49 protein-coding genes and 2 pseudogenes (1 of these 51 only partly in view) are annotated in these 57,280 nt (G+C 67.9%); 27 read left to right on the forward strand and 24 right to left on the reverse strand.

Annotation, left to right across the window (positions count from 1 at the left end; all coding sequences use genetic code 11):
- The first annotated feature begins 520 nt into the window (after positions 1-520).
- Positions 521-814: a hypothetical protein gene (locus tag KA383_14330; GenBank protein ID MBP7747295.1), complete on the forward strand. Its 294-nt coding sequence runs from the start codon at positions 521-523 to the stop codon at positions 812-814.
- 99 nt (positions 815-913) lie between these two features.
- On the opposite strand, the gene dgt is transcribed toward KA383_14330, so the two are convergent.
- From dgt to KA383_14355, 5 genes are all read right to left on the reverse strand, one after another.
- Positions 914-1,936, reverse strand: coding sequence for a dNTP triphosphohydrolase (dgt, locus tag KA383_14335; GenBank protein MBP7747296.1), 1,023 nt, complete (start codon positions 1,934-1,936; stop codon positions 914-916).
- Between the two features lie 25 nt (positions 1,937-1,961).
- Positions 1,962-2,192, reverse strand: coding sequence for a hypothetical protein (locus KA383_14340; protein MBP7747297.1), 231 nt, complete (start codon positions 2,190-2,192; stop codon positions 1,962-1,964).
- A 143-nt stretch (positions 2,193-2,335) separates the two neighbouring features.
- On the reverse strand, positions 2,336-4,219 hold the full coding sequence (locus tag KA383_14345) for a GNAT family N-acetyltransferase (GenBank protein MBP7747298.1): 1,884 nt from the start codon (positions 4,217-4,219) through the stop codon (positions 2,336-2,338).
- A gap of 73 nt (positions 4,220-4,292) precedes the next feature.
- Positions 4,293-6,458, reverse strand: coding sequence for an acetate--CoA ligase family protein (locus KA383_14350; protein MBP7747299.1), 2,166 nt, complete (start codon positions 6,456-6,458; stop codon positions 4,293-4,295).
- A gap of 110 nt (positions 6,459-6,568) precedes the next feature.
- Positions 6,569-7,945 (reverse strand): COX15/CtaA family protein, encoded by a 1,377-nt coding sequence (locus tag KA383_14355; GenBank protein MBP7747300.1) that lies wholly within the window; start codon positions 7,943-7,945, stop codon positions 6,569-6,571.
- Positions 7,946-8,142: 197 nt separating this feature from the next.
- On the opposite strand from KA383_14355, the gene cyoE reads away from it, so the two are divergent.
- The 6 genes from cyoE to amrB all read left to right on the forward strand — a co-directional run bounded on the left by cyoE (position 8,143) and on the right by amrB (position 16,622).
- Positions 8,143-9,162: a heme o synthase gene (gene cyoE, locus KA383_14360; GenBank protein MBP7747301.1), complete on the forward strand. Its 1,020-nt coding sequence runs from the start codon at positions 8,143-8,145 to the stop codon at positions 9,160-9,162.
- Positions 9,149-10,234, forward strand: coding sequence for a DUF3179 domain-containing protein (locus KA383_14365; protein MBP7747302.1), 1,086 nt, complete (start codon positions 9,149-9,151; stop codon positions 10,232-10,234). Before cyoE ends, KA383_14365 begins: the two co-directional genes overlap by 14 nt.
- A 49-nt stretch (positions 10,235-10,283) precedes the next feature.
- A complete protein-coding gene (locus tag KA383_14370; GenBank protein ID MBP7747303.1) occupies positions 10,284-12,320 on the forward strand; it encodes a hypothetical protein in 2,037 nt (678 codons plus the stop codon).
- A 55-nt stretch (positions 12,321-12,375) separates the two neighbouring features.
- On the forward strand, positions 12,376-13,614 hold the full coding sequence (locus KA383_14375; GenBank protein ID MBP7747304.1) for a flippase-like domain-containing protein: 1,239 nt from the start codon (positions 12,376-12,378) through the stop codon (positions 13,612-13,614).
- Between the two features lie 119 nt (positions 13,615-13,733).
- Positions 13,734-15,410 (forward strand): hypothetical protein, encoded by a 1,677-nt coding sequence (locus KA383_14380; protein ID MBP7747305.1) that lies wholly within the window; start codon positions 13,734-13,736, stop codon positions 15,408-15,410.
- 6 nt (positions 15,411-15,416) lie between these two features.
- Positions 15,417-16,622: an AmmeMemoRadiSam system protein B gene (gene amrB / locus KA383_14385; protein MBP7747306.1), complete on the forward strand. Its 1,206-nt coding sequence runs from the start codon at positions 15,417-15,419 to the stop codon at positions 16,620-16,622.
- Positions 16,623-16,813: 191 nt separating this feature from the next.
- Here the strand turns inward: amrB and KA383_14390 are convergent, their stop codons facing one another.
- From KA383_14390 to KA383_14400, 3 genes are read right to left on the reverse strand one after another with little or no spacing between them, the layout of a single operon-like run.
- A complete protein-coding gene (locus tag KA383_14390; protein ID MBP7747307.1) occupies positions 16,814-17,611 on the reverse strand; it encodes a PilZ domain-containing protein in 798 nt (265 codons plus the stop codon).
- Entirely contained in the window at positions 17,608-18,321 is a 714-nt protein-coding gene (locus KA383_14395) for a PilZ domain-containing protein (protein MBP7747308.1), read from the reverse strand. The genes KA383_14390 and KA383_14395 overlap by 4 nt, the downstream gene beginning before the upstream one ends.
- 3 nt (positions 18,322-18,324) lie before the next feature.
- Positions 18,325-19,083, reverse strand: coding sequence for a PilZ domain-containing protein (locus KA383_14400; GenBank protein ID MBP7747309.1), 759 nt, complete (start codon positions 19,081-19,083; stop codon positions 18,325-18,327).
- A gap of 470 nt (positions 19,084-19,553) precedes the next feature.
- On the opposite strand from KA383_14400, the gene KA383_14405 reads away from it, so the two are divergent.
- Entirely contained in the window at positions 19,554-19,976 is a 423-nt protein-coding gene (locus tag KA383_14405) for a PEGA domain-containing protein (GenBank protein ID MBP7747310.1), read from the forward strand.
- A 26-nt stretch (positions 19,977-20,002) separates the two neighbouring features.
- Here the strand turns inward: KA383_14405 and KA383_14410 are convergent, their stop codons facing one another.
- A complete protein-coding gene (locus tag KA383_14410) occupies positions 20,003-20,977 on the reverse strand; it encodes a uracil-DNA glycosylase (GenBank protein MBP7747311.1) in 975 nt (324 codons plus the stop codon).
- Between the two features lie 102 nt (positions 20,978-21,079).
- Here KA383_14410 and KA383_14415 point away from each other — a divergent pair, with 102 nt between their 5' ends.
- Positions 21,080-21,790 (forward strand): glycosyltransferase family 2 protein, encoded by a 711-nt coding sequence (locus KA383_14415; protein ID MBP7747312.1) that lies wholly within the window; start codon positions 21,080-21,082, stop codon positions 21,788-21,790.
- A 25-nt stretch (positions 21,791-21,815) separates the two neighbouring features.
- On the opposite strand, the gene KA383_14420 is transcribed toward KA383_14415, so the two are convergent.
- The 3 genes from KA383_14420 to KA383_14430 form a co-directional block, all read right to left on the reverse strand.
- Positions 21,816-22,250: a VOC family protein gene (locus KA383_14420; GenBank protein MBP7747313.1), complete on the reverse strand. Its 435-nt coding sequence runs from the start codon at positions 22,248-22,250 to the stop codon at positions 21,816-21,818.
- A gap of 96 nt (positions 22,251-22,346) precedes the next feature.
- The gene (gene purD / locus KA383_14425; GenBank protein ID MBP7747314.1) at positions 22,347-23,597 is read right to left on the reverse strand and encodes a phosphoribosylamine--glycine ligase; all 1,251 of its coding nucleotides are present in this window, start codon (positions 23,595-23,597) and stop codon (positions 22,347-22,349) included.
- A gap of 20 nt (positions 23,598-23,617) precedes the next feature.
- Entirely contained in the window at positions 23,618-27,907 is a 4,290-nt protein-coding gene (locus KA383_14430; GenBank protein MBP7747315.1) for a protein kinase, read from the reverse strand.
- A 151-nt stretch (positions 27,908-28,058) separates the two neighbouring features.
- Between KA383_14430 and KA383_14435 the strand changes: the two genes are divergently transcribed.
- The 3 genes from KA383_14435 to KA383_14445 all read left to right on the forward strand — a co-directional run bounded on the left by KA383_14435 (position 28,059) and on the right by KA383_14445 (position 30,349).
- A complete protein-coding gene (locus tag KA383_14435) occupies positions 28,059-28,397 on the forward strand; it encodes a hypothetical protein (GenBank protein ID MBP7747316.1) in 339 nt (112 codons plus the stop codon).
- 423 nt (positions 28,398-28,820) lie between these two features.
- On the forward strand, positions 28,821-29,717 hold the full coding sequence (locus tag KA383_14440) for a hypothetical protein (protein ID MBP7747317.1): 897 nt from the start codon (positions 28,821-28,823) through the stop codon (positions 29,715-29,717).
- Positions 29,714-30,349, forward strand: a complete 636-nt coding sequence (locus tag KA383_14445; protein ID MBP7747318.1) for a cyclase family protein — start codon at positions 29,714-29,716, stop codon at positions 30,347-30,349. The genes KA383_14440 and KA383_14445 overlap by 4 nt, the downstream gene beginning before the upstream one ends.
- Positions 30,350-30,355: 6 nt before the next feature.
- Here KA383_14445 and KA383_14450 read toward each other — a convergent pair whose 3' ends face one another.
- Positions 30,356-30,847 carry a YkgJ family cysteine cluster protein gene (locus KA383_14450; GenBank protein MBP7747319.1) on the reverse strand — a complete coding sequence of 164 codons (492 nt, stop codon included), beginning with the start codon at positions 30,845-30,847 and terminating at the stop codon, positions 30,356-30,358.
- Positions 30,799-30,903, reverse strand: a pseudogene (locus KA383_14455) (SEC-C domain-containing protein). The gene KA383_14450 and the pseudogene KA383_14455 overlap by 49 nt, the downstream one beginning before the upstream one ends.
- A gap of 289 nt (positions 30,904-31,192) precedes the next feature.
- Between KA383_14455 and KA383_14460 the strand changes: the two are divergent.
- From KA383_14460 to KA383_14500, 9 genes are all read left to right on the forward strand, one after another.
- Positions 31,193-31,546 (forward strand): hypothetical protein, encoded by a 354-nt coding sequence (locus KA383_14460; protein ID MBP7747320.1) that lies wholly within the window; start codon positions 31,193-31,195, stop codon positions 31,544-31,546.
- A gap of 155 nt (positions 31,547-31,701) precedes the next feature.
- On the forward strand, positions 31,702-31,884 hold the full coding sequence (locus KA383_14465) for a hypothetical protein (GenBank protein MBP7747321.1): 183 nt from the start codon (positions 31,702-31,704) through the stop codon (positions 31,882-31,884).
- Positions 31,881-32,078, forward strand: a complete 198-nt coding sequence (locus tag KA383_14470) for a hypothetical protein (protein MBP7747322.1) — start codon at positions 31,881-31,883, stop codon at positions 32,076-32,078. Before KA383_14465 ends, KA383_14470 begins: the two co-directional genes overlap by 4 nt.
- 157 nt (positions 32,079-32,235) lie before the next feature.
- Complete coding sequence (rpmF, locus tag KA383_14475) at positions 32,236-32,421, forward strand: 50S ribosomal protein L32 (GenBank protein ID MBP7747323.1); 186 nt, start codon at positions 32,236-32,238, stop codon at positions 32,419-32,421.
- Between the two features lie 11 nt (positions 32,422-32,432).
- Positions 32,433-33,440, forward strand: coding sequence for a phosphate acyltransferase PlsX (gene plsX / locus KA383_14480; protein MBP7747324.1), 1,008 nt, complete (start codon positions 32,433-32,435; stop codon positions 33,438-33,440).
- On the forward strand, positions 33,437-34,429 hold the full coding sequence (locus KA383_14485) for a ketoacyl-ACP synthase III (protein MBP7747325.1): 993 nt from the start codon (positions 33,437-33,439) through the stop codon (positions 34,427-34,429). Before plsX ends, KA383_14485 begins: the two co-directional genes overlap by 4 nt.
- A gap of 1 nt (position 34,430) precedes the next feature.
- The gene (gene fabD / locus KA383_14490) at positions 34,431-35,357 is read left to right on the forward strand and encodes an ACP S-malonyltransferase (protein ID MBP7747326.1); all 927 of its coding nucleotides are present in this window, start codon (positions 34,431-34,433) and stop codon (positions 35,355-35,357) included.
- 83 nt (positions 35,358-35,440) lie between these two features.
- A complete protein-coding gene (gene fabG / locus KA383_14495) occupies positions 35,441-36,181 on the forward strand; it encodes a 3-oxoacyl-[acyl-carrier-protein] reductase (protein ID MBP7747327.1) in 741 nt (246 codons plus the stop codon).
- Positions 36,182-36,413: 232 nt separating this feature from the next.
- Positions 36,414-37,793, forward strand: a complete 1,380-nt coding sequence (locus tag KA383_14500) for a hypothetical protein (GenBank protein ID MBP7747328.1) — start codon at positions 36,414-36,416, stop codon at positions 37,791-37,793.
- 445 nt (positions 37,794-38,238) lie between these two features.
- On the opposite strand, the gene KA383_14505 is transcribed toward KA383_14500, so the two are convergent.
- The 3 genes and pseudogenes from KA383_14505 to KA383_14515 form a co-directional block, all read right to left on the reverse strand.
- Positions 38,239-38,379, reverse strand: a complete 141-nt coding sequence (locus KA383_14505) for a hypothetical protein (GenBank protein ID MBP7747329.1) — start codon at positions 38,377-38,379, stop codon at positions 38,239-38,241.
- A gap of 123 nt (positions 38,380-38,502) precedes the next feature.
- On the reverse strand, positions 38,503-39,189 hold the full coding sequence (locus KA383_14510) for a hypothetical protein (protein ID MBP7747330.1): 687 nt from the start codon (positions 39,187-39,189) through the stop codon (positions 38,503-38,505).
- Positions 39,190-39,844: 655 nt separating this feature from the next.
- A pseudogene (locus KA383_14515) lies at positions 39,845-41,194 on the reverse strand (IS1380 family transposase).
- Between the two features lie 117 nt (positions 41,195-41,311).
- Between KA383_14515 and KA383_14520 the strand changes: the two are divergent.
- The 4 genes from KA383_14520 to nusA all read left to right on the forward strand — a co-directional run bounded on the left by KA383_14520 (position 41,312) and on the right by nusA (position 47,173).
- Positions 41,312-42,364 carry a hypothetical protein gene (locus tag KA383_14520; protein ID MBP7747331.1) on the forward strand — a complete coding sequence of 351 codons (1,053 nt, stop codon included), beginning with the start codon at positions 41,312-41,314 and terminating at the stop codon, positions 42,362-42,364.
- A 275-nt stretch (positions 42,365-42,639) separates the two neighbouring features.
- Positions 42,640-43,770 (forward strand): dipeptidase, encoded by a 1,131-nt coding sequence (locus tag KA383_14525; GenBank protein MBP7747332.1) that lies wholly within the window; start codon positions 42,640-42,642, stop codon positions 43,768-43,770.
- Between the two features lie 135 nt (positions 43,771-43,905).
- Positions 43,906-45,381 carry a DUF4070 domain-containing protein gene (locus tag KA383_14530; GenBank protein ID MBP7747333.1) on the forward strand — a complete coding sequence of 492 codons (1,476 nt, stop codon included), beginning with the start codon at positions 43,906-43,908 and terminating at the stop codon, positions 45,379-45,381.
- 364 nt (positions 45,382-45,745) lie between these two features.
- Positions 45,746-47,173 carry a transcription termination/antitermination protein NusA gene (gene nusA, locus KA383_14535; protein ID MBP7747334.1) on the forward strand — a complete coding sequence of 476 codons (1,428 nt, stop codon included), beginning with the start codon at positions 45,746-45,748 and terminating at the stop codon, positions 47,171-47,173.
- A gap of 140 nt (positions 47,174-47,313) precedes the next feature.
- Here nusA and KA383_14540 read toward each other — a convergent pair whose 3' ends face one another.
- On the reverse strand, positions 47,314-48,507 hold the full coding sequence (locus KA383_14540) for a rhomboid family intramembrane serine protease (protein MBP7747335.1): 1,194 nt from the start codon (positions 48,505-48,507) through the stop codon (positions 47,314-47,316).
- 39 nt (positions 48,508-48,546) lie between these two features.
- Entirely contained in the window at positions 48,547-50,478 is a 1,932-nt protein-coding gene (locus tag KA383_14545; GenBank protein MBP7747336.1) for a zinc ribbon domain-containing protein, read from the reverse strand.
- Positions 50,479-50,739: 261 nt separating this feature from the next.
- Between KA383_14545 and KA383_14550 the strand changes: the two genes are divergently transcribed.
- Positions 50,740-51,903, forward strand: coding sequence for an acyl-CoA dehydrogenase family protein (locus tag KA383_14550; GenBank protein ID MBP7747337.1), 1,164 nt, complete (start codon positions 50,740-50,742; stop codon positions 51,901-51,903).
- A gap of 323 nt (positions 51,904-52,226) precedes the next feature.
- Here KA383_14550 and KA383_14555 read toward each other — a convergent pair whose 3' ends face one another.
- The 3 genes from KA383_14555 to rpmE form a co-directional block, all read right to left on the reverse strand.
- Positions 52,227-52,511 (reverse strand): hypothetical protein, encoded by a 285-nt coding sequence (locus KA383_14555; GenBank protein MBP7747338.1) that lies wholly within the window; start codon positions 52,509-52,511, stop codon positions 52,227-52,229.
- Positions 52,512-52,529: 18 nt separating this feature from the next.
- Positions 52,530-53,597: a peptide chain release factor 1 gene (gene prfA, locus KA383_14560; GenBank protein MBP7747339.1), complete on the reverse strand. Its 1,068-nt coding sequence runs from the start codon at positions 53,595-53,597 to the stop codon at positions 52,530-52,532.
- Between the two features lie 129 nt (positions 53,598-53,726).
- Complete coding sequence (gene rpmE / locus KA383_14565; GenBank protein MBP7747340.1) at positions 53,727-53,969, reverse strand: 50S ribosomal protein L31; 243 nt, start codon at positions 53,967-53,969, stop codon at positions 53,727-53,729.
- A 143-nt stretch (positions 53,970-54,112) separates the two neighbouring features.
- Here rpmE and KA383_14570 point away from each other — a divergent pair, with 143 nt between their 5' ends.
- Positions 54,113-54,817, forward strand: coding sequence for an ABC transporter ATP-binding protein (locus tag KA383_14570; GenBank protein ID MBP7747341.1), 705 nt, complete (start codon positions 54,113-54,115; stop codon positions 54,815-54,817).
- A 116-nt stretch (positions 54,818-54,933) separates the two neighbouring features.
- On the opposite strand, the gene KA383_14575 is transcribed toward KA383_14570, so the two are convergent.
- Both KA383_14575 and KA383_14580 read right to left on the reverse strand, forming a co-directional pair.
- On the reverse strand, positions 54,934-56,529 hold the full coding sequence (locus KA383_14575; protein MBP7747342.1) for a hypothetical protein: 1,596 nt from the start codon (positions 56,527-56,529) through the stop codon (positions 54,934-54,936).
- A 25-nt stretch (positions 56,530-56,554) separates the two neighbouring features.
- Positions 56,555-57,280 carry the 3' portion of a 4-(cytidine 5'-diphospho)-2-C-methyl-D-erythritol kinase gene (locus KA383_14580; GenBank protein MBP7747343.1) on the reverse strand. Its footprint extends 132 nt past the window's final position, so only the last 726 of its 858 coding nucleotides appear in the window; its start codon lies beyond the right edge, outside the window; the stop codon is at positions 56,555-56,557.

Below are 57,280 nucleotides of genomic sequence, written 5' to 3' on the forward strand. Positions count from 1 at the left end.
GGCAGCGCGCGCGTGCAAAGCGCCGCGCGCAACGCCGCGCGGCGGACGGTTGCGGATCTTCGCCGCGCGTACCGCTGCCCAGCGCGGGCTTGAACGCGAGGCCTCGTGGCGAAGGCCGGCCACAATCCACGCGCTCCACACCCTGTGGGTTGTCACGGTTATGGGGCGTTGCCGCTGCCAGCCGCGCAAAACATGCATGAATAATTTATTCCCGGACTTTGGCATCGAGCGCGATTACGTATTGCCCATCTTAACATCAATACGCGACTGACTGTTAATTCTGTCAAACTCCATGAAATAAAGGCTTTGCGCGCGCGACAGAAACCGGACCGAATTAATCCTGTCGCCAAAGTGCTTCGTCCCGCCGGTCGATAAAAAAATCAGTGGGCACGGGTGTGCCCCGGGGTTGGTTGACACACCGGGCCGGGCGAGGCCCGCGGTCGGGAAGTGAAGCCGCGACGGTGTGTCGTGTTCTTGGCGGCGTTCTCAGGAAACGCTGGGCCAGAAAGCGAGCGAAGTCATGAGTCAGGTAACAGGCATCAACTTTGGTGGCGTGCCCCCGGTTCGGCGAGTGTCGGTCGCCACCGAACCGCCGGAGCAGGTCACGCCCGCGGACACGCCAGATGTGTTCGAGATCACGGGCATGACCGTAACCGACGCGCTGGCGACGCTGGACGACCCGCGGATCGCTGAGATTCGGCGACAGATCGAGTCGGGCACATACCTCACGGAACACAAGCTCGAGGTGGTTTACGAGCGGTTGACGGATCTGCTGATCCGCAGCCAGGCTCAACTGCGGCGCGCGAGCGCGTAGCACGCACCGTTGTTTCCAGAGTCCTCCTACGACGCCGGGCCCGGGGGAGTCCGGCGTCGGCCTATTGAAGGAATGCCTTGCGGGGGGCCGGGTTGCCGGTCAGCCGGCGGGCAGGTCGGCGAGGCGCGTCAGTTCCTGCACGCAGAAACGATCCGTCATGCCGGCCACGTAGTCGGCGACGACGCGGTGGAGGCCATGCGCGGCGATTCGCCGGCGGAAGCGTTCGGGGAGTACGGCGGGGTGAGCCACGCAGGCAGCAAAAACGCCGGTGAGAATGCTGCGGGCCTGGGCGTCGGCGTGCTGCAGGCGCGCGCTGCGGTAGACGTGCGTCTGGAGGAACTGGTCGAGCTGACGAAGCTGGGCGTCCACTTCCGGTGACAAGGCGAGGAGAAAATCCGGCCGCGCCGGGGCGGATGCGAGGTCGTCCAGAACGCAGGTCTGGATGCGGTCGATGGCGGGGCGCAGGTGACCGGGCCAGGCGTCGGGGCCGCGATAGGCCCAGCGCCAGAGCTCTACCGCGCGCAGGCCGGCGGGGTCGAGCAGCCCCGCGTAGAGACCGTCCTGCAAATCATGCAGTGCGTAGGCGAGCCGGTCCGCAAGGTCGACGACTGCGCATTCGGCGGGCGGCGGCTGTTCGTCCTGCAGCGGATGCGCGCCGGGCTGGTCATAGGGTGTGCTGTGCCAGGCGAGGCAGGTGCGGACGACGCGGGTCAGGTTGAGCCCGTGGAATTCGGGGTAGGGGTGCTCGAGTTCCTCGACGATGCGCAGCGTATGGCGATTGTGCTCGAAGCCACCGTGGTCGCGGAGGCAGGCGTCGAGGGCCTGTTCGCCGGCATGGCCGAACGGCGGGTGGCCCAGGTCGTGGGCGAGCGCGACGACCTCGGCCAGGTCGGCGTTGAGGTCGATGCGGAGTGCGATGCAACGCGCCAGGTGCGCGACTTCGAGCGTATGCGTGAGCCGCGAGCGAAAATGGTCGCTGTCGGGCGCGACGAAGACCTGTGTCTTGTGCTGGAGGCGTCGAAACGCGGCGGCGTGGACGATGCGCTGCCGGTCGAGCAGCAGTGGCGGCAGGGAATCGGCGAGCGGATCGGGGTGCTCGCGAGCGAAATCGAGTTGCCCCACGGTGCGGTTCCTGCGTGCGATGGTGCTAGGCGGCGTTAAGTGGATGGAGGGAGGCGATGGCGACGGGGCTGATCAGGACCCAGTCATCCACCAGGCCTTCAGCACCGTTGTGGTACAGGCCGACGAAGACCGAACGCTTGCCCACAACGATCACTTCCGGATGGCGAACCTCGATGGAGCGCCCGTCGCGGAGGCGGATGGCAAACGGCTCGAACGGCCGCTTGCGCACCAGCGTCAGAATCTCGTTGGGGTCCATGAGTGATCCTCGACTTGGAGCCGCCGCGCGCGAGCTGCGCTGTGCGACCGGTCCGTGCAGAGCTTACCCGTCGCCCGGACTTTCGTCAAGCAAGAGTCGGTTTCTGTTAGGGTCGCGCTCGGATGGCCGCGCTCTGCCCGCCGTTACTTCGCCGCAGCCTCTTTCGGGATATTCATGGTCACGCGGACGACGTCGCCCTCGGTCTGTGTTTCCACGACCAGGCCGGAACGATGGAAAATCTTGAGCATCCCGCTGTTCTCGACCAGCACGTAGGCGTGGAATGTGCGGATGCCGCGCTCGCGGGCGATGTGCAGCAGGCGCTCGAAGAAGTACGTCCCGAGGCCCTTGCGCTGCCAGTTGTCCTGGACGGTGAAGGCGACTTCGGCGACGAGGCGCTCGGGGTCGGTCATGTAGCGCGCGACGCCGACGACTTCCTCGGCGCCCGGCTGGCCGTAAAGCCCCACGATGGCCATTTCCGTGTCGTAGTCGATCGTGCAGAACACCTGCATCTTGTTGTGCGGCATCGATTTCAGGGCCGCGTGGTAACGCAGGTACTTCGTCTGCTCGCTGAAATTGTAGAACATTTCGCGCATCATCGGCTCGTCATCCGGCCGGATCGGGCGGACGAAGATCTTCTCGCCGGTGCGCGTCGTGTACGTCTCTTCGTACTGCGCGGGGTACGGTGCCTGGACCGGCGGCATGATCTGGTTGGGGTAGACGATGCGGCGGCGCTTGGCCGCGTGCAGCAGCTCGGAGCGGAAGTCCGGATGCGCGATGCTGATCAGCGACATCGCCCGCTCGCGGAGCGTCTTGCCGTGCAGGAAGGCGACGCCGTATTCCGTCACGATGTAGTGCGTGTCGCCGCGCGTGGTGATGACGCCGGCGCCCTCCTGCAGCGTGGCCACGATCCGCGACTTCAGCCCCTGCGGCGTGTCGGCTGTGCTGGGCATGGCGATGATCGGCTTGCCGTTCTTGGCGAGAGCCGCGCCGCGGATGAAGTCGGCGTGCCCGCCGATGCCGCTATAGAGGAGCTGGCCGAGCGAATCGGCGACCACCTGGCCGGTCAGATCGACTTCGAGGGCGGCGTTGATCGCCACCATGTTCTCGTGGCTGCTGATCACCACGGGATGGTTGGTGTAGTCGGACGGGTGCATCTCGATCTGCGGGTTGTCGTGCATGAACTCGAACAGCTCGCGGCTGCCGGCCGCGAAGCTGCCCACGATCTTGCCGGGGTTGATCGTCTTGTAGCGGCCGGTGATGACGCCGGCCCGGGCCAGCTTGAGCACGCCATCCGAGAACATCTCGGTGTGGATGCCGAGGTCGTTCTTGTCGGTGAGCTGCGCGGCAACGGCGTCAGGGATGCGGCCGATCCCAAGCTGCAGCGTGGCGCCATCCGTGATCAGGCGGGTGAGGTGGGTGGCGATGCGGCGCGTGACGTCGTCGGTCGCGTCGGCGACCACCGGCCATTCCAGCAGCGGCTCGTCGTGTTCGACGAGATGGTGGATCTGCCGCACGTTCAGGAAGCAGTTGCCGTGGGCGCGCGGCATGTACTTGTTCACCTGCGCGATGACGATCTTGGCCGTCTCGACGGCGGCCTTCGTGATGTCCACGGACACGCCGAGGCTGCAGTTGCCGTAGTCGTCCGGCGGGCTGACGCACACCAGCGCCACGTCGATCGGCAAACGCCGCGAGCGGATCAGTCCGGGCACCTGGGACAGGAAGATCGGGGTGTAGTCGGCGCGGGCCTCGTTGACGGCATCACGAACGCTGCTGCCGATGAAAAACGCGTTCGGGCGGAAATTGCCGGCGTACTTGGCCTGGGCATACGGGGCCACGCCGAGCGTGAGGACGTGCACGACTTCGGTGTCGGCCAGGTGGTCGCCGTACTGGGCCATGGCCCGCACCAGTTCCTGCGGTTCGCCGCAGGCGGAGCCGATGAACACGCGGTCGCCGGCGCGGATTTTGTGGACGGCTTCGGCGGCGGGAACGATCTTGTTTGCGTGTACTTCACGCCATTTGCTGGACATCGCACGATTCTCCGAAAGCTCGCCGGCGCTGGCCGGCCGGCAGCAGGCATGGCCGGTCCTCAACGGGCCGGCGTTACTTGTTCTCTGCGAGGATCAGCCGCGCGTCGGCGACCATGGCGCCCTGGCCACTGGCATAGACGATCAGCGGGTTGATGTCGAGTTCCTTGATCCGGTCTTGGTCGGTGACGAGTTGCGAAAGGCGCAGCAGACACTCGGCGATGGCCGGCATGTCGGCCGGCGGCTCGCCGCGGAAGCCGCGCAGCAGCTTGTGGGCGCGGATGTCCATGATCATCTCGAGCGCCACGTTCTCGCGCAGCGGCGCCAGGCGGAACGAGACGTCCTTCAGCGCCTCGGTGTAGATGCCGCCCAGGCCGAACATGAGCAGCGGGCCCATGCGCGGGTCGCGCGACATGCCGAGGATGATTTCCTTGCCCTTCGGCAGCATCTTCTGGACGAGCACACCCCAGACCTCGACGTCCGCGCCCATCTTCGCGCGGACCGATGTGATCATCTCGTCAAACGCTGTCCGCACGCCGGCCTCGTCCGTCAGATTCAGCCGCACGCCCCCCACGTCCGTCTTGTGCAGGATCCTGGGGCCGGAGATCTTCAGCACCACCGGGAAGCCGATCTTGGCCGCGGCCTCGGCGGCCTCGTCGGCGGTGGTCGCGAGCTTGTACGGCACGATCGGAAAGCCGTAGTGCCGGAAGACCTCCAGGGCCTTCAACTCGACCAGCGTACTGCGGCCGGCCGCCAGCTCTTCATCCAGCAGCCCGGCGACCGCCTGGCGATCGACCTCGAAGGTCTTGTACGCCAGCGACGGCTGCCGCGTCCACTCGGCGAAACGGCACTTGGCGGCCATCGCCTTCATCGCGTCCTCCGGGAACGCGTACGCCGGCACGCCGTGCTTGCGGAGCAGTTGCACGCCGGCGGAAACATCGACGAGGCCCATGAGGCAGCCGACGATCGGCTTGCCGCAGAAGGACTTGGTCTCGCGGATCACGTCGGCGATGGCCGTGACGTCGGTCATGGTCTGCGGCGTGACGATGACCATGAGCTGGTCCACGCCTTCGTCGGCCGACACGGCGTCGAGGGCCGCGCGGTAACGGTCGTGCTTGGCATCGCCGATCACGTCCACCGGGTTCTTGAGACTGCTGGTCGGCGGGAGCTGGTAGCGCAGCGATTTCAGCGTGTATTCCTGGAACTTCGTGAGTGTCATACCGTTCCGGATGCACGCGTCGGTTGCCATGATGCCGGGGCCGCCGGCGTTGGTGACGACCGCGGTCCGGCGGCCATGCGGCAACACCGGGTCGACGAAGACCTCGGCGCAGTCGAACAGCTCCTTGACCGAGTCCACGCGCCGCACGCCGGCCTGGGCCAGCACCGCGTCGTAGACCTCGTCGCGCCCGGCGAGCGAGCCGGTGTGCGAGGCGGCGGCGGCGGCGCCTTCTTGCGTGCGGCCGGTCTTGATGGCGATGATCGGCTTCGGGTTGGAGCCGTGCGTGATCTTGTGGCAGGTCTCGATGAAGTTCTGCCCGTGCGAGAGCTCCTCGACGTACATGAGGATGGCCTTGGTGAGCGGGTCGGCCGCGAGTGCGAGCAGCAGGTCGTTCTCACTGACCGCGACCTTGTTGCCGAAGCTGACAAAGCGCGAGAAGCCGATGCCCACGCCCTTGGCATAGTCGAGCAGGGCGGTGCAGAGTGCGCCGCTCTGCGAGATAAGCCCGAACGGGCCGGCCTCGGGCATGCCGCGGGCGAACGTGGCGTTCATGGCGACCGTGGGCGCGGTGTTGATGATGCCCAGGCAGTTGGGGCCGACGATGGTCAGGCCGCGCTCGGTCGCCAGGGCCTTCAGGTCCTGCTCGCGTTTGATGCCCTCGCCGCCGACCTCCTTGAACCCGGCCGAGATCACGACGAAGTGCCGGGTGCCCTTGTCGGCGCAGGCCTCGACCACGCCCTGCACGTGTTGCGCCGGGATCACCAGGACCGCGAGATCGACCGGCTCGTCGATGGCCGGGATGCTCGGCACGCAACGGTTGCCGAGGATCGACTTGGCCTTCGGGTTCACGGGGTAGACCACGCCGGTGTAACCCCCGAACACGAGGTTCGAGATAATGGCGTTCCCGACCGAGCCGGGCGTACGCGACGCGCCCACGACGGCGATCGAGTGCGGGGCGAACAGGGGTTCGAGGTCACACGCCCCGGCTGGCGGAGCGGCGGCGGTAACGGCAGTCTGGCTCATGAGGTACAACTCCTGCGGGTGCCTGTCTGGCCGCCTCAGGGGCGGCGGACCCGGCATCATACCATGCCGCCGGGCGGTGTGCAGCCCGGATTCAAGGTGCCGAGGCTTGGTCAGGCCGCGGCCCGGGTGGTGAGCCGCCGATAATTCCACAGCAGGAGCATGACGGCCAGCGCGAGCAGGGCGGCACCCACCACCTGGTGCGCGGTGGTGATGGCCACGTCGAGGGCCCGCGGACGTCGCTGGGGCGCATCGTCGCCGGTGACGATCAGCGCGGCGATGCCCAGCACGATCTGCACGCCGATGAGCAGCAGGAGCCCGTGTCCCAGGCGATTCAGTACCGGGATCGTCCGGTACAAACCCCACGCGCGCACGCCGACGGCGACCGCGAGCAGCGCGACGACGACGGCCAACGTGATGTGCGCGTGGAGCGCCCACTGCCCGATGTCCGCCAGGCGCGCGGGGTCCACGGCGAGACCATAGCGCAGGATGTCCAGTGCCCAGGTGAAGTGCCGCACGAGTGCGCCGAGCACGAGCTGGCCGATCAGCGTGATCAGCAGCAATGCGGTGAACGTCCGATCGGTGCTGGCGGCCGGGGCGTACGCGGGCGTGACCGGCACGGACCAGGCGCGCGCGCGACACACCGCCAGGGCGACGAGCGCCACGAACACGATCTGCCCGAAGACGCCATGCACGATCGCGAGGATGACGCTCGGGCTGGTGTCGGCGGGCTGCGTGCTCAGAGTGAGCCGGCCGGTGACGCGCAGACCGCCGAGCATACCTTGGATGACCACCAGCAGCAGGGCGGTCCAGGCCAGCAGTTTGATGCGCCGGTCCCGTGCGGTCACTTGCGTGTGGATGGCCAAAACGAGCGTCGTCAGGCCAACCAGCGAGCCCAGCAGCCGATGGGCGTGCTCCAGATAAACCCCGCCGGTCATGCGCGCCAGCGGATAGAGGAACATGTTGTAGCCTTCGGTGTTGGGCCAGTCGACGACCGCGAGCCCTTCGTCGAAGCCGGTCACCAGCCCGCCCGCCGCGAGCAACACGAACGTCGCCGCCACGGCGACCGCGGCGAATACGCCCGGCCAGTCCGACGGGGTGCGCTCGGCCCGATAGAACGAGCGGCCGGCGAGGGCGCCGGCGCCGCCGAGAATCGCGGCGATCAGCACCGTGCCGGGTACCCACATCAGGGCGCCGTGCTTGACGGCGTTGGGCGTCTCTCCGCTGATCAGGCTGCCGACGATGAGCAGGTTCAGCGCGCCGGTCAGCAGCCCGGCCAGCACGCCCGTGCGCAGGCCGTTGCGCGCCAGGCGTCCGGCGAAGAACCCGCCCGCGAGCTGGCACAGCAGAAACAGACCGAAGAGCGCGGGGGCGGGCAGCGCGTCGCCGAAAAGGCGGCAGAAATAGCCCAGCGCCCACATGGCGACCGTCGTTCCGAACCCCAGCGCCAGCACGCTGCCGCTGTCTTCTCGCGCCGTCTGTGCCGTCACGCTTGCAGCTCCGTGGTCGTCGATCAGTGCGTTCTGTGCCCGGCCCGGCCCGAAACAAGGGCACCCGCACAAGATAGCGGCCCGCCACCGCCGCGGCCAGACACGGTCGTTCTCAATGGTAGCTCGGGTTGCGCGCTGCGTTTACGTCGTGCCGTGCCGGACTACAATCAGGGCGTGTTGCCTGGAGGAGACTCCGCGTGCCGCGGCCCCTGACGAACGGACTTGCCCCTGCATCGGTCCTGCAGCCACGGATAGGGCTACGCACGCTGCCCCTCTTTCTCGAGCTGGGCAAGGCGCGCCTCAGTGCCCTCGTCCTGTTCACGACCATCGTCGGGTTCGTGCTTGCCAGTCCGGACGCGGTCGCCTGGCGGCAGCTCGCCTGGACGGCGCTCGGCACGAGCCTCGCGGCGCTGGGCGCGAACGCGCTCAACCAATGGCTCGAGGTCGCGCGCGACGCCCGCATGCAACGCACGCGCGGGCGCCCGTTGCCGTCCCGGCGACTCACGGACACGGCCGCGCTGGCTTTTGCGCTCACGGCTGGCGCCGTCGGCCCGCTGCTGCTCGCGCTCGCCGTCAGCGCGCTGGCGGCGCTGCTCGCGCTCGCCACGCTCCTGATCTACGTGCTGATCTACACGCCTCTGAAGGTCCGGACACCGTTGAACACGCTGGTGGGGGCCGTGGTCGGAGCACTGCCGCCGCTGGTGGGGTGGGCCGCGGCGGCCGGGCAGCTCGAACCGGGGGCCTGGGTGCTCGCCGGCATTTTGTTCATCTGGCAGATCCCGCACTTCCTGGCACTGGCGTGGATACATCGCGAGGATTATCGCCGCGGCGGCTTCCGCATGCTCCCCGTGCTGGACCCGGACGGGCACCTCACCGGCTGCATTGTGGTGGTGTACATTCTGCTGATTCTGCCGCTGGCGCTGGCGCTCGCCTTTCTGGGTGTGGCCGGCTGGGTGTACGGCGTGGGCTCGCTGCTGCTCGGCGGTGGGTTTCTCGCGGCCGGCGTGGCGCTGGAAGGGTGTCGGTCGCGCGGCGCCGCGCGGCGCGTCTTCCTGGCCAGCGTGATCTACCTGCCGATGTTGCTGGGGCTGATGCTCATCGACCGCCGGTCCGGGGTCGCGGACCGCGCGGGGCTGGCCGCCACTGCGCCGCAGCACACGGCGCGCGCCGCGCCATCCCCGCCGCCGCCGAAGGAGATGCGCAGTGTCGCAGGCTGAGCCGACGGTCACGGCGCCATCCGCGCGGCTGTTCGATTTGCGCAGCGGTGGCTGGCTCGTGCTGGTCGCGGCGACGTTGTGCCTGGCCACCGTGGTGATCTGGGCGATCCGCATCGCGCGGCAGCCGCTGCGCGTCGGAGACGGACACGACGTCGCCAGCTACCGCTTCGACCTCACTACCTGCCTTGTGCCGCGCGCGCAGATTGTCGGCTCGGGCCTCTCACGCGACGGTCTGCCGGCGCTGACCAGTCCGCGCGTGTTCACCGTGGCGGAGGCGGACGCGTACTCGCAGGAGCTGCGCAGCCGGCACCAGGGCAAGTTCCTGGTCGGCACCGAGCGCGTGATCGGCGTCGTCGTGGAGGGCGTTGCGCGGGCGTATCCGTTGCGCATCCTGAACTGGCACGAGGTTGTCAATGACACGCTCGGGGGGTGGTCACTCGCGGTCACATACAACCCCCTTTGCGACAGCGCCGTGGTCTTCGATCGCCGCGTCGGCGACGAGACACTTGAATTCGGCGTCAGTGGACTGCTGTACAACTCGAACCTGCTGCTCTACGACCGCCGCCCGGGCTCGCGGGGCGAGAGTCTCTGGAGTCAGCTGCAGGCCCGCGCGATCACAGGCCCGGCCGCCGAGCGGGGGCGCACCCTGCGGATTGTCGCGGCGGCAGTCGTGCCGTGGAGTGCCTGGCGGGATCGCCATCCTGAAACGACGGTGCTCGCCCCCGATCCGGCGCGGCTGAAGGCGTACAAGAACAGCTACAAGCCGTACTTCGGCTCTGACCAGTTGTACTTTCCAGTGACGCCACTGCCGCCGGCTGACGGTCCGCACGCCAAAACTCCGGTTCTGGCGGTGCGCACGACCGGCCGCTGGCACGCGTTCGCCGTGCCGGAGATCGTGGCGCAGGCCGGCGTGGGGGACGTGTGGCGGCGGACGATCGATGGACTCGAGGTACAGTTCGCCGTGTGCGCCGATCCGCTGACCGTCTGGCCGCACGACGCCGACGTCGAGACGATCTACGCTTTCTGGTTCGCTTGGCACGCGTTGCACCCGGACCTGGCCCTGGAGCGCTGAACAGCGCCCCGCTTGACGCCGTGCACGCGGTGGTGGAACGTGTGCACCCATGTCCGCCCCGGCACTGCGCATGTCCAGGAGAATCGACCGCGCTATCGCGCTGCCATTGCTCACGCTGCTGGTGGTCACAGCGCTGCTGGTGACGGCTCTCGGCGCGACGGCCTGGATCGTGCTGCTGCACGACGGGCTGTACGTCGCCGCGGTGCTTCTGGCCGGGTGTGGTTGGGGCATCTGGCCGGCGGCGTGGCTGGGGCTCGCTCGACGCAGCGCGCTGCAGCAGGTGTGCGCGGCGCTCGCGTTGGGGCTCGGCATGCTGAGCAGCGCAACGCTGGCGCTGGGCACCGCCGGCGTCCTGAACCGACCGACGGCGTGGGGATTGATCGCGGCCGGCGCGGTGTTCGGCATCGCGCGGGTGGCCATGGCCGGGCGGCGCTGCGACATGCCGGGCGTGGTCGGGGGGATTCCAGTACGCGCCAGCGACGAGGTCAGGAGCGGGTCAGCCCCCTGGCTGGCCGTCGGGCGCACGTTGCTGCTTCTGCCGCTCGCGGTGCCACTGGCGATCGCGCTGTTCGGCGCCTGTCTGCCGCCGGGCATGCTCTGGCACAGCGAGGCGCGCGGGTACGACGTGCTGGAGTACCACCTCCAGGTCCCGCGCGAGTACTTCGACGCCGGCCGCATCCACTTCCTCCCACACAACGTGTACGCATCGTTTCCGCAGCAGATGGAATCACTCTACCTGCTCCTCATGCACGTGGTGGGTGGCGTTCTGCCCGCCGCCATTCCGAGCCAGTTGCTGCACGTCGCCTGCGGCGTGCTAACGGTCGTGGCGCTGGCGGCGTGGTCCCCGACCGGCTGGCTGCGCTGGATCGTCGTGCTGGCCGGCGGTTCGGTCCCCTGGCTGGTGTACCTGGGCAGTCTCGCCTACGTCGAGCTGGGCATGCTGTTTTTCGCGGCGGTGGCGGCCGGGCTGGTCCTCGACCAGCTTCGTCCGGACACACCGACGGATTGGCGTACAGCGCTCGCCGCGGGGCTGTGCGCGGGGTTGGCCGGCGGGTGCAAGTACACGGCGCTCGCGCTGGTCGCCGCGGCGCTCGCACTTGCCTGGCTGGCGGCCTGGCGCGCGCCGCTGCGGGTGCGGCTTGGGCGGCTGTCGCTGTATGTCGCGGGCGCGGTGGTCGCGTTCAGTCCCTGGCTCATCCGCAACACGGCGTTCACCGGAAACCCGGTGTATCCGTTTGCCTATCGCTGGTTTGGCGGAGCGGCGTGGAGTGCCGAGCAGGACCAGCGCTGGTCGCACGGCCACGCGGTTCGCGCCGACCGCAGCGCGCTCGGCGCGCGCTTACGCAGCGCATGGGACGAACTGCCGGCGGGGCGCTTCTATGGATCCGGTCTGTTTCTGCTTGCCGCGTTCGGGCTGGCGCTCGGCTGGTCGCGTCGTGCGGCGCTGCTGCTGACCTGGAGCGGACTGATCGTCGTGCTCTGGATGATGCTCACGCACATGCCGGGGCGCTTCGCCCTGCCCCTGGTAATACCGCTGGCGCTCCTGGTCGGCGGCGTGCAGGCGTCGATACACGTGGCCGTCCCCGTGCTGGCGTGCATCGCGTTGGTGGGCGCGGTTCTCAACGCCGACGACTGTGTGAAGGAGTTCCGTCGCAACGTGGCCACCTGGCAACGATACGGCGTGGCGCTGCCGGAGCTCGTGGGCGGGACGGAGGGCTTCGCCCAGAGCCAGCCGCTGGAGGGTTGGCTGCCGGCGGATGGATCGGCGTGGATCGTGGGCGAGGCGCGCGCGTTCTACCTGCCCCGCAACGTGCACTACACAGTCGTCTTCAGCCGCGACCCCTGGCTCGAATACTGCCGGACGGCGACGCCAGCGGAAGCGGTGGCGTGGCTGCGTACCCAAAATGTCTCATCTGTGGTATTTTCGTGGGCCGAGATCGAGCGGTTGCGGGGCACCTACGGCTTCGCGGACTGGGTGACGCCCGACTGGGTGGCGTCGCTGGCCGCGGCCGGTCTGCGGCGCCTGGAGCCGCCGGCCGGAGTCCGGCTGGGCGACGTTGAGGTATACGCGGTGCCACGCGAATGAGTATGGGCATGAAGCAACCCGCACGAATGGGCAGGGCGGCGCCCCGGTGCGTCGCATGAAGAAGGCAGCGCTCCGGTGGCTGTTGCCGTTCCTGCGTTACGGCCTGTGCGCCGTAGCGATTGTGTACCTGGTGCGGTGCGTGGACTGGCACGACCACGTGCGGCTCAGCGCGCCGGACGCGCACGGCAAACCAGTCTTTGTGCGGCTGGTCGCGCAGGAGGGTGACGAGCAATTCCTGGTGATTCGCAACGGCCGCGAGGAGACGCTGCCGGCCGAGCAGATCTTCTTCGCCGAGATCGGCGCGCGCCGACTGCCGGAAATCCGCCTTGGTATCGCGAGCGTGGTCCGCGATGCGAACAAGCTCGGCGCGCTGTGGGCGATCCTGCTGTTCCTGCCCGTTAGCCTGGTCCAGTGCAGTCGACTGGTCGTGATGCTGGCGATCCAGGGCGTGCGCATCTCGTTCTGGACGTCCACCAAGCTCACGTTCGTGGGAAACTTCTTCAACTTCGCGCTGCCGGGCACGACCGGCGGCGACCTGATCAAGGCCTACTACCTCACGCGCTACACGCACCTGAAGACCGAAACCGTGACGACGGTCTTTCTCGACCGCGCCATCGGACTGCTCGGGCTGGTGCTGATCGCCGGCGTCTCCATCCTGTTGACGCACGACCGGCAGAAATTCGGCCAGGTCATGGCGTCGCTCGCCGTCCTCTGCGCCGTGCTGGCGGCCGGCTCGATCGTCGTCTTCAGCCGCCGGATGCGCGAGTTGTTCCACCTCCGCCAGATCGCCGAGCACCTGCCGATGGGCGAGCAGCTGCTGCGCGTCGGGCGGGCCACGGTCGCGATGCGCCAGCACAAGCCGCTCGTCCTGCTGTCGCTCTTCATGACGCTCGTGCTCCAGGCGAACGTCATGATCTGCGCGGTCGTCATGGCGCGGGCGCTGGGTATGCACGGCGACGCGTCCTACTACTTCATCTACGTCTCCATCGGCTTCCTGATTGCGGCCATTCCCATCGCGCCGCCGCAGGCCTTCGGCGTCATGGAGGCGTTCTATGTGCAGTTCTTCACGCAAGGGGGCCTCGCGAATGATCCGGCCCAGGCCGTCGCCCTGGCGCTAGCCATGCGCCTGATCCAGCTCGTCTGGGCTCTCCCGGGTGTCCTGGTCCCGATCCTCGGCGCGCACCTGCCGGGGAAGGCCGAACTGGCGCACCTCGGCGCGGAAGCGCAGGCCTCGCTGGGAGCCGCCGACTCCACGGCCCAACCCGCCGCCAGCACCGCGGCCACACCCGAATGATTCCGCCCGAGCCTGCGCCGCCACACCGCGCTGCCGCGTGGCAGCTGCTCACGGCGTACGCGCTCCTCGCCGCGCTTATCGTTGGATTGCATGGCACGGCCCTGCGCGGCGGCCTGTTTATGGACGACTACGCGCATTACAAGCAGTTGCGGGAGAGCGACTGGACGCTGGCCGGGCTCGCGCAGGCTTGCCGTCTGGAGCTGGTCGGCGGCGTCATCCAGCTCTGGTGGCTGCCCGAAACAACCCTGCGCTTCTTCCGCCCGGTCGCGTTCGGCCTGATGAAGCTCACGTACACGCTCACCGGTTGGAGCCCGGTGGCGCTGCACGCGGCGTCACTTGGATGGCATTTCGCCGTGTGCGTCCTGCTGATGATGCTGCTGCGGCGGTGTGGGGCGACGCTCTGGCTGGCGTGGGCGGTGGCGGGGCTCTTCGCGCTGCACCCCGGGCAGGTAGCCACGGTGCAGTGGATCGCGTGCCAGACCGAGCTCATGGTCACGGCGCTGCTGCTGGGTGCGACACTCTGCTACGGCCGGTTCCGCGCGTGGCCGGGGTTCGGGACCGGCGCAGCCGGCGCGGCGATCGGCGGCGGCGTCCTGTTCGCGCTCGCGCTGGGCTGTCGCGAGAACGCCATCGTCTTCCCGCTTGTGATGGCCACTGTGGACGCCACGTTGTGGTGGCAGCGCAGACGGCTCAGGACTGGCGGCGATGCGCCACATCCCACTGCTGCGCGCGGGCGCAGTACATACCTGGTTCTCAGCTTCTATACCGTCATTCTCGCGATCTTCGTCGTATACCTCGCCGTACGCGGCCGCATCCTCGGCGGGAACAGTGTCCCCCCGCGTCCGTACGTCATTCCGCCCACGGCACCCGATTTCGTCCGCTTCATCCTGGACAAGACCTGGTACTACCTGCTGGGCGAATTCCTGCTCGCCCCCTGCGTGCCCATCGGCGGGCTGCCGTACCTCCAGGCGCGCCCCCTGATGTTCTACGGGCTGACGGCACTGGTGCTCGCACTCTTACTGGTGGTGGTGCTCCGCTGCCGCCGGGAGCCGGCGGGCGTGCTCGCGCCGGCATGGTTGCTCGGGTTCATGTTACCGGTGTTGCCGGTCTTCGTTTCGCCGCACCACCTGTACCTGCCGGCGGTTGGCTGGGCCCTCGTCGTCATGCTGATCCTGCGCGGGCTCGGCGCCGTGCGCAGCGAGCCGGACGCATCTGCGGCGCGCCGGCGTCGCTGCGTCATGTGGATTACTGTCGCTCTGGTCGGCACCGCGTTCGGCACAGCCACGTTCTATTTCGGGCTGGCGATCGAAACCGGCGTGGGCGTGGAGGATTGCCTGACCGAGGAACTCGCGGCCGCCCCCAGCGGTCTGCACGATGGCGACACGCTCTACATTGCCAACCTGCCGGTGCTGGGGCACTACGTCCGCCTGGCTCTGGAGCAGCACACCGGCCGGCGGGGACTGCGCGTCATCCCGCTGACGTGGTCGCCGCGCCTGCTCGGGCCGGCAACGCCGACCGAGTTGATCTGGATCGATGACCGGACGATCGAGATCCGCGTGGCGGACGACCGTTATTTTGCCGGTCCGCTCGGACTGCTCGTGCGAGAAGCAACGGGCCGCGATGTGCCGGATGAGGTCGATCGGCTGGCCGACCTGGGCTTCCGCGTGCGCGTGTTGGAGCGCGACGTCGGCGGAATCGCGGCCCTGCGTTTCGAATTCTCGCGGTCATTGGGCGCCCCGGGTGTACACTTGTTCTGGGGCTCGCGAACCCGCTGGGCCTGTGAAGTGAGGCCGTGACGTGCAATGACGACTGACAACAAGCTGCCGGCGGTGCGTCCGATCGAGGTGGTCCCGTTTCGCCGCGACGACGGAGAGATCTACTTCGCCCTGCACGATCCGGCGCAGCTTTCGACCGACTCGCTGGCGATTTCCCCGGCCGGCTATTTCGTGCTGGCCCACCTGGACGGCGAGCACACCGCCGCAGACATCCAGGCTGCGTTTCGTGAACATGCCGGCATGGAGCTGCCGGCCGCGGAAATTCACCAACTGGTCGAAGTGCTTGACGCGGCGCTGCTGTTGCAAGGCGACCGTGTGCTACAGGTGCTGGCCGAGCGGCGGGCGGCGTATCAAGCGGCCCCGGCGCGCGACAACCGCGATTACGCACCATCGGCGGATGAACTGCGGACCGAGATCGCGGGCCTGCTCGCGCGCGGCGTCGCGGCCCCGGTCCGCGACGTGCGGGGGATCATCGCTCCGCACCTGGACTACGCCCGCGGCGCGCCGTGCTACGCGGATGCCTACGCCACGCTGGCTCAGGCGCCGCCCGCGGACAGGTATGTGATCCTTGGGACGAACCATTTCGGCGAGTCGACCGCCGTTGTGGCCACACGCAAGGACTTCTGGACGCCGCTGGGTGCGGTGCAGACCGACCGCGAGTTCATTGCGCGGCTGGAGTCGGCGCTGGGGACGTCTATCTGCGCGGGCGAGCACGACCACGCACGCGAACATTCGGTTGAGCTACAAGTCCATATCCTGCAAACGATTATGGGTTCACGACCCTTCGAGATCGTGCCCTTGCTGTGCCCGGGGGCGTGCGGCCCGACCGGCACGGCTCCGATTGACGGCCACGGCCCGGACCTGCACGCGGTGGCGCAGGTGCTCGCGAACCTTGTCGCCGACGGCGATCGCCGGACGGTGCTGATTGCCGGGGCCGACTTGAGCCATGTGGGGCAGCGGTTCGGCGATCCGGAGCCGACGACGCCCGAATTCCTCGCAGCGGTGGCCCGGACGGACCGCGAACTGCTCGACATGCTGGAGCGCCGGGAGGAAGAGGCGTTTGTCGCCAAGCTAGCGGCGGACGACAACCCCACGCGGGTGTGCAGCTCGGGGGGAATTTTCACCATGCTCCAGGCCCTGCCCGGTCGGTCCTGCAAGGTGCTGAGCTACCATCAGGCCGTGGACATGGCCCACGAGACGCACGTAACTTGCACAGCGGCGGTGGTTTGGTAACGCGCGGCGGGCTCGCGGTCAAAAAAAGGGTCCCCGAATGGGCTTTTGGTTTCCCACTCGGTGACCCGTGCGCTGGGATGGGCTTATTAAAACGTTCCACCATTAACAACAACGCCGCAACGTGAAGGTGTCGCGGCGTGTGCGGTTACGGCCAGCATTTTCGGGGGTCGCCAGTACGTGAGGTGGCGCGATCACGCGCGGCGGTCAGTGCCGCGTTCGCCCCGCTCAGCGACGAAGGCGAGTCGGTGCAGCCGCTGGACTGAATTTGCCAGGCGCTGCAGCACCATGCGTCCGTCGACGGTCAGTTCAAGGCCGACGAACTGAAGTGCCAGGTTGAGGGCGCCGGATTCATCGGTGCGGGCGCCGCGGTAGCGCGCGTCCACCAGGATCGGTGAGCGGCCGTCCGGCAGGTGCATCTCAACGCCGATGGTCTGCTCCATGACCCATTCCGGCGGGGCGGGATGATGGAGGCGCACCAGCGCGCCCCCGCACGAAAGGTCACACAAGTCGCCGGAGATGACCTGCAGGGCTTCGGTCTGGGCGCGCGCGCGGGCCAGGACGCCGCCGGCCCAGATGCTGACGTTCAGTGGCATCTCCGCCGGGATCGGCGTGCGGAAATACGCACGCCGCTGCAACTCGGTCATGCCGTCCGGCCAGCGATAGCGGATCGCGGGCACGGTGGTCTGGTCGTCGAGGACGAAGTGCCCCTTGGCCTCGACGATGGTCGCGAAGAGCAGTTTGCGGCTCCGCTGCCGGAAGCTGACGCCCAGGTATTGTCCGGGTGCGACCGCCGGCAGGGGGTGGTCGTCCACGGCCTGGTAGTCGAGCACGAAGAAGCGGCGTTGGGCATCGCGCTCAAGGAAGCGCGACTTGAACGAGTACCACTCGTGGCCGTCCTGGAAGGTCAGCACCGCCAGGGCGCGTTCCTGCACGGCACGATCAAAGATCGCGGACGCGTCGAGCGGGGTGAGCATGCGCCGGGGCTTCATGGCTGGCCCTCCGATTCCGTCAGGCGCGCCGCCTCGTCCTGCAGGGCGTTGCGCAACCGCTCCAGCAAGGCTTCATGGCCGGCAGCGACGAACTCGAAACCAATGATCACGTGACCTTCCTCGCGGCAGCGTGTCTTGCTGCAGGCGATCGCCGGCAGGCTGTACACATCCTCGCCCCAGGGCAGGACGAACTCGACGCGCACCTCGTCGCCGATGAAGAGGACGTCGTCGATGTCCGTGCTGATCACGCGACAGGCCACGCCGTGCGGGCCGATGTTCGACATGATCGCCACGAACGGTGGCTGGGCCGCCGGGACGAAGAACCGCACGGGCACCGGGTCCACCGGTGCGTGCCGCGCAAAGCGCCGGCGGTTGGCGACCTGGATCGTCTCCGGGACGGCGAGCACGACACGCTGCGGGACGGTGCGATCGGAGACTTCCCGCACATGAGTTGAGAACAGGCAGAGCTGTCCGGAGAGGATCATCCGCACATCGCACATGGCGCCGATCAGCGCGGCGAGCGACACGTTGGGCCCGACGTCGTGCAGGTCCACCTGCAGCGTCCCCTTGTCGTTGCCGGCCAGCGTGCCCCAGAGCAGGGCGCTGTGGGCGTCCGGCCGGGGTTCGATCTCGAATTTCGCGCGTGTGCGGACGGCCTGTGCGAGCACGCGGTGCGCCTGGCGCTCCGTCAGATCGAGCGTGACTAGCATGGGTTATTTTCCTCCGCCGTCGTGAACGATGACCCGGCGCAGCTTGGCGCGTTCGCGCGCCGTCACGAACTGCTCGACGCGCTGCACCTGCTGCGTGTGCAGATCGGGGTCCTCGCCCGCACAGAACATGCAGCCGAGGACCACGGACTCGCTTTGCGTTACGACGCGCGCATGGGTGATCCGCATCACGAACTCGATCGGCTGCGGGTCGCCCGGCAGGTTGAAGCGGGCCCAGTACACATCGCCGGCCTTGATCTGACGGCCGTGGTTGAGGGCGGCCGTCGCCCGCATCCCCCCGGCGGAGATATCGTGCAGTCGCACGGGGAAACTGCAGGGCTCGCCACGCACCTTGGTTACGCTGGCGTAGATCGGCTCGAGGTCGGCGAGCGACACGCGGTAGTGCCGCCGCTGCTGGCGTTGCTCGACACACGTGGGCAGGCTCATCCGCCAGGCCGCGACGCGCCCGCGCCGCTCGCAGCGCCACCAGACGCGGCCGCGCGTCTGGGTGTGACACGCAACCGTCTCGCCCTCGTGCGTGAAGTAGATGTCCGCCGGTGCGCCTTCGGTGGGCAGGTCGGCGGGCGGCTGGGTCGGCCACTCCAGGAGGACCGTGTCGCCCTGCAACGCCAGGAAGCGCGTATGAACTTCTTTGCCCGCATGGGCGCGCGAAACGAATGCCACCCGCGCGCGGCGCCGCTCGTCGCACGCCAACTCCAGGACGCGCAGTTGAGTCTTCCGGCGTCTGAACGACAGGACCGCCATGGCTCCTCCTTTGTGGCCGCCATTGGCCGGTCTTGTCTTCGTCGTACGTATTGCGCGACTTGACTCGCGGGCGACCCGGCGAATGCGGACGTTGCACGGCGGACAGCGCCCGCGCACGTCCGATGCGCGGAGCGTCCGAAGCGCGACGCGCGCGGGTGCGAGACTATCGGAGCCCGCCCCAGCGGTCCCGAAAGATCGCGCCGCGCTGCGCCGGAGCGCGGGTGGCGTGCGGCCGCCGGTGGCGAGTCGCGAAACGTGATGGCGTGCCGCTGGGCGGGGGCGGGCGCCGCGGCGCCGCTCAAAATAATCCGCGTGACACGCCGTGCGGGCCGCCGCGAAGCCCGCATAATCAGCGCCGCGCGGTCGGGCGGTGGTGACGCGTCGCGCGCCGGTGGCTAGAATGCGGGCCACGTCGGCGGGCGCGCTGGGCTGAGCCCCGCGTACCGTCGACTCCGGAGCGAGGATCCGCGATGTCAACTCCGCGATGCGGTGTGCCTCACCTGTCCGTGGTCCTGGCGGCTGCGGCGGCGCTGGGTGGCTGCGTGGAACGCACGGTGAAGATCGAGACCCGTCCGCCGGGCGCGCTTGTCGTCGTCAACGATGAAGAGGTCGGCGTCAGCCCGGTGAAGTTCGCATTTCTGTGGTATGGCGACTACGACCTGGTGCTGCGCAAGCCGGGTTACCAGACGCTGAAGACCCACTACCGCCTCGAAGCGCCGTGGTATCAATGGCCGCCGTTCGACATCATCGCCGAGACGATGGTGCCCGCCATGATCACCGACGAGCATGTCCTGCCGCCCTTCGCGTTGCAGCCGGCCGAACAGCCCAACACGGACGAGCTCATCGGGCGGGCGAACGAGCTGCGCGAGCGCGCGCTTTTCGAGGGCCAGTGAGCAACGGGGCGTGGTGATTCAGCCGCTCACGAGCGCTGCGGTGCCGGCAGCCCCAGCAGTCGCATGACCTGCTGGAGGTCGGCCCAGGCGTCGCCCTTCGCGGCGGGATTGCGCAGCAGGTAGGCGGGGTGGAAGGTGGGCATCAGCCTGGCGGGCGGCAGCCCGACGAGGGCCAGAGCCGGCGGCGGGAAATCGTGGAACGCGCCGCGCAGTTTGGATATCGCGACTTTGGTTGCCAGCAGCGTCTGCGTCGCCGGCCGCCCCAGCGAGATGATCACCTGCGGCCGCAGAATAGCGAGCTGACGGAACAGGAACGGCGCGCACGTCTCCATTTCGTCGTCCGCCGGTGTCCGATTGCCCGGCGGACGGCACTTGACGACATTGCAGATGTACACTTGGTCGCGGGTCAACGACATCGCGGCGATCATGCGGGTCAGGAGCTGCCCCGCGCGGCCGACGAACGGAATCCCCTGCGCATCCTCATCCGCCCCGGGCCCCTCACCGACGAACACCAACGCGGGGCGCGGATGGCCGACGCCGAACACCGTTTGTGTGCGACCGGCGTGCAACCGGCACTTCGTGCAGCCGCGCACGTGGGTCGCATCGAGGTGCGCGAGCGCGGCCGCGGCATCTGCCTTTGAGAGCTCTGCCCGGCACGGCGGCGGAAGCCCGGTATCGTCGCCGAACAGCGCCGGGGTGCTCGCTGGCAAGGTCGTCGCACGCACTGCCGCGGCTGTGGGGAGACGCTCAACAACCGGCGACGGAGGCGCGGGGCGTGCGCCCTCACGGTTGCCAACGCCGGTGACCACTGCCGCGGCGGGTGTGGTGGAAACGTCCCAGTGTGGCACGCCCAGCCGGCGCTCGTTGCGCAGCCACTCGCGCAGCGTCGATTCGACTGTATCCGGGGGCGGCTCGGTCACGATGGGTAGTGTAGGGATGCAGCGCGCCGGCGACAAGCACGCGCCGTCGGCTGCGAATTGCCCCCGGTACCGGCGGCTCATAGAATCGCCGCTCCCCGCGCCCTGTTGTGGCCGCGCTGGTCGGGTCACCTGGAGAAGCTTGTCGTGGACCGCCCGCCGCTCAAGCCGTTGTCGCTCACGATCATGTATCCGTGCTACAACGAGGAGGCCAACGTCGAGCGGGTGACGCGCGCGGCGGTGGAAACGGCGCGGGCGATCGCGGACGACTGGGAGGTGGTCATCGTCAATGACGGCAGTCGTGACCGCACGGGCGAAATCGCCGACCGGCTCGCGGCCGAGTTGCCGAACGTACGCGCCGTGCACAACCGCCCGAATCGCGGCTATGGCGGGGCGCTGGCGCGCGGGTTTCGCGAGGCGCGCAAGGACTGGATCTTCTACACCGATGGCGACGGGCAGTTCGATTTCAACGAGATTAGCAAGCTCCTGCCGCTGCTCGCAACGCATGACATCGTGTCGTGCTACCGGCTGGATCGCAAAGACTCGTTCATGCGGAAGTTGAACGCGTTTGCCTGGTCCACGCTGGTCAACCTGCTCTTCCACATCGGGCTGCGGGACATCGATTGCGCGTTCAAGATCTACCCGCGCACGTTCATCGAGCGCATCGAAATGAGGAGCACGGGCGCGCTGATCGACACGGAAATGCTCGCCAAGGCCCGCAATCTCGGGTACTCGATCGCGCAGCTCGGCGTGCACCACTATCCGCGCACCGCCGGCGCGCAGACCGGCGCCAACCTCAAGGTCATCGCCCGGGCGTTCAAGGAGCTGTTCAAGCTGTACCGCCAGATCAAGCGCGAAGGCCGCGCGGCACCGGCGGTCGATGCGGCCCGCACGTAAGGCACGTGTCAGGCTGGTTCACGGTTCACGGGGCGGGGCGCGGTGTGTGCGCGTCGGCGTCCTCGGCTTCTTCCTCGATCTCGAGCAGCTCGAACAGGTTGCCGTCCGGATCGGCGATCGTCACGATCCGCAGGTCGTTGTAGCTTTCGATCTCGTCCACCTGTTGCCCGCCGTGCTCGATCAGTCGCACGAGGACGTCGTCGAAATTCGTGGTCGTGATGTCGAAGCGGACGGTGGGGTACTGGCCCGGCGGCGGTTGCACCTCGGGGTCCCAGGGTGCGACCGGTCCGAGCAGGCGGATCGACGAGCCTCCGTCGGGGAAGTTCAGGCGGGCATAAGCGCTGCTCGCGCTAACCTCCTTCTCCGCCACTTCGAGCCCCAGGCCGTCGGCCCAGAAACGCAGGGCCAGGGTGAAATCGCTGACGTAGATGTGCACGTCGCCGATGAACAGCATGAGCATGACCCTGGGCGCCGGCACTCCGCCGCCGGCACGGGTGTTCGTCGTTCGCCGCGGGCTGGAGTGCGGAGACGCCGGCCCGCGGGGCGCACACAACCCCTAGGCGCCGAGATCGGTGCGATACTGGGCGCCGTCGAAGTGGATGCGCTCGACAGCAGTGTAGGCGCGTTTGCGGGCGTCCGCGAGCGTGGCCCCCAGTGCCGTCACGCCAAGCACACGCCCGCCGGCTGTCAACACCTGGTCGCCGGCCTGCCGCGTGCCGGCGTGGTACACCACGAGGTCGTCGGTGTCGTCGGGCAGCCCGGTGATCGGCAGGCCGGTGGGGTATTTGTCCGGGTAGCCATCGGAGGCCATCACGACGCACAGCGCGGCGCGCGGGTCCCAGCGCACGTCCGCCGCTTCGAGCTCGCCGTCAACGGCCGCGTTCAGCAACTCCAGCAGGTCTGATTGGAGGCGCAGCAGGATGGCCTGCGCCTCGGGATCGCCGAAGCGGCAATTGAACTCAAGCACTTTCGGGCCGGCCGTCGTGAGCATCAGGCCGATGTAGAGCACGCCGCGATACGGCATGTGCTGACGGATCAGCGCATCGAGCGTCGGCACGAGAATCTGCGCCTGCACCTGCTGAATGACGCGGTCATCGACGGCCGCTGATGGGCAGAATGCGCCCATACCGCCGGTGTTCGGCCCTTCATCGTGATCACGGAGCCGCTTGTGATCCTGTGCCGGCTCCAGCAGGTACGACGTGTGCCCGTCCACGATCGCCAGCAGCGACGCCTCGCGGCCCAGCAGCCGTTCCTCCACGACGATCTGCGCGCCGGCGTCGCCGAAGATTCGGTCGACCAGCATCTTCTCGGCCGCCAGGATCCCGTCCGCTGGATCGTCGCAGACCATGACGCCCTTGCCCTTGGCCAGCCCGGCGGCCTTCACGACCACGGGCTCGTCGCGCGTGGCGATATACTGCCGCGCGTGCTCGAAGTCCGTGAAGAGCCGCGCATCGGCGGTCGGCACGGCGTATTGGCGCATGAGCTGCTTGGCGAACGCCTTGTCGCTTTCCAGGCGCGCGGCACCGGCACGGGGCCCGAAGATGCGCAGCTTCGCATCTTCAAACGCGTCGACAATGCCGGCGGCGAGCGGGTCCTCGGGACCGACGATCGTCAGGTCGATCCCTTCGCGCCGGGCCACCTCCAACGCGAGGCTGATGTTCGCCGGGTCGCCGGGGATGTTCGTGCCCAGCTTCGCCGTGCCGGCATTGCCCGGCAGGATGAACAGGCGCTTCAGGTGGGGGGAGCGGGCGAGCGCGTGGCACAGCGCGTGTTCGCGACCGCCGGAGCCGATGACCAGTACGTTCATGCTCTCTCCTCACGCCGGCCTTACCGCGGGGGGACCGGGGCCGGTGCGGCGGCGCTGTCGTCTGGCGCGGCCGCCCGGTTCTGTGTCAACTGCGACAGGCGATAGCGCGCCCAGTTCGCGGGCCACTCGTCGCGCGCCAGGTCGAGGCAGCGCTGATAGTGCTCGACCGCCTCCGCGGGTGCGCCGCGCTGCGTCGCCATCTCGCCGGCGAAAAAGTGCTCGTCATCCTGGAAAAGCAGAGGCCGCTCGCCGAAGCTGGCCAACAGGCTGTCGAGCACGGCCGCCGCGGCGCTCTCGCGCTCGACGCCGGTCAGCAGCCGGGCGATCACGCTGGCATAGGTCGTCGCGACGACTTCGCTGCGGCGGCCGAACGGATCCGGGTCACCGATATGCAGGGCCGCGCGCCGCGCCTCGCCGGTGCGACCGGCACGGAGCAGCGCAACGACGCGCTGCAGCGCGGCCGCCGGCGCGCCGGCCGGATCCAAATCGGGCTGGCGCAGCACGCCGGCCAGGCCCTGCGCGGCCTCGTCGTACGCGCCGACCAGGTAGTCACACTGCGCCAGCCGCAGGCGCGTCAGGGCATCGACCGCGGGCAGCGGTGTGGTGCTCGGGGCGCGGGCCGCGGCAGACTCGTCCTCGGCCGTCAGGTCAAAACCGCGCCGCAGCCAGCTCCGCGCCAACTCGTAGCGCTCACCGTCGTACGCCGCGTGCCCGAGACGCAGGCACGTTCGCGCGGCGGCCGCCGGCGCCTCGGTCATCGTCGGGCAGGCGGCTTCGATCCACGCCGCCGGGACTTCGACGTTCGGCCGGCGGAGCGCGGCGTCGAGCACCGCCAGTTGCACCGCGCTGCCGCGCTGCGCGTCCAGTTCGCGCAGCTCCGTCGCGGCCTGCCAGGCGTCCGCATAGTTGGCGTTGGCCAGGCTTTCCGCGACCCGCCGCTCGCGGGCGTAGGCCCGGTTCCGCTCGATGATCGCGTCGGCGGCGGCGTAGCGATACTCGAAGACCCGGTGGTCCTGGCCCAGCAGCATGGCGTCGGCGTCGTCACCCACCCACGCCGCGAGGGGTTGTTCCGACTCGGCGGCGAGCGGCCAGTTCGCGAGGCCCTCGCCGGTCGCGGGGTCGTAGAGGCGCACGGTGCCGTCCACCGTGCGGACCAGCAACACGTCGTCGCGCGGGTTGAAGGCGAGCGCGCTGACGCTTTGCCCGATGGCGATGCGGTGCCGGATCTCGCGCCGCCCCACGGAGATCAGGCGCAGGATGTCGTCCTCGCACGCGACCGCGAGGTACTCGCCGGTGCGATTGAACGCGAGGCTGGTCGCGGGAGCGTCGAGCCGCAGCCATGGATCCGTGGAGGGCAGGCGGCTGTAGCGGGAGCGTACCAGGGCTGGTGCGGTTGCGGTCTGCGGGGCATCGCGCCAGGGGTCGAGTAGCAGCAGATGCCCGTTGGAGCGCACGATCAGCAGCTTCTGTGTCCGCGGCAGGAAGGCGATCTCGCGGACCAGCGCGCCGCCAAACTCAAACGGCGCTGGCACGCGGGCAGCGCGCCCGGCAGGCTCATCCCCCGCGCCGCTCTCCCAGGCCCGAAATGCGATCTGCTGCCGATCCCCCGTGGGGCTGCGCGCCAGCACCGCGACCAGGTCGCCCTCGTCGCTGATCGCCACTTTGTCCGGCACGGTCAGCGTGGGGTGGTTCCAGACTACCACGCGCCCCGCCAGGTCCGCGAGCCGCACCAGCCGCAGCGTCGAACGCTCGCGAATCACGGCTCGCTCCCCGTTGGCGTTCACGGCCAGCGCCATGCTGCCGCCCAAGCCCAGCAGCCGTGGCCGCAGGATCGTGCGTGGCGTCGCGGTCCCGCCCGTCAGCCCGCGCCGGGGCGGTGCGTAGGCCACGACCTGGCCGCGGGACAGCGCCATGAGCACCGCGGAGCCGTCGGCCGCCGCCGCCCACAGCTTCGGCGCCGTGTCCACGACCAGGCGGCGCTGCTCGACGCGCTCGGGTGGAATCCAGTGTGTGACCGTGCCGCTGTCGTCGAGCGTGATCACCGAGCGATGGTCATCGGACAGCGACAGTTGCTCCACGTGGTCGACCGTAGCGCGCCAACTGAACGCGCGCTCGCGATTGCGATACACCGCCACTTGTCCGTCGCGCGCGGCGAAGACCATCGTGGCCACGCGTGGCTGCAGGTCGAGCAGGGTCCACGCCGGCTCCGCGTCGAGGATGCGCGTCCAGTTGCCGTGCGGCGCGTTGCCCACGTCCGCGACGTAGACGCCGTCCGCGAGGACCGCAAGCTGCCCTTGGCCGTCAAAGCGGACGGCGCGCGCCGGCTCGTCGCCGGTCCACGCCAGCGCGACCTGCAGCGTGCCATCTGCGGCCACGGACACCAGCTCGACGCCGGCCGTCGTGGGCACGGCGAGTTGCCGCGCCTGTGGCTGGTAGTCGGCGGATCCGATCGGTGTGCCATTCAGCAACACCGTCTGCCGCGCGTCGCCCGTGGCGCCCGACAGCAGGTGGACCGGACGTGCGCCCAGCAGGAGCAGGCTACGGCCGCCGTCGACGGGGTACGTCGCCAGCGGACGCGTGCGGTCGGACAGCTCGACGGCGACCGCCGGGAGCAACGCGCCGGGCTGCCACACGCGGGCCCAGCCGTCGCCGGCCGCCGCGAGCGAGCCGTCGTCCGCGACGCTGAACACGGTTACCGGCCCCGGCGCACGGACCCAGCCCTCCGGGGCACCAGGCTTGAGGGCGCGCAGCGTGATGACGCCCGGCTCGTCACACACCGCGGCGATGCGCCCGCTGGGGGCCAGCCGCCCGGCGGGCAGTGGAACTCCGCTGCAGCGGGTTTGCGGCTCGAAGGTGAGCAGCGTGGCCGAGCTGTCCATGGTCTGCAGGTAATAGCGCCGCAGCGCCCAGATGGCCGCAGGACTGGGGGTGACCTCGAGCGCCTGCCAGTAGCTGTCCCGCGCCTCGCGGATGTCGCCTCGGGCCAGCGCCAGGTCGCCGCGCTGGATTTGTTGGCGCACCAGGGCGTGCCGCAGGTTCTGCTGGGCGAGCATGGCTTCGGCGGTGCGCTTGCGGGCTTCGTGCAGCGCACGTTCCTGGTTGAGCACCGCCTGACGGGTTTCCTCGGTCTTTTGGTCGGCACGCTCGCGCGCGGCACGCTCACCCGTGAACAGCACCGCGAGAGTGACCAGGAAGCCCAGCAGCATAAGCAGAATGAGCCCGGCCATCGCGGCCTGCAGCCGGTAGCGCCGCAGCGCCTTCTTAAACATGTACAGGCCGCTCGCACGCTTGGCCTCGATCGGCTCGCCGTGCAGGCGGCGATGCAGGTCGCGGGCGAGGTCGCCGGCGGTCTGGTAGCGTCGCTGCGGCTCTTTCTCCAGCGCCTTGAGCAGGATCGTGGCCAGCTCGTCGTCGATCTTCAGGTCGGCGTGGACGTAGCCGACGTGGGAGCGCGGATTCGCGGGCTCGGTGTGTGCAATGCGGTTGAGGATTTCGCCGAGCGGGCCGTCGACCGGGTAGGGCGGCTGCCCGACCAGCGCTTCGTAGAACACGACGCCGAGCGAGTAGACGTCGGTGCGCACGTCGAGGTCCTGCGCGCCGGCGGCCTGCTCGGGCGACATGTAGGCGACCGTGCCGAGCAGTTGTCCACTCGTGGACAGCATCTGCACGGTCGAATCGCCGCTGCCCAGTCCGTGCATCGGCTTGGCGAGGCCGAAATCCAGGATGTGCGGCGCGCCGTCGGCGTCCACCAGGATGTTGGGCGGTTTCAGGTCGCGGTGGATGACGCCGCGCTGGTGCGCGAAGTTCACCGCCTCGCACACCTGCTCGAACAGCAGCAGCGTGGCGTCGAGGGTTGGCCGGCGCTGGGCGAGGTAGCGGTCCAGGCGGACGCCGTCAATGTACTCCATGGCGAAGAAATAACGCCCGCGGCTCAACCCGGAGTCCAGGATGGTCACGATGTGCGGATGGCGCAACGAGGCCGCGAGCTCGATTTCCCGTTCAAACCGGCGGCGGGTCGTCTCGCTCGCAAATGGGCCCTCAAGCAGCACCTTGAGGGCCACCTGCCGCTTTGTGCCGAGCTGCAGCGCCCGATACACCACGCCCTGGCCGCCGCGGTGCAGTTCCTCGAGCAGCACGTACCCTTCAATGCTCGGCCCCAGGGGGATGTCACCGCTCCCGTCGGCCACGCCGCCGCCGGAGCCGGTGGTTACGCGGGTCGGCTCGTCGGCGTGCGACGGGCCGCCGCTGCCCGAAGTCGGTGAAACCGGGGCGGGCTCGTCGGGCAGACTGTCCTGGGGCGCTGGGGGCATGCGACGCTCACCTGTTCCTGGCACCGTGCGCGACGGGGGCGGATTGTACCGCCCCGCAGCGCGGATGGCACGACGCCAAGCGGCAGGTGGCCCCCTTGCAACCCACCCGGGAGTGGGCCACAATAGGGCTGTCTAGGAAACAGTGGAATTCTTGCCCGGTGACGCCATGCTCAAACGCAAGCCGCAGATCAACTTCCAGGTCGACGAGCCGTTGAAGCTGTTGTACGACGAGGCGCGCATCAGCGGCCACTGGGTCGCGCGGTTCTGCGCCGCCGGCCTGCTGCTGATGGTGGAGGACCCGCGGACCCGCGTCCGGGCGCTCAACCGGCTGCGCGACTGGGAAGCCGAGTACGCCGACGCTTCCCCCGAGCAGATCCGCGCCTTCGTGCAAGGCGCCGAAGCCGCGCTGCAACGCGGTGCTCGAGGTACGCCGCGAGCCCAGCCAGCTCGGCCGGGGCGAAAAACGGCAAAACGCGGCAGATCCGGTTGATTTGCTGCTGGCGGGCAACTGCCTGCTGCGGTGGGGAGGCGTGCATGGGCTGATCCTCGCGCCAAGGTCCTGCGGAAACGCGCGGGTGCGCTCCACGGCGCGGCGTGCGGCGTTTCCACTGCGGGACGGCATGCCCTCCATAGCATCCGATTCCATGGCCCGTCCGGCCCGCCAACCCAGGGGGAGGCATTCGCAACAGCGAATCCACATCGGTAATATACGGCATCTGTTAGGTATTGTAAAGGGCCGTCGGACTGCCCTGCAGATCGCAAAGGCGGGGTGCCGGGTGGTCGCACGACACCGTCCCATAACATCGACCGGACACCCCTGCTGCCTGTGTCGCTTGCCGGGCGCCTGAACGAACCGGCGATAGGACGATGGGCCGGCTGCCGCTAAGATCGGGCCGTGATGGCTCTTGCGAATATGCATGCACCTGCCGATACGTCGACGCGCTGCGGGTGGTGGCACCGGCTGCATGCCTGGCGCTGGTACGCGCGCTGGCCGCTGAAGGTCGCTGCCTTGGCGCTGGTTGTGATGCTGGTGCTGTATCCGAAGGTGTGGCTGATTCCCGTCTGGGCGGCGCGGCTGAACGATCTCAACTCGGTGGTGGATCCGAACGATCCCGCGCTTGCGCCGCTCGAGGCCGAAGTTCGTGCGCAACTTGCGCCGGGGACGCGCCTGCCGGCGGCGCTGGTTCCGGTTGAAAAAGTAGTCTACGCGCATGTGCCCTATGCGTTCGACTGGGACACGTGGGGTGTCATGGACTACCTGCCGACGGTGGCCGAGGTGTTCGCGCAGGGCCGTGAGGATTGCGATGGCCGGGCCGTCGTCGCCACGGCGTTGCTGCAGCGGCTGGGCTACGAGGCGTGGTTGGCGTGCGATCTCAAGCATACGTGGGTAGCGGTGCGCGATCCGTCGTTGGCCACGGCCGACTCGTTTGAGCTCATGGCGCCCGGCAAGGGGGAGAAGACGCTGGTTGGCGCGGGCGCGGGCACGCGCTGGAGTCTGACGCTCGGCACGTTCAGCAATTTCGGCCGCGCGCTGGCGTTCGGGATCGCGGCTTTCCCGTTGGGCCGCGAGATCATCATACTGATCGCGCTGTGCGCGGTGCTGCTGCAGCCCCGCGCGTCGCCGTTGCGGCGCATCGTCGGATGCGCTGTCCTGACCGGCGCGCTGATCCTGCTGCGCGTCGGCGGCACAGCACCCAGCGGCATGATGCTGTGGGCGTGGCTCGGCGTGATGGCTGTCGTGGCCGGCTGCCTGCTCTTGGCGGTTCCACACCGAACGGTCCACGCCGGCGGCAGAGCTGAGACACAATGAGTGCTGAATGGCTGGACATCTCTGTGCCGCTCTCGCCGGCGCTGGTGCAGTGGCCGGGGGACCGGCCGGTGCGGATCGAACGCGTGAGCAACCTGGCAACGGGCGCGGACTGCAATCTCTCCGACCTGTCGCTCAGCGCGCATACAGGGACCCACGTCGACGCACCTGCGCACTATCTCGCGGATGGCGGCGGTGCGGATACCATCCCGCTCGACGCCGTTATTGGTCCCGCTCGCGTGGTCGAAATCGCGATGGCGGACTCGATCCGGGGCGCGGATATCGCCCGGTTGCGGGTCCAGCCCGGGGAGCGCTTGCTTTTTAGGACGCGGAATTCGAGCGCCGCGTGGCACGACGCGCCGTTCCGGACAGACTACGTGTATCTCACGCCGGAGGCGGCGGACGAACTGGTCCGCCGTCGTGTGCGCACCGTGGGCATCGACTACCTGTCGGTGGGGGCGATGAACGAGTCGGGCGCAAGAACGCATCGCACGTTGCTGCAGGCGGGCGTCTGCGTGATAGAGGGGCTCAACCTGGTGGGCGTGGCGCCGGGAGCATACGAACTGGTTTGTCTGCCGCTGCGGCTGGTGGGCGCGGATGGCGCGCCGGCGCGTGCGGTCCTGCGCAGGCTGTGACGCGCATCAGAGTGGGCGGCGGCCGTTGTCCCTCAGCGCGGCTTGGATCACCGGCAGGGGGTGGTGTTCGCCCCGATTGATCCCCGGGCACCCGGTTGCCGCCGACTGCCAGTCCCCGGGAGTTGACAGATTCGACTTCCAGAAGGGCCAGGTCCGGCACTGGACCGGGCGCACGGGATGAATTCGGCACTGGGTCTGGCCGTCGGTGAGCCGGTCCAGAAACTCGCAATCCCCGCCGGGCAGCTCGAGCAGGCTCCGGCCGAAACCGACGCGCCGAAGATGCCGGCGGCTGAAGTCCTCGACGGTGAGGTTGCAGAAAGCGGCGATGCGCTCAATCTCCGCCGTAGTGACCCAGACATGGCCGGGCGCACCGCTGCAGCAGTTGCCGCACTGGGTACAGGAGAAGCAGAGTCCGTCGGCGTACCAGGGAGTAGCGTCTGCGGAATCGCTCACGAGGCTTTCCCGCAGCACTTCTTGAACTTTTTCCCGGACCCGCATGGGCAGGGATCATTGCGGCCGGCGGCGTGCTGGGCCTTTGCCTGTTCGACGGGCGCGTCGGGGATGGGGGGGGCATCCGGGTCGACGACCTCGCGGGTGAGCCGTTCGCGCTCTTTGCGACGGTCCCAGCGCTTTGAAAATTGATCCTGACTGCTGGTCATGGGAATTTCCTTCGATATCAGTCTGGTGCCATTATATACGATGGTGCGAACGACCGGGGAGTGGATTCGTCACGCGAGGCCGGGGCCATGAACGGATGAAAAAAAAACGGGGCTTGACGAATGGCGGGTCGGCAAGTATGAACCCGCGCAATTCGTCAGAAACCGCTTTACAAGGAGCGTCGCGATGTTCCAGGATGCAGAGTGGAACCTGTGGGAAGAGGCGGACCCCGTGGGCACCGGGCTGCTCGAAGAGGACGGCCTGGACGATGAACCGCTGCCCGACGGGGACGACTCGGAAGTGGTGGAAGATGCGGGCGAGGAGCACGACGATGCGGTCGGTGCGCTCGGCCTGCGGGGTGATGGTCGGCGGCGGTCGTCCGATGACGAAGACGACGTGGACGAGGAATTCGACGACGAAGAAGACGACTTCGGCGAGGAAGAAGACGACTTGGACGAGGACTTTGACGACGACTTCGACGAAGACGATGACGACCTCGACGACGATCTGGACGATGATGCGGACGATGACGACCTCTAGCAGGGCGGCGGGGGGCGGGGGTGACGACTGGCGGGGCCGGTGGCCGCGTGAATGACCGCGCGGCCGCAGGGGCTCGGATGCGGGGTGGGGAGGCCGGCGGTTGGGTGCCGACTTCAGCCGGTGGGGGGTATACGACGATAAGTCGATTATGGACCATGCTGAGAATTACGCACCCGCGGGGGCGCCCGGCGAACCAGTGGCTGCGGCCGCGCGAGAGCGGCGGGCCGGGGGCGAAGATCGCCGGGGCGGAAGCGACCGGCGCTCGAAGCTCGACCGCCGCCGGGGCCCAGGTCGCCGGCGGACCGATTACCGTCGTGCCGCTGAAGAAGGGCACATGACGGAGGAACAGCTCGATTTTCTGAAGGCGGTGGACGAGTACAAGCGTGTAAACGACCGGGCCTTCCCGTCGCTGACGGAGATGCTGGACATCGTGCTGTACCTGGGCTACCGGCGGGTGGCGCCGGTGGGGGAGTTCAAGCTGAGCAAGGGGCGGCAGAACCCGCGGCCGGGCGACGAGGAGGGTGCGGCCTAGCTGGCGCGTCGTTTTCGACCTTGACAGGGGGGCACCAACTGCGTAGCTTCAACTGTTCTAGCGGTCGGCCGGACCGTGCGCCGGGCTTGTGGCGCGGTGTGCCGGGCGCGCCGGTCGTGATGCGCCGCGCTGGAATTCGCAGCCTGAGGTAGAGACGATGTTACCGGTAACCAAGAAAAGCAAGATGCGCAAGCGGACCCGCCGAGCGCATCACGCCCTGACGCCGGCGCAGTTGTCGGCCTGCCCGCAGTGTGGCCAGGCGAAACTGTCGCACCGCGCGTGTCGCAACTGCGGCTATGTCAACGCGCATACGCGGATAGAGGTCGGCTCGGAGGAGTCGTAGGAGAGGACTCCATGCGGATCGGCGTGGACGCGATGGGCGGCGATCACGCACCCGGGGAGATCGTGCGCGGAGTGCAGCAGGGCCTGCAGTTCCTCGCCGCGGGTGACGAGATCGTGCTCTACGGCGTGCAGGAGGCGATGGAGGCCCACTGCCGCCAGTGTGAGTTGAATGACCCGCGGGTCAAGCTCGTGCACTGTGCCCAGGTCATCGAGATGGACGACTCGCCCGTCGAGGCCCTGCGCCAGAAGCGGCATTCGAGCATCGTGCAGCTCGCCGTGGACGCCGCGGACGAGAAGCTCGACGCGGTGATTTCGGCCGGCAACACGGGGGCGTTTGCGGCGGCGTGCCAGCTCAAGGTCGGGGCGATCGAGGGCGTCTCCCGGCCGGGTATCGCGGTCGTGCTGCCGACGTTCCACGGGCCGGTGCTGATCTGCGACGTCGGTGCCAACGTGGCGCCGAAGCCGCACCATTTATACGAATATGCGCGGATGTGCGCGTGCTATGCTCGGCTGATCCTGCAGGTGCCGGAGCCGCGCATCGGGGTGGTCTCGATTGGCGAGGAGGCCGCGAAGGGCAATCCACTCGTCAAGGAGGCGCGGGCCATCATCAAGCAGGACGCGACGCTGCGGTTCGTCGGCAACGTCGAGGGGCGCGACATCTTCGGCGGCCACTGCGACATCGCGGTCTGCGACGGCTTTGTCGGCAACGTGATCCTGAAGCTGACCGAAGGGCTGGCCGAGGGCCTGTTCAAGACCATCGTCCACGAGATCAAGGAGGAGAGCCTGGAGCTCGTGCCGCGCTTCGAGCCGATCGTCGACCGGATCTGGAAGCGGCACGACTTCGCCGAGTACGGCGGGGCCCCGCTGCTCGGACTCCGCAAGATCGCGATCATCTGCCACGGCCGCAGCGACCACCGGGCCATGAACAACGCCATCCGCGTCGCCGTGGAGCAAGTCCGCCTAAACATCATCACCGCGATCGCCACCGAGCTCCGGCGCCGGCATGAGGACGCCGCATGAAGCTGGGGTGGCCGGTCGAAATCGTCGGTACCGGCATGTGGCTGCCCGAGACCGTCGTGACCAACGACGATCTCGCGCGCGTGGTGGATACCACCAACGACTGGATCGTGCAGCGCACGGGCATTCGCGAGCGGCGCCGGGCCAAGCCGGAGGAGGCGACGCTGCTGCTCGCGACCCGGGCCAGCCAGGCGGCGCTCGCCGACGCGGGGGTAACGCCGGAAGAGGTGGACGCGATCATCGTCGCGACCGTGACGCCGGAATACCAGTTGCCCGCGACCGCCAGCCTGCTCCAAACGGAACTCGGCTGCCGCTGGATCCAGGCGTTCGACCTGGGGGCGGCGTGCAGCGGGTTTGTCTGGGCGTTCCAGGTCGGGGCACAGCAGATCATCACCGGCGTGGCGAGGACGGTGCTCGTCGTCGGCGCCGAGACGCTCACGCGCATCACGGACCAGCAGGACCGCGGGACGTGCGTGCTGTTTGGCGACGCGGCGGGGGCCGTGGTGCTGCGGGCAGCGACCGACCCGGCACGCAGCATCCTGGCGATGCGTGCGGGGGCCGACGGCGCGCGTGGCCGGCTGATCTACATCCCGGGCGGCGGCTCGAAGGAGCCGGCTTCGCACCGCACGGTGGACGAGCGGCTGCACTACATGCACATGCAGGGCCGCGAGGTGTACAAGTTCGCCGTCACGCAGATGCACACGGTGCTCGACGAAACCTGTGCCGACGCCGGCGTGAGCGTCAGCGATCTGAAGCTCGTGATCCCGCACCAGTCGAACCTGCGGATCATCGAGTCGGCGTGCGAGAAGGCCGGCCTGCCGATGGAGAAGGTCCTGATCAACATCGACCGCTACGGCAACACGTCGGCGGCCTCGGTCGCGGTGGGACTGCACGAGGCGCGGGCGGAGGGGCGCATCGGTCCGGGCGACCTGGTGATGCTGCTCGCGTTCGGTGCCGGTCTGACGTGGGGTTCGGTCCTGTTGAGGATGTAACGTGACGACACGCGCCGCGATCTTCCCGGGTCAGGGGGCCCAACTGGTCGGCATGGGGCAGGACGTCGCCGGGCAGTATCCCGTCGCGGCCGAAACCTTTGCCGAGGCCGACCAGGTTGTCGGCTTCGCGCTGAGCAAACTGTGTTTCGAGGGGCCGGCGGAGCGACTGAACGCGACGGACATCCAGCAGCCGGCGATCTTCACGACGAGCGTGGCGCTCTACCGGGCCGGCCTGGCCGCGGGACGCTATCCGGCGGATGCATTCGTCGCGCTCGGCGGACTCAGCCTGGGCGAATACACCGCGTTGCACCTGGCCGGGGCCATGTCGTTCGCGGACGCGCTGCGGCTGGTCATGCGTCGCGGACAGCTCATGCAGCAGGCGGCCGAGCAGCAGGCCGGCGGCATGGTCTCGCTCATCGGCGGCGATGAGGCGAAGGTGCTGGCGCTGTGCGAGGCGGTCGCCGCGCAGGGGCGTGTGCAGCCGGCGAACTACAACTGCCCGGGGCAGATCGTGATCTCGGGCGACAAGGGGGCGTGCGACGTGGCCGCGCAGCGCGCCGAGGAGTTCGGTCTGCGCGCTGTGCCGCTGCCGGTCGCCGGCGCATTTCACAGCAAGCTGATGCGATCGGCGGCCGAGGGACTGCGGCCAGCGCTGGAGGGCTGTGCGTTCCAGACGCCGAAGGCGCGCGTGATCGCGAACGTCAACGCCGAGTATCACCGCGATCCGGCGGCGATCCGTGAGGCCCTGTATCAACAGGTCGTCAGCCCGGTGCGCTGGCAGGCGTGCGTGGAGCGGCTGATCGCCGACGGCTGCGGCGAATTCTGGGAGATTGGGCCGAATCGGCATCTGACCGGTATGATGCGCAAGATCAACCGCAAGGTGCCCACGACGAATGTGAGCACCGCCGCGGATCTGTCTGCCCAGTAATGTCGGGCACCTTGGCCTGACAGAGAGATGTTGGGCCACCGCAGCCGGCGGACCCGTGAGAGCGACGGAGGTTGTCCATGAGCATGAGTCTCGAACAGCAGGTCGCGATCGTCACGGGCGGGTCGCGCGGGATCGGGCAGGCGATCTGTCTGTCGCTGGCGCGGGCGGGGGCGACGGTCATCGCGGCGGCGCGGGGCCTCGAGCGGACGCAGGCGTGGGTGCGCGAGGCGGGCGAGTGCGCCGCGCGGATCATTCCGACGGCGTTGGACGTGACCGACCGGGCGGCGGTGAACCAGCTCGTCGAGGATACGGTCGAGCGGCACGGGCGGATCGACATCATCGTCAACAATGCGGGCATCACGCGCGACGGGCTGCTCATGAGCATGGAGGACGAGCAGTTCGACCAGGTGCTGGACACGAACCTGCGGGCGGCGTTCTCGATGATGCGGGCAGTGAGCCGGCACATGGTGCGGGCGCGGCGCGGCCGGATTATCAACATCGCGAGCGTCTCCGGCCTGATGGGCAATCCCGGTCAGGCGAACTACTCCGCGGCGAAGGCCGGGTTGATCGGCATGACGAAGTCAGTCGCGAAGGAGCTGGGCAAGCGCAACATCACCTGCAACGCGGTTGCGCCGGGCTTCATCGAGACGGATATGACCGGGGAGCTGCCGGAGAAGCTCAAGGAGCAGGTCAAGACGATCATCCCGCTGCAGCGTTTCGGTACGCCGGCGGAAGTCGCGTCGCTCGTCGCGTTCCTGGCGGGCCCGGACGCGGCGTACATCACGGGCCAGGTGTTCGTGGTGGACGGCGGGCTGCATATGTAGGGGAGCTGTCAGCGTTCAGCTATCAGCTTTCAGCCGGATGTAGGGCGGGTTGCATCGATGTGCGACCTGCCGGTCGGCTGACGAGCGCGCGGGTACAATGGCAGAAGACGGCCCGGCGGCGTGACCGGGTCAGTCGGTCCGGGACATCTCGATCCGACTTGCAGACGGTTGCCACTCTGACGCAGACGGCACTTGCCGGGTCCATGCAATGGAGGTGACTGGGGTGATCGCCGTGAGCACGTGTTGCATGAACTGGCTGTGTGCCGCCTGCGTCTGCGCGCTGCCGCCGAGTGCGGTTTCTACCCAGCCACAAGGGGCCAACCTGGTCAGCAACGGAGACTTCAGAGGCCCCGTGGTCAACGGTTTGCCCGCGGATTGGGTCGTCAAGACCGCGCGCGTCGCCCTGTCCCCGGAGATCCGCGTCGTGGACAGGCACGGCCAGCGTTACCTCTGCATGGCGGGCGGCGGCAATCCTGACTGTGTCGGTGGGGTGTCGACCCAGGTCTCAATCGTCGCGGGAAAGACGTACTGGTTCCGCGTGCGGTTCAGGAAGAGCGCGGACGTCAATCCCATTCAGCACCTGCTCTTCGAGGTCGCCGCGCAGGGTAATTCGCAGCCGATTGTCGAGTTCCATCAACTCCCGGAAGACCGGGCGGAAGGTGAAGCGCGGGTTACCTTCCCAGGCGCGGGAGCTGTGCGCGCAGAAGTGCACCTCATGTACCGACTGTGCGCCGCGGGCGAAGTGTGGATCGAGCACGTATCTCTGATTGAGACCGATCCGGTTCCGCCGCGTTGGGCCCGGATCGCCTGCACGGGCGGCCCGGCCGCCCTGGAGCAATACGGACTGCCCGCTTTCTCCAAAGCGCTGGACGTCATGGGGCACGCCAAGGTCGATCTCGCGCTGCTGCCTGAATACTTCGCGGGCGAGAAGGTTCGCGAAACGCTTACAGGCCCCTCCGCGACCTTGATGTCTGAGAAAGCCGCCGCGTACAAGATGTACGTTGCGGGCACGATCGGCCTTTACGACCCGGCGTCAGATCGCCTCTTCAATGCGGCCTTGCTCTTTGATCGCACCGGGAAGCTGATCGGGCGCTATGACAAGATTCATCTCTATGGCCCGGAGCTGAGCGTGGGCGGCGTGACGCCGGGTGACGATGTCCCGGTGTTCCAGACCGACTTCGGGAAGGTGGGGTTCATGACCTGTTACGATAGCTGGTTTGTGGACGTGGCCGAGCTGGTCGCCCTGCGCGGCGCGGATCTCCTCTTGTTCCCAAGCCTGAATTACGATCGGGCGTTAATGCACGCGCGGGCGATGGACAACTGCATCAGCATTGTGGCCAGCTCGCGCGCGGGCGGCTGTGGCGTGTGGGATGCCGAGGGCAAGGAGCTGCTCCCGACCGCGCGTGCGGAAGACCCCGCCGCCAGGTTCAAAGACATCGTGAAGCTTCAGGTGGAAGGGCTCGACATTCTGGTGGTCACACTCGACCTCAACTTTCCGCCCACGGGCGGGACGCGCGCCCCCGCGATCCGCACCAAACGGCACCTGGCGAATCAGCGGAGCGGGTTGGAAGACCGGATTCGTCGCGAAAAGAGCCGCTGGTGGGTGGATTAGAACCCGTCCTCAGACCCCTCTCTTCTTTGGGGAGAGATTGGGAGCGGGGCGAAAATGCCAAGGATTTCGACGCTCCTCGGACTCCTCCCGGCAGGGGAGTGAGTTATGTGGTAGCTTCTAACCTGAGCGAGGCTGGCGCGTGGCGCCAAGTCAGTGCTGCGCAATGCGGCCGAGCATGCACTTGCTCCGAACCCGCGTTGTATACTGCGGAATGTCGCAGCGGGCACGCACACTTCGCCGCTCTCGACTCGGACTGAGAGGGCGACGTGGTGGATACGAATCACGGCCTTGCTGCGCAAGACCGTGCCACGCGAGTGCGCTTGACATGTGGGTCGCGGTATAGTGGCGGACCTTGCGCGGTGGGCCAAGACGGCGCGCGTGGACGAACTCGAAAGGGCGCTCGCGCGTCGCGGGCGCCGCCTTTTTGTCCCGACATGGGGAAGCATCATGCAAGCAGGAAATTAGTAAGATGTCCCCGGAATTCCCGGGCGCCATTGCTAAATTGCCGCCGCTGAACGTCGGCGTCGTTTGGATCGTCGTCGATCACGACCTTGGCTTCGTACCACGCGTCATCGGTCAGGCTCACGGCGGTGTCTTCTGTCCCGAGGAATTTAGTAAGCTGTCCCCGGAATTCATCCCCGGAATTCCGACTCGCTTGACAAGCACCGCTTCATAGATGTACTCAGAGTGGCCTTGCTCAATTGCCCATTCACTCCTCTACGACGAAGTACCAACCGGCGCCGAGACGATCCCTTCTCCAAAACTGCGCGTCATTCATCACCACTTGTGGCGGCACTCTGAGAAAGCCGGTGCAGCCGGTAGGGTCTACGTTCATCCACAGGTACACCGTGCCGGCGGCAGTTGTCCGCGTCCTTTGGATCACGAACGGGCCGATGCGCTCCGCGCACGTCGCGAGGTAACCTCGCTGAACACGGTCGGCATACCTCCCCAGCTCGCCTTGATAGACCGCGAACGCGCAGCGGAGAGGCCATTGTGTCACGAGAACTGTCAGCCCGAGCGCCGCGAGAGTCAAGATCAGGGCACAGCCGCATTTCGCAGAACGTCTCGCTTCGAAGCAGTACAACACGACCCAGCCGGCGCTTAACACAACCGAGAGGGCCGTGCCCAATATCCAGACCGTGATCGCCTTGGCGGAGTCGTTGCCCATAGCTGACATGGTGACGATTACGGCGTTCACGCCGCCAGCTAATATCCATGCCGTTCGACCAGCACACTGCCCGGTGACCTCCAGCCATCCAATTCGACGCCGCAACCGAAAAGTGCGGCCGTCGGCTGGATCAAATGTTGTCCCACACTCGGGGCAGCGGCTTTCCGGCAACCCCTGCAATGCGTAGGAGCACTTGAGGCAGTACATGCCGTGCCCATCATTGATCATGAGCCAGAGCATCCTGTCAACGTGGCATCGCAGTCACGCGGTCGCCTGCACGGTCCATCAGTGCGCGGACTTGGGGGCCATCTATGCGCACCGCCACCGCGCTGACGTAGTGCACCCGTCCAATGACAAACGCGCAGGCACAGATCGCGCCGTACTTGACTGAACATCCAGTATCTCCGCGTGCACTACACCTACGCGTCGCCCAGCCAGGGCTAAGTGCCAATCTAGTAGACTGGCTGTGCTGGCACGCCCGGCGGAGGCTCATTTCCGAACGTACCAGGCGGAACAGTATACGGACATTTCTTGCCGAGGCACGCAGCAATGATATTGACGCAACAATAGCTGTTTACCGAGCCGCCGCTGCATGAAAGTTCTATGCACGTGCTGCCATCGATCTTGTGAACCGACATTTCCCAGATGACCTGGCCCGGCTCCGCTGTTGGGCCGTCCAGGGGCATTGTACCGCGCCCCGGTGCCAGGCGAACACGTTCTGTGGACTCTTCTGCGGCTTGCCCGGGCCGGACGGTGCCGCTGCGGCCTGCTCCGAGGGCGGGTGGAAGCCCGAGAAGGTCGAACACGACCCTGTTTCCCGCACGGGACGCGCGGAACCAGCCGGAGCAAACAGGGTGGCAACGTTTTCCGGCGATGGACCGGCTCATCCGGAAGGCCCCACGGCAGCTTCGAACCGCCGCAGCCGCTGGATACGTTCCAGGATGGCGGCGAACAGCGTTCGCGGAACGGCCACCTCGGCCATCTGGAAGATCACGTAGCGGGAGTGGGCGACGACTTTGGCACCGATCTTGACCAACTTCTCCCGCAGCGTGGTCAGCGTCCAGTGCTTCACGCTATGCGGCAGCGCCAGCCGCCGCAGAAAGTTGCCCAGGTTGTACGCCAGCGCGAAGAGCTGGAGCCGAACCTGATTGTCCACGAAGTCGTGACAGCTCAACCGTGTCCACTTCACCGCGTTTTTGCCCTCCTTGATCCACTGCTCCGCCGTGCCGCGGCCGTTGTAGAATTTCACGACTTGCCGGGCCGGCCGACGTAGGTTCGTGACGATGAAGCCCACCCGCGGGAACAGTTCGCCCTGGTGCCACTCGATCTTCGCCACCACCCGCCGCGGGCGATCCCACGTCTTGGCCTGGTACAGGAACTCATGATGCCAGACGATCGGCCGCCGGGGCGGACGACCCACAGGGCGGGTCAAAAACGGCTCGATCTCGCGCTGCAAGACCTCGTTGGCCGGCAGGCGAATCGTGTACCCGTAGCCCTCGACTTCGAGGTACTCGTACAGCTCCGGCCGGGCAAACGCAGCATCCCCGCGGAAGAACCGACGCAGCTCGCCGTCTCGGTAGCGTTTCGCTACGGGCTCCAGCACGGAGCGCCAGTCGTCGGCGCTGGCCACGTTTCCCTTCCGCAGCAACGCCCGCTCCAGGTCACCGAACTGGTTGAAGCAGAACAGCGGGTGGTAGCACGTGCAGCCGAAGTGTCCGTTGTACGCAGAGCCCTCCTGTTCGCCGTAGGTCTCGCTGACGGAGCTGTCCAGGTCGAGGATGATCTGCGCGCCCGGCTGCTGCTGTCGCACGCGGTCGATCCACAGCCCCGGCAGGTTCATGAGGGCTTTCAGATTCTTCCGGTCCGTCAGCACTTCAGTCTCGAAGCGGCCCATCTGGCTGGTCGAAGCCGCCTGCCGATCTCGGGCTCGCCCCCCGACGACGTACCGCATGGCCGGATCGACGCTCAGCCGCTCGGCGTCGTTGGTGTCTTCATAGCCGGCCAGGCGGCTGAAGATCGTCTGTCGCAGCAGGGCCATCAGCGTGTGCTGCGTGTTCTTGCCCGTACGCCAGTCGTGCAGCAGGTCCCCGGCCAGAGCGGTCAGGCCGAGCGCGTCGTCCAGGTCGCGCTACGGCAGCAGCCCGGCATCCGACGTGATCTGCGAGCCGTGGAATTCGAGCTTCAGGCCCCCGTCAAACCCGACCCGCAACGCCTCCGTGCGTGCGTCACCCATTGGGTTCTCCGCCCTTTTCGAGTCGCGCTGCCGAAAACCCCGTGATTTGCAGGTCCAACTGCATGTCTACTATTCTACATTATAGACATCATCTGGGAAATCCGGGATAGTGTCGGCGTGTGGCGAGCGTGGTTCATCGTTGTTGCGATCTACGCCGCCGTCGGCGGCTGCATCAACAGCCCGCCGGCGGAAGTCGGCGTCTGGAGCGAGTTCCTGCCGTACGGTGAAGTCCAGGCGGAGCTGGCGACGCTCGCGGCGTACGATGCCGATCTGTATGTCGCCGTCACGCCGGACACCCTGGGCGACGCGCTCTGGCAGTTGTGCAACGCAGCCCGCGCCGCCGGGGTCGATGTGCGCCTCTGGCTCCAGCTTCCGGCGGACGGGGTCTGGCTGAACGAGGAAAACGTCGATGACTTCGCCGAGTTCGCCGGCACGGTGCTGGACGGGGCGCTGGCGGCGGATGTGCCGGTCGAATGGCTGGTCTTTGATCTTGAGCCGGCGCTGGCGTATGCGGAGGCACTGCGGGATACGATCGCGCGCGATCCGGCCGCGCTGCTGAGCCTGCTCGGGGAGCATCGCGATCCGGCGGCGTTCGCGGCGGCTCACGGAGAGCTGCGCGCGTTGGTCGATACGCTGCACGACCGCGACGTGCAGGTTATGGCCGTGACCCTGCCGTGGATCGTGGATGATCTGCTGGACGGCGACGTGGATATCCAGGACATCTTTGATACGCCGCTTGCCGGACTGCCCTGGGACCAGGTATGCGTGATGGTCTACCGCCCGACGTTCGCGGAGATGCTTGGCGTCGAGCTGTGCCCGGGGTTCGTCGGTAGCTACGCCGCGACGGTGCGCGAGATTTACGGGCCGGGTGCGCAGGTGGCGATCGGGAACGTGGGGCAGCCGGGGTTGCTGGTGGCGCCGGGGTACGCGGAGCCCGCGCAACTGGCGGCGGACGTCGCCGCGGCACGATCCGCGGGCGTGACGAGTATCAGCGTGTATGCGCTGGACGGCATGGTCGCGGTTGGCGACGTGGCGGCGTGGCTGGTGGCGGTTGCGGGTGAAACGCCGCGCGTCGTTGACACGGACCCGCTGACGGGTGTGCTGCGGCAGGTCATCGGGTGGTTGGATCGTGCCGCGGATGGATGGGATGGGACGGTGGGGACGCCGTGAAGCCGGCCGTCGCGGCTCTTACTTGTCACGGCACGCTCGCGGTACGATGCGGCGGTCATGAAAGAGTGCGCCCTGACCATTAAGCGGAGATCTGCACCATGCACGTCGCCGGCGGGTCGGTATTGCGGTTTCTGCTGTCGGCGACTGCCGTGGCGGGACTTTCAGCGGCCCTGCAGGCGCAGGAGGCCGGCGTGAACAATCAACGCGAACGACTGACATCGGCTCCGACCTCGGTGCCGACGTCCGCGCCGACCCCGGCCCCGGTGCCCATCGTCATGACCGACGAAGGCCGGCGCATTCACGCCGGCGGGCTGCTGATCGACGGGCACAACGACCTGCTGTGGCGAGTCTGCGAGGAGGCCGAGTCGTCCTTCGACAAGCTGGACATCGCGCTACCGCAACCGACACTCCAAATAGACATCCCGCGCCTGCGGCAGGGCGGCGTGGGGGCGATGTTCTTTGCGGTCTACGTGCCGATGGAGGCGGCCAAGGATGGGACGGCGGCGCAGGTGGCGCTGGAGCAGTTCGACCTGCTGCGCGCCATGGTGAAGCGCTACCCCGAGACGTTCGACCTGGCGCTCACCGCAGACGACATCGAGCGCATCCATAAGCAGGGCAAGATCGCCGCGCTGATCGGCATCGAAGGCGGCCAGGCGATCGAGAATTCGCTGGAGAAGCTCGACCGGTTCTACGAGCTCGGCGCACGCTACCTCGGCCTGACACATACGGAAACCATTGACTGGGCGGATTCATCGACGGACGAGGAGCGCCATGGCGGGCTGACGCCGTTCGGCGAGAAGGTCGTGCTGGAGATGAACCGGCTGGGGATGCTGGTCGATCTGGCGCACGCGTCGCACGACACGATGCGTGACGTGCTGCGTGTGGCGAAGGCGCCGGTGATCGCCTCGCACGCCGGTGCATACGCGGTCGCGGCGCACGGGCGCAATGTGCCGGATGATGTGTTGCGACTGATCGCGCAAAACGATGGCATCGTCATGGCCGTGTTCTTCTCGGGGTACATTCACCCGGAAGGCGTGCAGATCATGGCGGACTATTTCCAGAAGGAGCGCGAGCTGCGGGCGCAGTACCCGGATGACGCCGAGTTCAAGGCGGCGTGGAACGCGTGGCGGCGCGGGCGCCCGATCCCGGCGGGCACGGTCCACACGGTCGTGGATCACATCGACCACGTTGTGCGCGTCGCCGGCATCGATCACGTCGGTTTGGGCAGCGATTTTGAAGGCGTGCGGAAGCTCCCGCTGCAGCTCGAAGACGTGTCCGGCTATCCGTTCATCACGCAGGAATTGCTGAATCGGGGGTACAGCGAGCCGGACATTCACAAGATCATGGGTGGGAACCTGCTGCGCGTGCTGCGCCGGGCGGAAAAGGTCGCGCGCGAGATGCGCTGAGGTCGCGCTGCAGATTTTGCCAGTTGTGCGCATCGCGGCCTGCGGGTAAAGTGTGCACGCCCTCCGTCGAACACGCTGCGGGACGATGCTGAAGCGTCGTCCACGGCGCCGCACACGCAGGCCGCTGAGAACCCGATGAACATCTTGCTGGTTTCGCCGGCCGTGCCAGACACGTTCTGGAGCTTCAAGCACGTCCTGCGCTTCGTATCGAAGAAGGCCGCGTTTCCGCCACTGGGGCTACTGACGGTGGCGGCGATGCTGCCGCGCACGTGGCACCTGAAGCTCGTGGACTTGAACGTGGCGCGGTTGTCGGATGCGGACATCGCCCGGGCGGACTGTGTGTTCGTGTCCGCCATGCTCGTGCAGGAAGCATCCGCGCGCGAGGTCTTGGCACGCTGCGCGGCCCACGACAAGGTTGTCGTCGCCGGCGGGCCGCTGTTTGGTACTGGTTACGAGCGCTTCAGTGGCGCGAAGCTGCATTTTGTGCTGACGGAGGCCGAGGACGTGATGCCGGCACTCGTGGCCGACCTGACCGCCGGCCAGCTCCAGCCAACATACCGCGCGACGGAGAAGCCCGATCTCAGCCGCACGCCGCCGCCCCGGTGGGATCTGATCGACGTGCGCGATTACGCTACGCTGGCGGTGCAGTTCTCGCGCGGCTGTCCGTTTAACTGCGAATTCTGCGACATCGTGGCGATGTATGGTCGCGTGCCGCGGGTGAAGTCGCCGGCCCAGATGATCGCTGAACTGGACGCGGTACTGGCGACCGGCTGGGACGGGGCGATTTTCATCGTGGACGACAACTTCATCGGGCACAGGCCGAAGGTGAAGGAGCTGCTGCGGGCGATCGTGACGTGGCGGACGCAGCGGCGGGTGCGCCTGCCGCTGCTGACGGAAGCCTCGCTGAACCTGGTGGATGATCCCGAGCTGCTCGAGCTGATGGTGGCGGCGGGCTTCAAGAAAGTCTTCATCGGGCTGGAGACGCCGGACGAGCACAGCCTGGCCGAATGCGCGAAGGTGCAGAACACGGCGCGTGACCTGGTGGGTGCGGTGAAGCGCATCCAGGAGGCGGGGATCGAGGTGATGGGCGGGTTCATCGTGGGGTTCGACAGCGACACGAGCAGCATTTTCGAGCGGCAAAGGCGCTTTATTCAGGAGGCGGGGGTGGTGACGGCGATGGTGGGGCTGCTGAACGCGTTGCCGCAGACGCGGCTGTTCGAGCGGCTCAAGCAGGAGGGGCGGCTGCTGCGGGCGACGACCGGCAACAACCTGGACGCGGTGATGAACTTCATCCCGAAACTGGATATGGACACGCTGATCGCCGGCTACCGGTCGCTGGTCAAGCAGCTTTACGCGCCGCCGGAATACTATCGCCGTGCGCTGACGTTCCTGCGGCAGTATCGGCAGCGTGGGCCGCGGATGCGGCGGCCGTGGAGCGACGTGCGGGCGTTCGTCCAGTCACTGTGGATCATGGGGGTCTGGACGCGTGGGCGGCGGGAGTACTGGAAGTTCTTCGCCCGATCGCTGCTGCGGCACCCCGGCTCGTTCGGCGAGGCCATGACGCTGGCGATCTGGGGGCACCATTTCCGCAAGGTGGCGGCCAGCCTGTAGGCGGAAATCACGACCGGGGGTGGCTGCCGGCAGCCTTTGCGCGTCGCTCGGGCGGGGCCTGGGCGCTCGACAATCTGCCGGTGGACGGGTGGCGGAATTGGGGGGGATCGACTACACTATGGTCGAAGCGCGGTGTCGGCGTCGCGGTGGCGCGGGCAGTAGCGCTGGTGCCCGGCCGGGGTAGTGACGGCCCACAGCGCGACCGAAGAGGACCAGGGTGGGCCCGCTCGTGGGCCACGTCGGGTCGCTGTAGCGGCCCGTTTTTGTTGGCGGGCGGCCGGGCCCGCGCGGATGTCGGCGCGTGGTACGGTGCGGCTGAGCCGAACGCGGTCGATGTTGGCAGGACCGCAAGGACGCAAAGACCATGAACCCAGACCTGATTCGCATCATCGACAGCATCAGTCGTGACAAGAACATCGACCGCGATTCGCTGATCGCGGACATCGAGGCGGCGATGGTCAGCGCGATCCGCAAGAACTACGGCGAAGAGGCCGAGGTCACCGTCAAGCTCGACCTGCTGAGCGGGAAGTTCCAGGCCAGCGTCAATGGTGAGCCCGTCGATGTGCAGATCCTGGGCCGCATCGCCGCGCAGACCGCGAAGCAGATGATCATCCAAAAAACGCGCGAGCGCGAGCGCACCAGCATCTACGAGGACTTCACCGAGCGGCGCGGGACGATCGTCACTGGCACCGTGGTCCGCTCCGAGGGCGGCAACCTGCTGGTCAATATCGGTCGGACCGAGGGCTTCCTGCCACGCAGCGAGCAAATCCCCGGCGAGACGCACCAGCCGGGCGAGCGGCTGCGCGTCCTGATCCTCGAAGTGCGCGAGCAGCCCAACCAGGTGAAGGTCATCCTGTCGCGGTCACACCCGGAATTCATCGAGCGGCTCTTCGAACTCGAAGTGCCGGAAGTGGCCGAGCAGATCATCGAGATCCGCGCCCTGGCGCGCGAGGCCGGCTACCGCACCAAGGTCGCCGTCAGCAGCATCGACTCGAAGGTCGACGCGGTGGGGGCCTGCGTCGGCGTCCGCGGCAGCCGCATCAAGAACATCGTCGATGAGCTCGGCGGCGAGAAGATCGACATCGTCCGCTGGAACGAGTCGAGCCAGATTCTCATTCAGAACGCCCTGAAGCCCGCCGAAGTGCAGGAAGTTGCGCTGTGCTTCGAGCTGGTGAAGGCGACCGTCGTGGTCGCCGAGGACCAGTTGTCGCTGGCGATCGGCAAGCGCGGGCAGAACGTGCGGCTGGCGGCCCGGCTGACGGGGTGGGACGTCGATATTCTCACGCCGGCCGAGTACAGCAAGCACCTCGAAAACCTCGAGCGGACGCTGAAGAGCATCGAGGGCGTCGATGACGTGCTGGTCGACAAGCTGGTCGCCTTCGGCTGCGTGTCGGTCGCCGACATCGATGAGATCGGCCCGGACCCGCTGGTGAAAGAGCTGGATCTGGAGCCGGAGCTCGCGGAAAAGGTCGTCGAAGCGTGCGGCGAAGAGGTCATCCGGCTCGAGGAGCAGCGCGAGGCGGAGGCCAAGGCGAAGGCCGAGGCGGAGCGCCTGGCGGCTGAGCGCGGCGAGCCGCTGGTGCAGGCGACGCAGCCGGCCGATCTGGTCGCAGGCACGACGATGACGCCGGGCGCGGGCGAGGCGGCGGGCGAGCCGGCGGCACCGCTGAGCGAGGGGGCAAGCTTCGAGGCGGCCGGCGACGTCGGCGGAACCGAGCCAGTCCCCGAGCCGCCGGTGGCGCAGATTCAACCCGACACGAGTTTCCAGCCGGCCCCGCCGCCGGCGCCGTAGGAACGGACGTGCGCGACTGGGGGGTGACATGGCCTGCCGGAGCGGCAGCGCAGGCAGGCCGTGTGGACGTGGAGCATCATGTTCCACGACCATGCTGCGCAAGACCGGGCCAGCCCATCAGAATGCGAAATTTCACGGCGTTATCGCGCGCTCGGGTCGCGACCGAGCAGCCGGGCTTCCGCGAGCCGTAGCTCCTCTTCGGCGAGCGTGCGTTGGGCGTCGAGGTGGAGTGCCTCCAACGCCGTGCGGAGCTGCGCGACGGCGCGTTCATACTCACCCAGGTACCGGCTGTAGAGCAGGCCCAGGAACAGCCGGACCTGCGCGACGTCCGCCGCACCCGGGTACGCGGCCAGGAACGCTTCGTACGCGGCGGCGGCCTCGCGGTAGCGGCGCGCCTGGGCGAGGCAATTGGCGATCTCGAGTTGCTGGGGGCGCGCGAGGACTTGCTGCTCGTCCAGCGACAGCAACCGCAGGTAAGAACCCACCGCGCCGCTGACGTCATGCGCGGCCAGCCGGTCGGCGATCTCCTCGCGCAGGCTCTCGATCGGTGTGAGCGGGACGTCTGCGAGCGGGCGCGAATCCAGCTCCTCGGCACGCACCGGGCGGGCCATGTACGGCGCGGATTGGGCGAACGGCACTTCGATTCCCGAGCGGCGTCGCCAGCGGTCCCACAGCGCCAGCATGTCGAACTGGTTGCGGGGCAGGATCCGCAGGGCCAGCAGGCCCATCGCGACCGCGAAGCCGAACGCGTAGCCGCCGAGGTGCGCCGAGAACGCCACGTTGGACGCGGCCGCGCCACCCTCGATCTCCGGCGAGATGATGTTGTCCCAGAGGATCATCTTGAAGACGATCAGGATCATCGCCGGGACCTGGAACGTGAACACGAAGATCATCCACACCAGCATCGTCACGTGCACGCGCGGCAGCAGCGCGAGAAACGCGGTGGTCACGGCGGCGATGGCCCCGGATGCACCGACCAGCGGGTTCTCCGCGCCCGCCGTAAACGCCACGCCCGCGATGACGCCGCCGGCGAGATAGAACAGGACGTATCCCGCCCCGCCCATCCGGTCGCAGACGGCGTTGCCGAAGATCCAGAGGAACAGCATGTTGCCGGCGAGGTGCCAGACATCGCCGTGCAGGAATTGGTACGTGAGGTACTGCGCGAGTGCCGGTCGAGCGGCATCGAGAGCGTAGTACGCCTTCAGTTGTGCGCCGGCCTGGCCGCCCAGGAAATCGGTGAACAGGAATATGACCACGTTCAGGCCAATCAGGACCCAGTTCGCCACGGGCGGCCGGCGAGTGCGGAATTCGGTGCCGATCGGGATCAGCGGCATGTGCGTCCTTCGCGTTCCGTGTGGGTCGCGGCCGGCGGCCTACGGTGCCGCGCGGTTTGCTGCCTTCGCCGCCGCCAGCAGCCGGTCCCGCAGCCGCGTGGGCAACGGGGCGGGCTTGAAGTCGGCCGCGCGCTCCAGCATACCCGGACCGCCCGCCACCAGCACGCGACCAAACGGCTCCCAGCCGGGGTCGCCGCTGTCCAGAGTGGTCACGTCGCCAGGATCGAGCCCGGCGGGCCAGCCGCTGGTCCACTTGCCGGTGCGCGCGTCGAGGCTGCCGAGCACCGTGTAGGCGAGCGCGCGCAGCCAGGCCGGCTGTTCAGTCGCTTCGTGCCACAGTTCCAGTTGCGGCCGCAAGGCCTGCGCGTTGCTCGTCGCCGCGATCACCAGGGCCATCGTCACCGCCGGATAGTCCGGGTCGCGCTGCCCGGGACTGACCAGCGCGGCGATACGCGGCGTGCAACCCAGCTCGGCGGCCAGCCAGTCGTCGAGCGTCCGGCGGGCCGCGGGCCAGCCGCCGTGCAGTTGAGCCAGCAGGTCGCGCTCCAGCAGGCGCGTGGCGGGCACGGCGCGCCATTTCAGCACCGGGGCTGCGGGATACGGCCCCTTCAGCGTCGGCTTGCTCCCGGGCTGGCCCCACTCCGCGGCCGCGGCGATCTCGGCCGGCGTGACGTCGAGCGGGTCGGCGCGGCCGGCCTCGCCGAAAAGCTTGCCGCGCAGCCGGGCGATCGCCCAGGTGAGGCGCTGCTGGTCGTGGGGGTCGCACGTGGGCAGGAGCTGGGCGAGGCTCTCGGCGATCGTGTGGCACGCGCTGCGATACTGTGGGCCGCGCTGCTCGAGCACCAAGCCGGCGGCGGCCCGCACGGGGGCGGCGGCGCTGGCCCCGATCCGTTTCAGGATATCGCGCGGCTGGCGGACATCGCGCGGGTCGAAGTTCAGGGATTGTTGCGCGGGCCGCGCCAGGTCGAAGATCGCATCGGCCAGGCGCTCGCCGCGCTGCTGCCCGAGCCAGGACCAGCTTTCCCAGTAGCTGGCCAGAAGCCGCTCGAAGACGCCGAGCGGCTCGTTCTGCGCGAGGATCCGCAGGCCGGCGGTCGTGCGGCTCAGGTCGGTCGTCGCCTGCCGCAGACCGAGGCGGGTACCCGGCTCGTCGTTGCTCCGGGCTGCGCCGGCGACACGGGCGAGGAGCAGACTGCGCTGCAGCTCGGAAAGCCACAGGTCGGCTAGGTCGGCCGCGACGCGTTCGTCGCCGAGCTGGGCGCGGGCGCGGAGCGCCGTCGCGCGCAGGCCGCGCTGCTGCTGGCAGCGTTCCAGGAGCGCGAGCCAATCCGCGCGGGCGCTGAGATGGGCGTCCCGGGTGCGCACCAACAGGTCGAGGGCGGCGCGGACGTTTGCGCGGGCCTGCGGCGCGTCGGTGTACTTGTCGAGCGCCGCAGCCAGCGCATCGGCCACGGCCGGCGCAGCGCGTTGCTCCACGCCGGAAAGCGCGCATAGCGCCGCCTCGCGGTCAGCACTGGTGCGGGCGGCGAAGAGTTGTGCGGCGAGCTCCGCGCCGGCGATCTCCTTCGGCGCGGTGGGCACGAAGGGCGCCGGAGGTGGTTGGCGCTGGATGCGGACCATGTGCAGCACGGCAAACAACACCAGCACGCCGACCGCGACGCTCGCGCCAGCGATGGTCCAGAAACGCCAAGTGAGGAATCGGAGACGTTGCCTGAGCGGCAGACGTTTGCCGGTCGCGAGGTTCGTGTGGCACTGGTGGCACCAGACGGCGGTGGGCGCGACCTCGGCGTGGCAGCGCGGGCACGTCGGCACGTTGGACTGCGCGGCGGCGGGCTTCTGGGCCATGAGCTCGGACGGCAAGGGGACGTTGAAGTTCTGGCCGCACGCCGGGCAGAGCTTGGTCTGGCCGGCGGTCTCGTCGGCGGCGACCAGGACGCGGAGGCAGTGCGGACAGCGAATCTTCAGCGGCATCCCGAGCTCGCTTTACAGGTGCACACCCCACCGGGGCTGGGCACAACTGACATTTGTAGACCCGGACGCGGCGCCCGGCAAGTGCGGCCCGCGGGCCGTTCATTCAGAGCCCCGAGCGTCAGCGAGCGGGTACCCGCGAAGCGCGGATGTGATCCGCAGCCCGCTCGCTGACGCTCGGGGCTGTGATTGGCGGGCGGGCGCCACTGCGCTAGAATTCACCGCCGGATCGCCAGCCACTGCCAGTCGGAGGCTCAGCCACTAATGCCTAACGCTACTGACCCGGACTTCATGCAGCTTGAAGGTCTGCTCACCGAGGACGAGCGGCATGTCCGCGACGCCGTCGGCCGCTTCGTGGACGAACGCGTGCTGCCGATCATCGCGGCGTGCTTCGAGGAGGAGCGCTTCCCGCGCGAGCTGATCCCCGAGATGGCGGCCATGGGGCTCTTCGGGCCGACGTTCAAGGACTATGGCTGCGCGGGGCTCAGTAACGTCGCGTACGGTCTCATCATGCAGGAGCTGGAGCGCGGCGACAGCGGGTTGCGCAGCTTCGCTTCGGTGCAGAGCGGGCTCGTCATGTACCCGATCCACCGCTATGGCTCGGACGAGCAGAAGGAACGGTGGCTGCCCGCGCTCGCCCAGGGCCAGGCGATCGGCTGCTTTGGCCTGACCGAGCCGGACGGCGGGTCCGATCCGGGGACGATGAAGACGCGCGCCCGCCGGGCCGGCGGCGACTGGGTTCTGAGCGGCGCGAAGATGTGGATCACGAACGGCACGGTTGCTGACGTGGCGGTTGTGTGGGCCCAGACCGACGAGGGCATTCGCGGCTTTCTGGTCGAGCAGGGTGCGCCGGGGTTCACGTCGCGGGACATCGCGCACAAGTTTTCGCTACGGGCGTCAGTGACATCGGAGCTGTTTTTTGACGACTGCCGGGTGCCGGAGCGCAATCGACTGCCCGGCGCGGTGGGGCTGGCGGCGCCGCTGAGCTGCCTGACGCAGGCCCGCTACGGTATCGCGTGGGGAGCGATCGGGGCGGCGCAGGCGTGCTTCCGCGAGGCGCTGGCGTTCGCCCGGCAGCGGGTGCTGTTCGGCGAGCCGCTGATTCAGAAGCAGATCATTCAGCAGCGTCTGGCCGAGATGGTCCGGCGCATCTCGACGGCGCAACTTCTGGTGTGGCAGCTCGGGCGACTGAAGGACCTGGACCAGATGCACCACACGCAGGTATCGCTGGCGAAGTGGAACAACGTCCGCATGGCCCTCGACGTGGCCCGCGACGCCCGCGACCTGCTCGGTGCCGGCGGGATCACGGTCGAGCAAGTCCCCATCCGGCACATGCTGAACCTGGAGAGCGTCATCACGTACGAGGGGACGGAGACGATTCATCAACTCATCGTCGGCCGTGAGATCTGTGGCGTAGAGGTGTTCTGAGGGCGGGGCGCTGATAGTGCGTAACGTGGCGGCCGACAAGGCGGTAGGGCAGGTCGCGTCCGTGTGCGACCTGCCAGTGGGCCCTCGTTGCTGAATACACAGACCCGCGGCGCCAAGGCAAGTGGCGCGGCGTATCGCCGAGCAACGCTGCGCGGGGACCGCAGTGAGGGTCGGCTGAAGCCGACCAGGTCGATGCACCGGGTCGCGCGAATGCGGGAGATACGCTCTGCGGGCTGCGTGCGGTTCGTTCACTGCCGTTTCCGGCTCGGACCATGACCTTGCTGCGCAAGACCATGCCGCACGGCCGACTCGGGGGTCGGCCGCTACATTGCCGTGCGGGTCACGCGGCCGAAGATCGTGTATTCGCAGCCAACCGCGGTGCTGCGGCAGACTTCGATTTCGGGGAGCGTCACGCGCCAGGTCTTGCCGTCGCGCGTGCCGACGATGACCAGCGGGCCGCCGCGCGTGCCTTCTGGCAGCGGTTGATGCGTGGTCAGCGCACCATGCGGCTCGTCGCTATCGGGGTTGTACAGCGTGACGGCGATCACGTCCGCGATGCGTTGCTCGCCGAACATGACCTCCGACGGAATGTAAGCTTCGGTTGCCATCAACGCGGGGCTCCAGGCCTAGAGCGCTTCTAGCCGCAGGCGCAGATCGCGGTCGTGCAACTCGTGCAGGAACTCATCCAGATCGCCCGCGACGAGGATGCGCGGCAGATCGTACACGTCCTTGTTGATGCGGTGATCGGTCACGCGATTCTGCGGGAAATTGTACGTGCGGATGCGTTCGCTGCGGTCGCCGGAACCGACCATGCTCTTGCGGTCGGACGCGACCTGCTTCTGTTGCGCCGTCTGAAAGTGCTCGTACAGCCGCGACAGCAGCACGCGGCGGGCCTTCGCCCGATTCTTGTGCTGGCTCTTCTCGTCGCGCATCGACACGGTGATGCCGGTCGGAATGTGCTCCAGTTTGATCGCGCTGGAGACCTTGTTGACGTTCTGGCCGCCGGGGCCGCCGGCCCGGCTGACGTGCTCCAGCACGTCCTTCTCCCAGTTGACGTCGATCTCAATCTCTTCCGGCTCGGGCAGGACGGCGACCGTGGCGGCGGACGTGTGAATGCGCCCCTGCGCCTCGGTCTTCGGCACACGTTGCACGCGGTGTCCGCCAGCCTCGAACCGAAAGTGCAGGTACACCTCTTCGCCGGTGACGTTCAGGATCGCTTCCTTGATGCCGCCCAGCTCGGATGGCGAAATCGACATGACCTCGACCTTGTGGCCCTTGCGGGCGGCGTAAGCGGTGTACATGCCGAGCAGGTCGCCGGCGAAAAGCGCGGCCTCATCGCCACCGGTGCCGGCGCGAATTTCGAGAATGATCGAGCTGATCGAGGCTTCGTCGCCGGTGACGAGGCGTTCCTTGAGGTCGTTCAGCAGCTTCTCGCGGCGGGCTTCCAGGTCCGGCAGCTCCGCCTCGGCGAGCTGGCGCAGGTCCGGGTCGGCGTCGTCGGCCAGCAGTTCCTGCGACTCGACGAGCTGGTCGGTGACGCGGCGATAGTCGCGGTAGGGCCGGGCGATTTTCTCGAGTTCGCCGTGCTCGCGCGCCAGCCGCGTCATGAGGGCGCCGTTCGAGGCAACCTCGGGGCGGACCATCTGCGCGGCGATGTCGTCGCCTTTGGAGACCATCTCCTTCACGCGTTCCATCCAGGGCGGATCGGCTACGTTGACCGGCATGGGGGGCTCAACTCAATGCGGGTGGCAGTGTGGCACGGACTCAAACAAGACGGCCCGGGCGCACTGCCCAGGCCGTCCACGTAATTCAGAGCCGTCCAGCTAATGACGGGCGCCGGGTTTCTCTTCTGCACGCGGCTTGAAGTAGTCGCCGCCGAACTTCTTCTGGAAACGCTCCACGCGCCCGGCGGCGTCGACAAACTTCTGCTTGCCGGTGTAGAAGGGGTGGCAGACGTTGCAGATGTCCACCTTGATGACCGGGACGGTGGCCCGGGTGGTGAACGTGTTCCCGCAGGCACAACTGACCTGCGCTTCACCGTACTTCGGATGGATGTCAGGCTTCATGGCACTGGTTCCTGGTTGCGGCCCCACGGGGGCTTCCATGCGACTCACGAGCCCAGTATTATTGCAGACGCCGGCGGGTTCCGCAACAGGGTTTCCAGCCCGGGACCGCTGCCGGTCTGCCGTCCACCGGGTCGAGGTGCCGCATGCCGCCGTCCACACCGGAGCCGGTCGTTCGCCTCGATAGCGTCGTAAAGGTCTACCAGCCGGCGGCGGGGGTGGAGGTGCCGGCGCTAAGGGGCGTGTCGTTCACCATTTACCGCGGGGAGTACATCGCGATTGTCGGGCCATCGGGCAGCGGCAAGTCGACGCTGCTGAACATCCTCGGCTGTCTGGACCGGCCGACCAGCGGCACGTACTGGCTCGACGGGCACGACGTGTCGCGGTTCGACGATGATGCGCTGTCCGATATCCGCGGCCGGCGGATCGGGTTCGTGTTTCAGAGCTTCAACCTGATCGCGACGCAGACCGTGCTCGAGAACCTCGAGACGCCACTTTACTACCAGGGCTTCCGCGCGCGCGAGCGGAAGCAGATGGCGCTGCAGCTGATCGAGCGCGTCGGCCTGGCGGACCGGGCCGAGCACCGGCCGCACGAGTTATCGGGCGGCCAGCAGCAGCGCGTGGCGATCGCCCGGGCGCTGGCGAACGATCCGGCGATCCTGCTGGCGGACGAGCCGACCGGCAACTTGGACAGCAAGACGGGGCAACTCATTCTGCAAATGCTCGATGAGCTGAACGCCGCCGGCCGAACGGTCATCATCGTGACGCACGACATGAACGTGGCCCGGCGTTGCGGGCGGGTGGTCGAGCTGAGTGACGGGCTGATCCAAGACGGCGGGAGTGCGGCATAAGGCAGGTCGCGTGTGTTTGCGAGCTGCCGGGTGGAATGTGCCACCCAGGTTCACACACAATCCACGGCCTTGCTGCGCACGACCGCCACCCCGACGGCCGGCTGGGGGGGCGGCCGCTACCGCGTGAAGCGGAGGATGTAATCTTGGGCGCGGGCGACCGTCGCCTGGATGCCCGCCATGCTGCGTTCGAGCGTGTGCCGCGTGATCGAGAGCGTCGGGATGTAGAACGCCTCGTTGTCACGCTCGTCAATCCACGGTTTGTCCGGCCATTCATGCACGCCGGTCGTACCGTCGGGTGATGCCAGCGCGAGATAGCCGCAACTGCGAATGAAGCGGCCCGCCCACGCGCGCATCAGCGGCGATTTCTCTCGGCCGAAGCCCTTGCGCCCGTCCTGCGTCTCCTCCCAGATCTGCACTACCGGCGTAAGGCCGAGCAGCATCTCGTTCCATTCCTCGCCCGCGATGAGCACGTCCGGCTGGCGCTCGTGCAGATCGCGCACGAGCCGGCGGACGCCCTCGACCTGGTCCCACGCGGGATCGTTGTAGAAGACGTTGCAGGTCTCGTCGAGAAAGACGGCGTCGATGCCGTAGTCACGCACGAGGCGGTCCACGGCGGCGACCAGGATTTCGCGCAACGCCGGCGGTTCGAGCGCGATGTACGCGTGGGCCGCGTCACCCAGCCCGTCATGATCCCAGTCGATGTGATAGGCGTGGCGCGGCAGGCCGTTCCAGTCGCGGATGACGTAGTCCTTCAGGTGCGTCAGGTACAGCGGGTGCCGCATGTTGATCGCCATCGCGTTCAAGTGCGGCATCACGTGAAAGCCAAGTTCGCGGGCCCGCGTGCAGAAGTCGCGGAAGCCGTCCTCGCCGCCCAGCCCCGGCGACGGGCGATAGTCGGGATAGTCGCGCATGTACCGGCCGTCCCAGCCGATCGGGTAGAGCAGCGTCTGCGCCGCGGGGAAGAGCCCGGCCAGCGCCTCGATCGCGCTCGTCATGCCGGCGAAATCGAGGTTCGTGCCGCCGTTCCAATCGGTGCCGTGCAGGTTTACGACGAGGCCGACGTGGCGCGTCCACGCAGGCATGTCACGCCGGCGGTCGAATTGCAGGGCACCGAACGCGCGCTCGACGAACGCGGCGTAGTCGTCCAGCATGGGCTCAAGCGCGTCGCGGTAGCCGATCTCCCACACGCTGGATTCGAACTTCCGCGTACGCTCGCGAAGCGACGCGTCCTGCACGATTTGCAGACGCATGCGGTCGCCGTTGCGCAGCGCCAGCAGACGCTTAAAGCGCCACGGAGCTTCGTGCGTAACGACGGTGAAATACCGGGAACCGTGCTGCCAGACGGCAAAGCCGGTGCGCCAATCGCGCGGGAAATCCCACTGCCGCCATGTCGCCTCGGCGAGGTCGGTCTGCTCGGGCGCGAGCATACGCATGTAGGGCAATTCGAGTGCGAGCTTGACGGCCTTGATCGCGTGCTCGTGTTCGGCGGTCACCTGTACGCGGATGCCCTCGGCGTCGGCGCTGTGCACGCGCACCATGAGCTGGCCGGCGGTGGACGGCCGCGCCTCGCCATCCGCGCCGTTCACGAGCTGATCGCATACGAACGTCTCGCCGGCGGATTGCCAGCCCGTCGCGTGATAGAACGTCCCTTCGCAGGTGTAGACCTGCACGTTGAGTTCAAAGGGTCCGATGGTGAGCCGGTCATTCATCATTCATCCTCGATCACACCGTTGCCCATCACGTGCGCAGGGCGATGACATCGGTGCGTGTGCCGGTTTCCGTGCCGACGGCCAGCGCGAACTTCGCCGCCGCCCGGGGGTGGTCGAACAGCCGAAAAAGCGCCGCGCCCGATCCGGTGAGCCGTACGGCCTGCCCGGTGACGGCGCTGATCTCCGCGGCCAGGGCACCGAGTTCCGGCGCGACCTGAAACGCTGCCGCTTCGAGATCGTTGAACAGCAGGTCCATCAGCGCGTTGGCGGACGTACGGGCGGCGAGAACCTCCGTGAGCGGCGGCCGTGGCGGCGGCGGGCCCAGGCGGTCGCAGGTGGCGTACACGGCAGGGGTGGCGCAGTGAATCTCGGGCAGGATCAGCGCGAGCCACAACGCCGGCGGTGCACCGAGGTCTTCGATTTGTTCGCCGCGCCCACGCAGTATGCAGAGCGGCGTGTGCAGGAACAGTGGCACGTCCGAGCCGAGCTCCGCACCGAGCGCGGCGAGTTGAGCGCGCTCAAACCGCGTCTGCCACAGGTCATTAAGCAGCGTGAGCGTCGTGGCTGCGTCGGAACTCCCGCCGCCCAGCCCCGAGCCCGCGGGGATGCGCTTGCGCAGGTCGATCTGCGTGCCGTGGTTCGTGCGCGCGGCAGCGTTGAGTGCCTTGGCCGCGCGCAGGACCAAGTTGGAGCCGTCGGACGCCAGCGTCGGATCGTCGCAGGTCAGGCCGTAGCAGCCATCCTCGTGCGAGGC

This window comes from Phycisphaerae bacterium, from assembly GCA_017999985.1.
Taxonomy (GTDB): domain Bacteria; phylum Planctomycetota; class Phycisphaerae; order UBA1845; family Fen-1342; genus JAGNKU01.

Coding starts and splice junctions, on each gene's coding strand:
- KA383_14330 (MBP7747295.1), top strand. CDS start 521: ATGAGTCAGGTAACAGGCATCAACTTTGGTGGCGTGCCCCCGGTTCGG.
- KA383_14340 (MBP7747297.1), bottom strand. CDS start 2,192: ATGGACCCCAACGAGATTCTGACGCTGGTGCGCAAGCGGCCGTTCGAG.
- KA383_14345 (MBP7747298.1), bottom strand. CDS start 4,219: ATGTCCAGCAAATGGCGTGAAGTACACGCAAACAAGATCGTTCCCGCC.
- KA383_14350 (MBP7747299.1), bottom strand. CDS start 6,458: ATGAGCCAGACTGCCGTTACCGCCGCCGCTCCGCCAGCCGGGGCGTGT.
- KA383_14370 (MBP7747303.1), top strand. CDS start 10,284: ATGTCCGCCCCGGCACTGCGCATGTCCAGGAGAATCGACCGCGCTATC.
- KA383_14375 (MBP7747304.1), top strand. CDS start 12,376: ATGAAGAAGGCAGCGCTCCGGTGGCTGTTGCCGTTCCTGCGTTACGGC.
- KA383_14380 (MBP7747305.1), top strand. CDS start 13,734: ATGGACGACTACGCGCATTACAAGCAGTTGCGGGAGAGCGACTGGACG.
- amrB (MBP7747306.1), top strand. CDS start 15,417: ATGACGACTGACAACAAGCTGCCGGCGGTGCGTCCGATCGAGGTGGTC.
- KA383_14390 (MBP7747307.1), bottom strand. CDS start 17,611: ATGAAGCCCCGGCGCATGCTCACCCCGCTCGACGCGTCCGCGATCTTT.
- KA383_14395 (MBP7747308.1), bottom strand. CDS start 18,321: ATGCTAGTCACGCTCGATCTGACGGAGCGCCAGGCGCACCGCGTGCTC.
- KA383_14400 (MBP7747309.1), bottom strand. CDS start 19,083: ATGGCGGTCCTGTCGTTCAGACGCCGGAAGACTCAACTGCGCGTCCTG.
- KA383_14405 (MBP7747310.1), top strand. CDS start 19,554: ATGTCAACTCCGCGATGCGGTGTGCCTCACCTGTCCGTGGTCCTGGCG.
- KA383_14410 (MBP7747311.1), bottom strand. CDS start 20,977: ATGAGCCGCCGGTACCGGGGGCAATTCGCAGCCGACGGCGCGTGCTTG.
- KA383_14415 (MBP7747312.1), top strand. CDS start 21,080: ATGTATCCGTGCTACAACGAGGAGGCCAACGTCGAGCGGGTGACGCGC.
- KA383_14420 (MBP7747313.1), bottom strand. CDS start 22,250: ATGCTCATGCTGTTCATCGGCGACGTGCACATCTACGTCAGCGATTTC.
- purD (MBP7747314.1), bottom strand. CDS start 23,597: ATGAACGTACTGGTCATCGGCTCCGGCGGTCGCGAACACGCGCTGTGC.
- KA383_14430 (MBP7747315.1), bottom strand. CDS start 27,907: ATGCCCCCAGCGCCCCAGGACAGTCTGCCCGACGAGCCCGCCCCGGTT.
- KA383_14440 (MBP7747317.1), top strand. CDS start 28,821: ATGCATGCACCTGCCGATACGTCGACGCGCTGCGGGTGGTGGCACCGG.
- KA383_14445 (MBP7747318.1), top strand. CDS start 29,714: ATGAGTGCTGAATGGCTGGACATCTCTGTGCCGCTCTCGCCGGCGCTG.
- KA383_14450 (MBP7747319.1), bottom strand. CDS start 30,847: ATGCGGGTCCGGGAAAAAGTTCAAGAAGTGCTGCGGGAAAGCCTCGTG.
- KA383_14460 (MBP7747320.1), top strand. CDS start 31,193: ATGTTCCAGGATGCAGAGTGGAACCTGTGGGAAGAGGCGGACCCCGTG.
- KA383_14465 (MBP7747321.1), top strand. CDS start 31,702: ATGCTGAGAATTACGCACCCGCGGGGGCGCCCGGCGAACCAGTGGCTG.
- KA383_14470 (MBP7747322.1), top strand. CDS start 31,881: ATGACGGAGGAACAGCTCGATTTTCTGAAGGCGGTGGACGAGTACAAG.
- rpmF (MBP7747323.1), top strand. CDS start 32,236: ATGTTACCGGTAACCAAGAAAAGCAAGATGCGCAAGCGGACCCGCCGA.
- plsX (MBP7747324.1), top strand. CDS start 32,433: ATGCGGATCGGCGTGGACGCGATGGGCGGCGATCACGCACCCGGGGAG.
- KA383_14485 (MBP7747325.1), top strand. CDS start 33,437: ATGAAGCTGGGGTGGCCGGTCGAAATCGTCGGTACCGGCATGTGGCTG.
- fabG (MBP7747327.1), top strand. CDS start 35,441: ATGAGTCTCGAACAGCAGGTCGCGATCGTCACGGGCGGGTCGCGCGGG.
- KA383_14510 (MBP7747330.1), bottom strand. CDS start 39,189: ATGATCAATGATGGGCACGGCATGTACTGCCTCAAGTGCTCCTACGCA.
- KA383_14525 (MBP7747332.1), top strand. CDS start 42,640: ATGACCGACGAAGGCCGGCGCATTCACGCCGGCGGGCTGCTGATCGAC.
- KA383_14530 (MBP7747333.1), top strand. CDS start 43,906: ATGAACATCTTGCTGGTTTCGCCGGCCGTGCCAGACACGTTCTGGAGC.
- nusA (MBP7747334.1), top strand. CDS start 45,746: ATGAACCCAGACCTGATTCGCATCATCGACAGCATCAGTCGTGACAAG.
- KA383_14540 (MBP7747335.1), bottom strand. CDS start 48,507: ATGCCGCTGATCCCGATCGGCACCGAATTCCGCACTCGCCGGCCGCCC.
- KA383_14545 (MBP7747336.1), bottom strand. CDS start 50,478: ATGCCGCTGAAGATTCGCTGTCCGCACTGCCTCCGCGTCCTGGTCGCC.
- KA383_14550 (MBP7747337.1), top strand. CDS start 50,740: ATGCCTAACGCTACTGACCCGGACTTCATGCAGCTTGAAGGTCTGCTC.
- KA383_14555 (MBP7747338.1), bottom strand. CDS start 52,511: ATGGCAACCGAAGCTTACATTCCGTCGGAGGTCATGTTCGGCGAGCAA.
- prfA (MBP7747339.1), bottom strand. CDS start 53,597: ATGGAACGCGTGAAGGAGATGGTCTCCAAAGGCGACGACATCGCCGCG.
- rpmE (MBP7747340.1), bottom strand. CDS start 53,969: ATGAAGCCTGACATCCATCCGAAGTACGGTGAAGCGCAGGTCAGTTGT.
- KA383_14570 (MBP7747341.1), top strand. CDS start 54,113: ATGCCGCCGTCCACACCGGAGCCGGTCGTTCGCCTCGATAGCGTCGTA.
- KA383_14575 (MBP7747342.1), bottom strand. CDS start 56,529: ATGATGAATGACCGGCTCACCATCGGACCCTTTGAACTCAACGTGCAG.